The organism is Bacillota bacterium (assembly GCA_012839765.1).
Lineage (GTDB): Bacteria > Bacillota > Limnochordia > DUMW01 > DUMW01 > DUMW01.
Genome location: DUMW01000082.1, coordinates 1 through 57,671, shown reverse-complemented (window position 1 = coordinate 57,671; position 57,671 = coordinate 1). Strand labels below are relative to the sequence as shown.

Here is a 57,671-nt window from a genome sequence, read left to right as displayed (position 1 = left end):
TTTTTCGCCGGTGGCCTAGTTACATTCAACCTGTTATCGGACCGGACAATGGCAGGCTTCATCAATACCGGTCTACAGGGAGGCGTCGCCGCCCAGGAACTGGCGGCTGCCGCCGCGGTCTTCTTAGCCATTCCCTTGCTCATCCTAGGCCTTCTCACCTGGTGGATTATGGACCAGCGTCAGCCCGTGATCACCACCAGTGCGGGAACAAACTGGACGGGCCAAAAGCAGGGTTCCTGGTTGCGCTACCTGCCCACAGCCCTAATGGTACTCTTGCTGGTACCCACCCTGGCGTTACTGATTTCCCATCAGTTCTCCACGGGGCTTTCCTCCATCGCGGTACCCTTCCAGAAGTGGACCGCCAACGGGTTTGCCGTAGCCGTGGTGGTGATCGCCTTACAGTTGTTCCTGGGAGCCCTCGCAGCCTATGCCCTGAACGTGTTAAGACCCGTGGGAAGCAGATTGGCAGCCCTTTTTCTTACGGCACCGCTTTTCTTGTTCCCCTTTATATTGACACCCTTCTTGCGGATCATGCTCTTCAACCTGGGGCTATTTAACAATCGCTGGGCGATCGCCCTATGTCTTGGGGTTTCACCATTGAGTATCTTCATCTTCCGCCTGTGTCTAGGCAATAGACAACCCAGCAATTGGGGTGTCTCGGTCCTCCTGGTGCTCTTGATCTCCCTGGCTCAAAGCTTTTCTCATTTTTCCTTTGAGCAATCGGTGATCCTCACCTCGGACAAGCTCACCCTCACCGCTGGGTTGAATGATCTCGGCCTATTTCTGGAATATGGCCCCACCGTTGCCCTGCGGGCCTACGGTTGGAGCCTATCCTATCTGATCCCCCAGGTACTCCTGGTCTTTTTGTTCTTAGTGTTTCTTCTGCCCAAACTGGGTCTAAACAGCGGGACATCCGCTACCTAGCCACCCGCAACCGGTCCGCAAGCTTGGCGATCAAGACGGAATTGGTGGGCATGGGCGTTTCCCCGTTTAAGTGTGATCCCAATAGGGTAATAAGGAATTCCCGGTTACCCCTGTGCCAAGTGGTGACCAAAGCGTTTCGGATCGCCGATTCAACTCCCGAAGGCGTCGAATGGTGCCGCTCAGCGATCACAGGGTAAACCTGCTTCGTCAATCCCCCGAGGAGCGTGGGGTTTTCCATAACCATCAGCACTGCTTCCTTTAGATACACGTGCCCCTTGAAATGGGACGGCAGACCGATCTGATGCAGCAAGTCCATCAACATCGCTTCCGCGCGTCGCAGGGAACCTCCGGGCAGGGAACCGTTTTCCGACGACCGACGACTGGTCACACTGGCGTCTTGCGGGGGCGCAGCGGTGGTTGCGGCCCCGAACTGACGAATCCGTTCCACCAGGATGTTGAGGTTGATCGGCTTCACGATGAAGTACTTGGCCCCTAGTTCCGTCATGCGCTCCACCATCTCGTCCCGCGCAAAGGCCGTAAGTACGATAACAACGGGATACTTTTCCAGGTCCAAGGTGTGCATGCGCTCCATGACACCGATCCCATCTAGTTTTGGCATCGTCAGGTCCAACAGCACCACATCGGGGCTCAATTCTTGAATCAGCTCGAGGGCTGCCTCCCCATCGTGGGCAACTCCACAGGGTTCTATATCCGGCGACTGTGAAAAGAACTGCTCCAACTGTTGACACAGTTCTACGTTATTATCGACAATCAGTACTCTCAACAATAAAGTTCTCCACCCTTCCTGTTACTTCTTCGTGCGTACATTGCACAAGATCATCGTATAGGGAGCTAGGGCGGCGGCATTTATCGTTGTAGTCTGCTAGGGCAGTGGTCGACTAATACCGGCAGGACACAAAGATCTCCCGCGCATGCCTGGCAGGGTAATTCAAACCGTAAACCACTGGACCCCAAGATACGGGAATTCCAGAACACCCATAGACGGTCCACTCTGCTACGCTCTTCACTAACCCTTCCGCTCCGCTAGACCGTTCCGGGCCCTACGGTTCTTCCCCTCTGGCCGGCAGCTTATCCTTGCACCCACTCTACCCCGCAGACGGCAATCACAAACTCCCTGTTGGCACCTGAACAACGTATCTGAAGCTTCCATCGTTGCTGCACCAGGCCCATCCATGGCCCCTTGCTTGGGTTTGTCGACAACTCCGCTCCCAAATTTTCGCGCTGCGGTACATATTCTGTAAACCGATCGTTAATTCCTGCTTTTCCGCTCCAAATAGTTGACTGTTACCAGAAAGGAGCTGTGAAACGAAGTGCGAAGCAATAACGACCACGAAAGTCCGGACTTTCTATGGTTCTCAGCGAAAAACCTCGGAAAATGGCCCCACCCGATCAACCTATAGCCCATAGGGGATCTCCCCACTACCCTCGCCGGTGTTGCCCTAGTCTCATAGACTCATCCCCCATATCATTCGGCCCGCAGGATGGCACTATCACAGCATCCAATCTCTACGGACAATCTCTGCCCCGTTACACCAGCAGATACCAAGCCGATTGCATTCATGCAAAAAGGACCCAGTCGAAGAAGACCAGGTCCTTTGGATGGTACAGATTGATTCTTAGTCCCGGCGTGAATTGCGAAGGATGAGCAGACGCAGCAATTCCCCTACGGCCACCGCCACCGCCGCCACATAGGTTAAGGCCGCAGCACTTAAGATCTCCCGGGTCTGGCCCACTTCTCCTTGGACGATATATCCGCCAGTGGTCAACATACCCATGGCCCGCCGACTAGCGTTAAACTCCACCGGCAGGGTGATCACCTGAAACAGGATGGCCGTCAGGAAGAAGAGAATCCCCAGATCCATTAGCCAACCTAAACCCGCTCCTTGGAAGAACAGTCCCATGAAAACCAAGGGCAAAGCCATCTGGGAACCGAATGCGGCCAAGGGGAAAATGCTATTTCGCAAGGCCAAGGGCAGGTAGTTCCTCGCATGCTGCAGGGCATGGCCCGTTTCATGGGCCGCCACGCCCAAAGCCGCCACGGACCGTCCATCGTAGACTTCCGGCGAAAGGCGAATTACCCGGGCCCGAGGATCATAGTGATCCCCCAACATCCTGTTCGTACGCACCACTTGCACATCATACAAGTTGTTTCGATCCAAAAGCTCCCGAGCCACCTGGGCCCCGGTCTTCCCGCTATAGGCCGGGTGACGGAGATATTTCCTAAAGGTGTTTTGCACCTTCATCTGCGCGTACATGGCAAAGACAAGAACCGGTAACAGGATGATCCATGTGGAGTAGTATTGCAGAAGATACATACCGTTAACCTCCTTTACGCTAGTGTTGGCTTCTCACATCGCGATTAAACTGAGGACAGCTTCTTCCAATTGACCCAAATCCACTTCGGTTTCGAAACAGGGTCCTTTGGGTCTCTGGTTGATCACCCCAAGGACATTTAGCCGGGTACCCACATCGATGATGCCGCTAAGCAGGTCCCGTTCGCAGGCCACAGCCACAACCGCTTGGGGGTTGGTCTCCACAACGGCCCGCCGTGCCTGGGTACCCCCCGCGCAAACCACTAAACTGAACCCCAACCGATCCCGTAACGCCAGCAAAGCACCTAAAGGACACTGCCCGCAGCGGTGACAATTGTCTACAGAACCCGTCACCTTCCTGAGGCAGTTGGCCCGCTGCAAACAGGCGGGCACCAGCACCAACAGGCGATCGGACTTCACTTTCTCCGGTTTGCGCAGATGGATCAGGCGATTGTGCACCGCAATGTAGGAGCCCCGCAATAGATCCTTGGGGACCCGTAGAATCTTGCCGAGGAAGAGAGAAACCGGTAACAATATGCGCAGTGTCCAGTGGATCGCAGGCTGCAAAATCGCCACATGGCAACGCCTGCTCAGCACCCACACCAAAGCCACAATTCCTACAAACAACAACACCAACAAAAGGCCCAAGGCCACCTTAAGAGCAGAAAACACCACTGCCACTTGTTCTCCCAGCCTGGGCAAGTAAAGGACCAATCCTGCCAAGAGCACAATTAGCCCGAAGGCGGCAGCCAGTAATCCGACGATTAACCGGGTATTCCCCTCATGTACCCGGACTCTATCCATCACCCAGAACCTCCCCCGGGGTAATCCCGTAACCGTTGATATAATCCCTGGCGGTAAGGATCTTACGGGCCGGGGCTTGCACCGCGGTCAAATACAGAATCCCTTCGCCACAGGCCACTCCGATCCCCCGTTCCGGATCCACCCTGAGGACAGTACCGGGCAGAGCTTCGTGTTCGGCCGCTTCGGCCACCGCTCTCCATACCCGCAGGGACATCCCCCGGTGGGTACAGTAGGCCAGGGGCCAGGGGTTCATAGCACGGACCAGGCGTTCAAGGTTTTCGGCCGGCTTCTCCCATTGGATTCGTCCCAACTCTTTCGTCAGCTTTGGGGCCAAGGTGGCCTGGGAATCATCCTGGGGTTGTGGAGTGATTTGCCCCTGGACCAAAGCATCCAAGGCTTCAAGCAGTGCCTCCGCCCCCAACTGGGCCAGTTTGTCATGGAGGGAACCACCGGTCTCGTCCTTGGCAAGGAACACCTCCCGCTGGTAAAGCACATCGCCCGTGTCCCATCCGGAATCCATCTGCATAATGGTCACTCCGGTGGTCTTCTCTCCTTCCAGGATGGCCCATTGGATGGGAGCCGCCCCCCGATACTTCGGCAACAGCGACCCATGGACATTGATACATCCATAGCGACCCAGCTGCAAAATCTCATCGGGGATCTTCTGGCCAAAGGCCACCACCACGATAGCATCGGGATCCAGGGCCTTTAGCTGATCCACGAATTCTGGTGTGGCCACCCGCTCCGGCTGGGCCACAGGAATGTCAAGTTCCTGGGCAACCTCCTTCACCGGCGAAGGCTTCACCCTTTGCCCCCGGTCCCGGGGTCGATCCGGCTGGGTTACCACCAACACCACCTGGTGCCGCTCCGCTAGGGCCCGTAAGGTGGGAACGGCAAACTCCGGTGTACCCATGAATACGATCCGCACAGTCAGGCTCCTTCCTACTCCGTGTCTTCCGCCACGCTCGTGGCCTTGTCGATGAACAGGATCCCGTCCAGATGATCGATCTCGTGCTGTAGAATCCTGGCTAGCAGGCCATCGGCCTGGATTTTCACGGGCTTGCCCTTCTCGTTCAACCCTTGCACCTGTACTTGGGCATAGCGTTTCACGTAGCCCGTTACTCCGGGAATGCTCAGACAACCTTCCACCTCGATGTCTTCCCCATCGGTCTTGGTAATAACAGGATTAACCAGTGCAATCAGTCCGTCACCGGCGTCGGCCACAATCACCCGGATGGGCTCGCCGATCTGGGGAGCCGCCAGGCCCACCCCGTCTGCGGCATACATGGTCTCCGCCATGTCGTTGATCAAAGCCGTTAACTTCTTGGTTACCCGTTCCACCGGTTGGGCAACCTGTCGAAGGACTGGATCGCCCTCCTTGATAATCTCTCTTCGTGCCATCTTAATTGGGCAATGCTGCCCACGCCCCCTTTTATCTCAATACATGGACACCGGATTGATATCCACAAAAACAGCCACATCCGGTGCCACCTCTTTTATTCTATCAATATTCGCCGCCTTTCGCAAAGTGGCAAGGTCGCGCCCTTTCAGGATAATCTGCCAGCGATACCTTCCCTGCAACCGGCTCAAAGGACAGGGTACGGGACCTAGTACCGCGACCTCAGGATCACCAAGACTGCGCTGGATAGTGCCAAAGTGCTGCTTGGCTCCCTCCACCACCCGCTCCTCCTCCTCCCCGGAAAAGACCATCCGCACCAGATTTACAATGGGCGGATAGGACACCTTGCGTCTGAAGGCGATCTCCCTGTGGTAAAAGCTTTCATAATCGTGGTGTTGGGCTGCTTGGATACTATAGTGCTCGGGGTTATAGGTCTGGACGATCACCCGGCCCGGCCGATCACCGCGCCCGGCCCGTCCCGCCACTTGGGTGAGGAGTTGAAAGGTCCGCTCCGCCGCCCGGTAATCGGGAATATTCAAGGTGAGATCCGCGGCCATGACCCCCACCAGGGTGACCCGGGGAAAATCTAGGCCCTTGGCTACCATCTGAGTACCGATGAGGACATCCAATTGGTGGTTGCGGAAATCTCCTAGGATCTTCGTAAAGGAGCCTTTGCGTTTGGTGGTATCTCCGTCCAGACGGCCGATCCGGGCCTGGGGAAATAAAGCAGCCAGCTGTCGTTCCACCCTTTGGGTACCGGCCCCAAAGCCCCGGAAGCTGTTACTACCGCACTGGGGGCAGGCGGGGGGCAACCCTTGCTCCAGGCCACAGTAATGGCAACATAACCGGTCCACATCTTCATGGTAGGTCAAAGCCACCGCGCACTGTTGGCAATAAAGGACATGTCCACATTCCCGACAGAGTACAAAGCCGAGGGTGCCCCGCCGGTTTAAAAACAGGATCACCTGTTCCTTCTGTTGGAGAGCCAGAGCAAGCTCCTGCTGGAGGCGACGGCTAAACATGGAACGGTTCTTCGCCTTCAGCTCCCTACGCATGTCCACGATCTCCACTTCCGGCAGGGGACGGTTGTGGATCCTCCTGGGCAAGGTCAGCAATCGGTATTCCCCCCCACTGGCCAAATAATAGGATTCTAGGGAGGGGGTGGCACTGCCCAAAAGCACCAAGGCATCATTCAACTGGCCCCGCTTGATGGCCACCTCCCGAGTATGGTAGGGAGGTTGGCCCTCTGCTTGCTTGTACGTGGTCTCGTGTTCTTCATCCAAAATGATAAGACCCAAGTTTTCCACGGGGGCGAAGATCGCGGAGCGAGCCCCCACCACTATGGGTGCCTCCCCCGAGGCGATGCGGTGCCATGTATCGAACCGTTCCCCATCGGACAGTCGACTGTGCATCACCGCCACATCATCGGAAAAACGGCTCTTGAACAGCCCCAGCATCTGAGGGGTCATGGCAATCTCCGGCACCAGCAAAATTGCGGACTTCCCCAAGGCCCGGGTCGCGGCGATGAGCTGCAAGTATACTTCCGTCTTGCCGCTGCCGGTAACCCCGTGGAGCAAGGAGACTCCTCCTTGGTTGCTTTCCAATTGTCTTTTAAGCTCCAAAAAGACCTCTTCCTGATCCTGGGTAAGGGGAAGGGGAACACTGCTCCCATGTCCATGAACCTCGGTCAAGGGATCCCGGTCCACCCTCAAGTCTCCGGAGCGCAGGTAGCCCTTTTCCTCCAGGGCCCGGAGGGCACTATAGGATAGACCCTGGCGGGTCAGGGCCACTAGGGTTACCTTTTCACAGGGACAAGTCCCTCCACAGGAAGACGAAAGGCATGTCTTGGCAAAATGGTCCAGGACTTCCCGCTGACGCGCCCCCTTCAGCAGGGTGATCACTTTCTGGAGCTTGTCCGCGGGTATGTTTAGTTGGTAGGCCTTCACATAACGAGGAGTCGAGGGCTGATCGAGCCGCCGCATTCCCGGCGGGATGAAGCATTGCAGGGCATCCACAAACAGGCACCCGTAGTATTCCGCCATCCACCGGGCCAGGGCCAGCATCTCCGGTTTAAGCACCGGGTCCTTGCCGCAGATGCGGTGAATGGCTTTAACGTTGGGGACTTCGGCCTCTTCGGTCAAGGCGACCACATAACCAATCACCAGCCGGTTGTTGAAGGGAACCAACACTTGATGCCCCGGCCGCAGCTGATGTCGGTACTGCTCAGGGATGCGATAGGAAAAACAACGGTCCACCCGGCGCACCCGCACATCAACGATGACTTGCGCATACCCGGGCATGGTCTCACCTCTAGATTGCAAAAAGAATCAAATCCTTGTCCCTTAGTTCTTCCGAATCCGTTCGTACCGGATGGCACCAGATCCCAGTTCATACAGGGCAATGGTGACCGGTTTGTTGCTTTCTATCGTCTCGATTGGCTCTGCCCCCTCGGACAACTGCCGGGCCCGCTTGGCAGCAGCCACCACCGCGGTATAGCGACTATCCACTCTGCTCAACAGCTGATCAATTGGTGGTTGATTCATCCGCTTCCTGCCCTCGGCCTGAATTCATCAGACCTAGGCACTTCCCTCCCTGTGTTTGCATTCTGCGCTGGTCAAAGCCAGCCCCGTCAAAACCACGTCTGTGCTCACCACTAAAAGGGAACCTGCTCCCAAAACTGCGCCAATACTTGGCGATAGTTCCCCCTTATTCTTGCCTTCGCGGCTGTGAGAATACTCCAAAGCTTCTCCGCGGCAGCCGCCACATCATCATTGACCACTGCGTAGTCATAACGCTCCACCATCTGCAGTTCTCCGATGGCTACTTGCAAGCGAGACGAGATGCTCTTTGCATCTTCGGTACCCCGGCCTTGGATCCGTCTTTCTAGCTCCTCAAGACTAGGCGGCAGCAAGAACACCAACACCGCGGCGGGCATCCGTTCTTTCACCTGCAAGGCCCCTTGAATCTCGATATCCATGACAAGATCAACCCCGGCGGCCAGGTGTTCCTCCACAAAATCCCTCGGGGTTCCGTAGAGGTTCCCGCAAAACTCCGCCCACTCCAGGAACCGTCCTTCCGCGATCCCCTTGGTGAATTCTTGCCGGGTGAGGAAGTAATAATCCTTGCCATGGACTTCCTGGGCCCGGGGAGAACGGGTAGTAGCAGAAATGGAGTAGCGTACCTCCGGGTGCCTAAGACAAAACTCCCGCAGGACGGTGTTCTTTCCCACCCCCGAAGGCCCGGAGACTACCAAGAGAGTACCGGTCTTCACTTCAGTTGACCGTCCTTCTCCTCGATCATGGACAACTCTTTACCACCCACACGGTGGGCTACTGTCTCCGGTTGCACCGCGGACAGGATCACATGATCACTGTCGGTGATGATCACCGCTCGGGTACGCCGTCCATAGGTGGCATCGATAAGCATGGCCCGTTCCCGGGCATCCTGGATTAACCGTTTGATGGGGGCTGATTCCGGAGAGACAATCGCCACGATGCGATTGGCACTTACGATATTTCCAAAGCCTATGTTCACTAATTCCAAAGCCAAGACTTACAAACCTCCTGCGTTTGGTGACTATCCCAATTTCTTAAGTAATTCACTGCGTTGGCGTACACCTAAACCCCGGACGCGTCTGGCTCGGTCAATCCCGATTTCATCCATCAGTCTCTCACAGGTGACCTTGCCAATCCGGGGTAAGGATTCTAACAGCTGCCGTACGGGCATACCCGCGATCACGGCATCATCATCTTTCTCTAACACTTCCGCTAAACTCACTGTCCCCTGCTTCAGCTGCGACTTCAACTTTGCCCGTTCGCTCCGTACCCAACGCGCCTTTTCCAAAGCCCGTCGTTTTTCTTCTGGCGTCAAGCGTGGAACACTCATGGGATAACCCTCCCCTTAGTACCTGGAGCAACCTTTACTCGATATTCTGCACCTGTTCCCGGACTTTGTTCACCACCGTCTTGGCTTCCACCACCAAACCGGTGATGTGGGCGTCGGTGGACTTTGCACCAATGGTATTGAATTCCCTGAGCAACTCCTGGGCCAGAAAGTCCAGCTTCGTCCCCTGGGCGGTCTCCTCTTCCATACTATGTTGGAACTGAGCCAAATGGCTTGCAATGCGGGTAATCTCCTCAGTAATATCCGCCCGCTCGGCCAAAAAGACCACCTCCGCAGCCAACCGCTGCATCAGGTCGTCGGGCAACTTAGGCCCCAAAAGCTCCTGGACCCTTGTTTCCAACTTATTGCGGTATTGTTCAGTCAGGTTCTGGGCCGCCGCGGAGATGCTTTCTAATATTTTCTGAATCCGGCCCAAATGAGCTAGCAGGTCAGCAAATAGGCGCTCACCCTCACGGCAGCGCATGGCCACACCCTGATCCAACGCGGCCTTTAAGGGCGGCTGGATAACTGCCCAAGCCTGCTCCGGGGAGAAGTCCTCCGCAAACTGAAAGATCTCGGGCAAACTCAAGAATGTATTGATGTCTACAACACCAGATGTGGGAATCTCTTTGCGGATCTGTTCGATGGCTGCGGCATAGCCGCGGCACAAGGCCAGATCCACCGCCACGTTCCGAGCAATCTGGGTCGTCCCCTTGATTTCAATCTCAACCTCGACCCGACCGCGCTGTACCGACTGCTGCACAGTCTCCCGGACCCTTTCCTCCAGAACCCGCAGGTAACTGGGCATCCGGATCATGATGTCCAGGTACCGGTGATTGACCATGCGCACCTGCACCTTGGCCTCGGCGGTGTCAGCGCTGCCGTAGCCTGTCATACTAAGAATGGCCAAGATAACCCCCCTCGATTTCATCAATATTCTACTATAAAGGATCTAAAATGTAAACCTGGTTTTAGGTGCGAAGCCAACTGACACGGGGCATCACAAGCCGGCGCACCAAGCGCACCGTCCAGTTGATGGCCAAGGGCCACCCGGCAAAAACCAGGATCAGCACCCAATCCCCCAAAGCTAGGCGCACGGTGCTAAAGAGCCCCTGTAGCCAGGGAACGTAAATCACCGCCCCCTGCATCAGGATACTCGCTCCCACCGCCAAGACCAACAGGGGATTGGCCACGATCCCCCGAGGACCGGCCCCATAGGTGCTGCACTCAAAGGCATGGAACAGCTGGGCCAACACAATAGTGGAAAAGGCTAGGCTACGAGCCCGGGCCACATCCCCAGGGTATAGCCACAGACCAAGGGCGAAGATCCCCAGGGTAGAGAAGGCCAAGAGCATACCTCGGCCCAGGATTTTCCGCACCATGCCGCCAGAGAGAATGTGCTCGTTGAGTTTCCTGGGCCTGCGCTTCATGATGTCTTTGTCCGGGGGATCCATCCCCAAAGCCACCGCGGGTAACCCGTCGGTGACCAGGTTCATCCACAGGATCTGCACCGCCACCAATGGCAAGGGAAGACTAAGCAAAGTGGCCAGAAACATGGTCAAAACCTCACCCACATTACAGGTGAGTAAGTAACGGACAAATTTCCGGATATTCTCATACACCCCCCGCCCCTCTTCGATGGCGTGGATGATCGTGGCGTAATTGTCATCGGAGAGGACCATCGCCGATGCCTCCTTAGTAACATCGGTGCCGGTTTGGCCCATGGCCACCCCCACATCGGCCTCCGCCACCGCCGGCGCGTCGTTCACCCCATCGCCGGTCATGGCCACCACATGGCCCATACTCTTCAGACAACGGACGATCCGGAGCTTATGTTCGGGGGACACACGGCTAAAGACGTTCACCCGCCGCAGATGCAAGGCCAGTTCCCGGTCACTGAGGGTATCCAAATCGTGGCCGGTGAGGACCTCACCTGGGGCCTCCAAAAGGCCCAATTCCAGACCGATGGCTCGGGCGGTGGTCTTGTGATCTCCGGTCACCATGATGGTGCGGATACCGGCCTGGCTAGCCTTGCGGAGGGCCTGCTTCACCTCCCGGCGGGGCGGGTCGTAAAGGCCCACCAAAGCCACAAAGGTAAGGCCCTCTTCCACACCGATCAAGGTATCGCTACGCTTGTAGGCTAGGGCCATCACCCGCAACGCATCCTGGGCCATATCCTCCGCGGCTTCGGCGATCTGCTTCCGTTGGCTGGCGGTCAACAGAACGCGCTCATTCTCTCCGTGAAGGAACTGGCTCCGGGCCAAGATGACCTCCCAAGCCCCCTTGGTTAACCCCACCCGGGCCTCTCCGAGATCATATAGAACGGTCATCCGCTTCCGCTCGGAAGTAAAGGGCAGTTCGCCCACCAACCGCGTCTCCAACCGCTTTTTTTCCAAGTCCCGCTGCACCCGGTAGGCAAACTGCACCAAGGCGATCTCCGTGGGATCACCCTGTAGTCCTGGAAAACCGCTACCCATCCCACCTTGTAGGTTGACGCTGTTGCACAGGCCACAGACCTTCAAAGCCCAAAAGAGGGCCGTGCCCTCCTGGGGTGGGGAGAGCCTTTCCAAGGCTTCCCCCTGGTACACCCTGCCGGCCAACCAAACACGTTGTACCTTCATCTTGTTTTCCGTCAGGGTCCCTGTTTTGTCGGAGCAGATGATATCCGTACACCCCAAAGTCTCCACCGCGGGCAACCGGCGGATAATTGCCGCCCGGCGACTCATCCGCTGCACCCCCAAGGCTAGGGCGATGGTCACCACCGCAGGCAGCCCTTCGGGAATTGCCGCCACCGCCAGACTCACCGCGATCATAAACATCTCTAACACCGGCACGCCCCGCCAAACTCCCGTAGCAAAAACGCCCACCACCAGCACCACACAAGCGGCCACCAACCACCGCCCCAGTTGTTCCAACCGGGCCTCCAGGGGTGTACTCAAACGGCCCGTATCCTGTAACATGGCCGCAATGCGTCCCACCTCGCTGGACATCCCCGTCTCCGTCACCACTGCTAGACCCCGCCCCGCGGTGATCACCGTACCCATGTACAGACAGTTCTTGCGATCACCCAGGGGCGTCTCCCCAGTAGCTGTCCAGCGATGGTCCTTGGCAATGGGTAATGACTCGCCGGTCAGGGCCGATTCATCGGCATAAAGGGAGAAACTTTCTAGCAGGCGGCAATCGGCGGGTACCCGGTCTCCACTGGCCAGTTGCACAATGTCACCAGGCACCAACAGCTCCGCGGGGATCTGTTGCAGGATCCCGTCCCGGATCACCCGGGCTTGGGGGGCTGTCAGTCGTCGGAGGGCCTCCAGAGAGCGCTCCGCCCGGTACTCCTGCAAAAAGCCCAATAAACCGTTGAGAAAGATGATGGCTAAAATAGCCACCGCATCGGTGAGCTCATCTAACAGGACGGAAATAAGGGTGGCAAAAAGCAGGACCATAACCATGAAGTCTTGGAATTGGGCGAGGAAGAGACCCAAAACCGACTTCTTGCGCAACTGCCTTAACCGATTGGGTCCCTCGGTGGCCAACCGCTCGGCAGCCGTCCGCTGGCTCAACCCCCCCTTAGGATCGGTGCCCAACCTTTGAAGTACCTCACCAATGGAACCCAGATACCATTTGTCTGTCATAAAGCCAACTCCCCAGGACAGGATAAAACTAGTCTCAAACTTATCCATATTCACCTGGGGCAAATAAAAGACCCGTCAGTTCCATCAAACTGACGGGCCACCGTTGCTAGTACCCTATTGAGGCAAGTTCTCCAGGCGCTCCGCGGCCTTCTCGTATTGTCCATCTAACTGCAAAGCCCGGTAATACTCATGGGCTGCGGCCTCGTAATCGCCCTTTTCCTCATAGAGCGTGCCGAGATAATAGTGAATCTCCGGATCATCGAGGTTGAACAACCGGCCCGTCTCCAGAATCGTTAAGGCCTCCTCCTTCTCCCCGGCCTTGATCTTCAACAGGGCCAAATGCAGATAGACCTCCGGCGCATTGGGGGCGATTTCCAAGCTCCGTTCATAGTACTCCATAGCCAGCACATCTTCCCCGCGCCGCTCCGCACAAAGCCCTAATCCCTTCAAGGCCAAAGCGGACTCAATATCCGCATCCACCACTTCCCGGAACAGGGCCTCCGCCAGGTCGTACTGACCCTGCTTCAGATAGATCTCACCGATGAGAGCCTTCACCCACTGGTACTCCGGTCCCATGGCCAGTACTTTCTCGTAGGCGGCAATGGCCTCCTGGGTCTTACCCTGACCCAGATAAGTAACCCCCAGGAGTAGATTCTGCTTAACCCCCTCGGGATAACTGGTCACCGCCTGTTCCAGTTGGGTGGAGACAAGCTCCAGATTATCGATCCCCAGATGGATCAACCAAAGAGTATAGGTATTGATGACCGTCTCCAAGTATTGCTCCAAACTCTCCAGCCGCGCCCCCAAGGGAGTGATGCAGGCCAGCAGGATCACTGCGGCTAAAACCCCAATGAACAGTCTGTTCTTCACCATAGCCACTCCTATCTCTTCGGTCTCCATCCAAGAACCAATTCCTAAATCCTATTCTACCAGTCCTCACCGGTGGAAGCAAGGTAGCACCACTGCGAAGATAGCAGCACCCAACCCGAACAACCCAAAGGCCATCCCTGCGGAAGGCAAAGGGAAAGGAGTTTTTCCGGATTTTGCTTTCCTATCGAAGATCGCAGTGTTTCGTGACACTTTGGCCGGTATATTCACCGGTGGGCAACCGGAAGGTGATGGTCGAGACTCCCGTTTTCGCATCCCACACCACATCCTCCGCGTCTAGCGGCCGGTTCAGTTGCACCTTCACCGGACAGGCCCCGTCTCGGAAATTGGCCACCGTAACCCGAACAGACTGGGAGGAGTACTGCAGTATCAAAAGACACGGCTGATCCACCCACAAGACTAAGCCGTCGGAGATCCGCAGTCCCCCCGGGTTCCAAAAGATGCACTGGAGCATGTGCAAACCCTTGTGCCACACGGCTTGTACGGTGCCCGTATTGCGCAACACGGTCAGCTGCTCTGCCGTGTACGCCTGGAAGTCCACCAGGTCAATGGCTGGCACCACAACATACTGGTAACCCCCGTCTTCGGGCCTTTGTCCATGGGAGATTGCCAGACCGAAGACCCTTTGGGCCACTTCCGCCGTGGGACCGTTTTGGTCCACATCGGACCAACGGCCCTTGCGCAACCCGTTCCACACCTCCAAAGTCGCCGGTTCCAGAAGGATATAACCCGTTTCGTCGTGGTAGATCCTGGACCACTGGTCACTGCTGTGTTCTCCCTCGGATATTATCGACATACCAGAGTCCCAAACGTAGACCTGATCCCGCAGCAGATTTTGGTTGATGGTGGTCACCACGTAGTTGTTCGTCGGGCAGCGGATATCCGTTCCCAGGGCCACGATCTCCTGATCAAAGAGGAACCAGCTCTTCCTAGCACTAAGGGAGTCCCGATTCAGGTACATGCCAGCACACCCATAGTACCCATCGGAAACCCCACCCACCAACACCCCGGCCCCACGGATGGATTCATGTTGCCGCTCCACCACCGGTAAGGCCTTTTGCTCCGTGGTGGTGCCGGGAATGCGCAACCAATCCCAAGTCACAAAGACATCAGCGTATTCCATACCATCCTGGTATAAATACATGCAGCCATCGGCAACCAGATGGCCCTTCATATTCATCCAACTGACGATCTCCGTAGCCACCGCTTCTTGGGAAGCCATCCTGATGGTAGCCATAAAGCCCGGACGCCGATGAACCATGTAGTCAGAGGTCCAGAAATACCGGTTGCCCAACAATGGTTGCTCTTCACCCCGGAGCCGTTTTTCTAGGAGGAGCAGATCTGCTTCCCTAGGCACTCCTGGGATCTGTCGCAACCATTGCACCGCCCGCAGCAAGGCCCCGGCATTGCCAGAGCCTCTGCCGGCTATGGCCCGCCCGAGAACACTATAGTCGAACTGCTGGTGCCAAACCATCCACTGCTGCCCTTCCAGCACCATATCCACCAGGTTGGCCAGGCTTTCGGAGGGAAACAGCTGTGTATTCCGGGCCACATAGGCCAGGCGGGCACTGTAGGTCAAAAACCCCATCCCGTAGGAACCGGAATGAAGCATGGGACCATGCTGATGGAAACTGTAGTCCACCTGAATCCCTTCCACGTATGTATAGGTAAAATCCAAGCCCACATAACCCTGCCAACGACTGTGACGCCATTCTTCCCGTTTCAGGTCCGGAGCCAAGCGGATTTCATCCCCAAGCCGCCGATAGATCACCCGCAGATTGGCGGGCTCATTGAGCAAAACCGCCAGTTTAATGTGGGTAAGTAGCCGCCAGGGCAAATTCTGACCGACGTCTTTGAAATCCCGCTGCAAATCCAGCCGAGATTTCACAAAGTCCACCAAGTGTACAGGCGACTCCCGGTCCAGCAGGATGAGAATATCCAAGATGAGATCGGGAACGGTGATCTCATTGTGCACCCAGCCCGGATTGACAAGGGCTGCTCGGTTTCGGTACCAAAACTCCAGACCGAGCATGACAAGCTCCCACATCTGGGGGTCTTTGTAGTAGCGGCTGTGGACATCGGCGTAAGCCCTGGCCATCTCCAAGAGCCTTTCCAGGTGGTTCAAAGGAGCCCATTTGGCCGCCCCACCTCGCCGTTTGTCTAGGTAATCGATATCCTCCCAAGCCCCCCGATAGAATCCCTCCAGCACCATAGTTTCCATCGCCTGGGCGGCCACCGTATCGTTGGCTGGTTTGTGGATGTATTCGGCGAGGAAATCCATACGATACTGGGCCCATTCCACAGCCGCCTCTTCCTGGAGCGTCCTGGGAACACCTACCAAAACCTTTCCAGACCAAAGGGGGGCTTCCTTTGCAACCTCTTCCTTCGTAAGGATTTCCGTCTCCACCTGCAGATCCCACACTTCCAAAGGATCGGCATCCAGGGGCACCGCAAACTCCAGTTGTTGTGAGCCAGCCTTCAAATCCAAAGTGGTACAAAACAATTCCAGCTCCCGCAAATAAGACTGATCGTTCCGCAGGGAGCGGCTGTAGGCTCTACCCCGGCCCACAACTTGCACCCCCATCAGCGGGCCATCCGCGATGATTTCCACCCATCCTCGCAACGTACCGGTGTGTGCATCGAACTCCACACGGGCAACCTCGACAGTGACCTTGCCCACCTGGATTCCTTGAGTCGCCACAACCCATTCATTCCCTCCTAACCGATGAACCAGCAGAAGACGGCCAAGACCTGGAGGCAACTTCGCCATCATCAGAGGATCTAGCGAATACTCCCTGTCCCCGGCCAGCACGATCTGCTCACCGAGTAGGTATCGGTTCTTTGTCCCGTCCTCGCCCAAGATCAGGAAGGTCCCGGGCAAGGTTCGTTCGATCCCCGGCAGCAGTCTGATCCGGACTTCCTCGTCTCGACACAACACCAGGGGTTCCGCTTGGGACCTGTGCCCGTCCACCTCCCAAGCTAGAGCCACGGGTAAAAAGGCTCTGTTCTCCTGCAGACTTTCCACATACGCACCGGGGATGGTGCAGTGGGCGTAACCCTGAATCAGTACAAGTTCCCCAGTAACCACAGCCAGGGCGTCCTGGTGGATCACAGCATCCGCGGTGAGGTCAATAACCGCCACCATCAGGATACCGTAAACCGGGTCATAGCTTATCCTTGCCTCATAGGTATGGTCTGGCTTAGGAATAACATAGGATAGTCTTCCCTGTTGATTCAAGGTCGCAAGCTGCAGACTCCAGACTCCGGCAAAGCCTAGGGGTTGCCAGGACAAACGAACAGACGGGCTTGTCAGCTTCTCATCGCCGAACCCTGTCTCCCACCGGGTCCCACTTTCGGCATTACTGAATTCCCGTGTAAAGACCACCCGGGTCGTCAGTGTCATCGGCCTATCGTCTACAGCCCGGATAGGAATGACCCAAGGGTCCTGGGCGGCCCAAGTGCCGCCGCCGAAGATGACAACATAGCATAAAAAACTTAGCCACACCCCAAGAATCTTCTTCCAGTACACCGCCATGATCATTCCCTCCAACGAGGACAGCCGGCTCTGCAGACCAAGGTCCTGAAAGCCGGCTGGAAAACCAAGCTCTATCCTTCACAGATAACCCCATCGTCGATGGAAGGCTCCGGAATCTTGGTGTAAAACAGCAAGTCTCTGCACCACCGGAACACCACGCGCATATCTTTTGTTCCACAACACCATGTAACCAAGGTGTAGGTCTTGGCAAGCCAGTCGAACAGCCATCCCACTAGGCCACAATAGGCCTCGTTTTCTGCTAACAAGAGACTCTACCGACCCCAGGCTGTTGTCCGGGACATGCTCGGAACAGCATTCCAAAGGATGGGGCAGATCTTCTCTAACTCTTTTGGGCTCCCCACATCGGAGAGCCCAAAACCCTATACAATCTTTTCTAATCTGCTAAGCCCCGTTCATCGTCGTAATCTCTGCGCCCACCTGTTCACCGAGTTGCAACAGGGCGGCAACTACACCCTCATCCACCAGATTTTGGAAACTCGTCAGGTAAGTTCCGGCGCTGACGCAGGAGAACTCCTTGGCTAACCGTTGCGCCTCCTCAGGCGTCAACCAGCTGTCGTGCACCACCCAGGACTCCTCATAGACATGGACAACCACCACGTCTTGGAAGCGTGGATCTTTGCGCAAGTGCTGACGAAGGGGAATCAGACTGTGGCAGACCGCCGCTTCTACCTGTTCCCCTTCCTCCACCCCCAAGGATAGATCCCCATGGACAATCCCCGGCTGTCCGGTGGGCCGGAGGCAGAGCCCCGCAATGGGAGAAAACAGATCACCGCCGGATAAAAGGAGTGTTTCCTGTAGTTGGACTCCGCCCAAAAGAAGCCCATGGCGTACTTCGCGCACCGCCGGGCTCGTCTCTCCTCTGGAGGCAATCTGCTGGACTAGAATGCCCTGCCGCGTACAATCCACCACCGTCCGGGCCGAAAACCGCACCTTCCCGTGTTTACTGGCAAAGACCACCTCAGCACCCCTGTCATCACCATAGCAAGCCAAGGGCCAAAGATGGTAGAGGATCTCCCCACCTGCGGCAAGGAGGCGCTGTTCAAAAAACACTTCCAAACCCGGAGGATAGAAGATGCCGTTCTTATAGGCACCAAAGGCGGACATTTCCTCTAAAACGGGAACGGTGTCCGCGGCAGCGTGGGCAAATAACCGACCGGCCCGGGTGACCTCCCATCCTAGGCACCCCCGCGGATCGGTCAACAGGGTCCGTAACTCCCTCTGGGCACACCTTAAGGCGATCAGGGATCCGGCCAAGCCTCCGCCGACTACCACCACATCATATTGGTGTATCATTGGACCGCCTCCTTCCACCGTGCATAGGCCGCATTGCGGGCAAATCGCCGCCTATCCTGCATGTACATTTGGAGAACTTCCTGCCCCAACCTTGCATAGGGCTCACCCAGCCTCAGCAGCAATCCGGCGGCGGTGGTCTCCAAAGACCAGCGGAGGCTGTTTCGCTGTCCGTCAAACATCCTAATGTCATCGCCCAGCTTACGGGAAAGGAGCCTTTTCAGTTCCTCCTGCAGCTGACGCTTTTCCTCGGTGGTGAACAGCTTCAGACAATCGTCGAAATAGCGCAGGGCAAAGAGTCTTGCATTGGTGTCCAAAGTGGCAATGGACATCCACGGCGCTTCGTGGAAGGTCGCGCCGGCCCGGCTGAAGGGCAAGGGTTTCAGCAGATCTCTATCTGCGGAGGATTTGGCGCCATGGGCCAGAACGTCCAGCATGGCCCCAAAGGCCTGCGGCGCCTTCAGCAAACGCAACAACACCATGGCTCCGATCCAGCGGGGATGGGTACGCCGGCCGGATAACACATCGTCATCCCGCCGCTGTACACAGGCAATTAACTCCTCAACGGCCGCCTGATCCCCTAAGAGGCCCAGAGCAAAGGCAGCACCCCGCTTTCTCAAGCCCGTGGCAGTACGGAGGATCCTTTGCAACTCCTCCTTACACCGGTCTCCGGTGCGATAGACATAAAGCAAGGACTTGCCCTCGGCACGGGTTCCTAACCAAGATAAATCGTCGGGAGCATTCTGCCACCAGAACATGGATTCCGGCTCCCGATCGATGCCGAGGGAATCCAACAACACCTCGCCTTCCTTCCCGCTGCTGACCCCCTTCACCGGCCATCTTTTCATCCCTCGGCCGGTCATCAGCTCAATGGGCCTTTTGTCGTAGGTTATACCTCGGCGGGCTAGTATGCCTTGTAGTTGTTGGATGTCAATGTACCGTGGGGGAAGACCAGTCTTTACCGCAATGCTAGCGGCCACTCCCGCCACTTCACCAATGACCCGCAAATCTCTGATCATCCGGAGGGCCATCGCGGCGTCGGAGGCGAGGGAGATAGCCCGGGAGGCCACCAACACCCCATCGATTTCCCTAGGCACCAGACACCGATAGGGGATCTGGCAACCGACGGGCAAAGCCCACAGCCCCAACACACAACACCAGATTTGAGCAAAGTCACTCAGGTTCGCATAATCCATGGCATGGGTATCGTAGTTGGAATAGCCCACGGTAATGGCATCGGGGAAGGTCCGCTCCTTCACCAGATCTTCCAGGGTCAGGGTGTACTCCCCTTCTATATACCTGTTCCCCCGCCAGCCCAACTGTGCGGCGAAGGATACAAGCTGGGTATTGGGATCTGGCTGGAGTCGATCCCAGAGCCGTTTTCTTCCTTCAATCCAAGCCCTGCTAATGTCTTGCAAGTCTCGAATATCGCACCAGTCTTCGTTACTCATGTAGGTCACCCGGCCGGACTGGAAACAGCGGGCCTGAGCCGCATGGGCATGGGGCAGCTGGTCCCATTCCCGACCCACCCGGTAGGGCGCCCCCGCAAGTACTGCTACATCAGCATCGCCTGTGCCGTCCACCAGGACCCGGCAAAAAATAGTCACCGTTTCCCTTTCGGTCTGGACGAGGACCCCTCGGACCACGTCTTCTTCCCGCTCCTTGAGTACTTCAAAGGGTTGGCCACAAACGAAGGTGATACCATACTCCCTGAACTCCTCCCACAGAGCGCAACGGCTGGCCTCTGGGTGCCAGCCGGCACCCAGACCCACACCGTAATCCTTGTTCATATCATCGATCCTGTGGATCTCAGGAGAAGTGTCCACCCCATAATAGTAGGGGGCCACCTGCCTGGTCAAACCCCCAGGGTAAGTCAGTTGGTCCACGGCGATCACCCGCATACCCTCCTGGGCCGCGGCGATCGCGGCGCGAGCTCCGGCGGTGCCGCTGCCCACCACCAATACGTCACATTCCAGTCTTTTCTGTTTAAGCATGATCAAGTTACCCTCCCAACTCCCCAGCCCTGGCACTCCGGTGACCCGATCGACATCGAAGGTCCAACTGTAGCATACTATTGCTGGAGGATCTGATTCACGAGGGGTGTAACCCGCTCCACAAACACCTCCACCCCTTGGATCCCTTGCACTACCCGGGTCCACTCGGAGGCAAGAACCTTTTCGATCTCCGCCCATGAGACCATCAAATTGGGGTTTGGCGATGCCAGCACGTTGGCCTGAAGATACTCGCCGGCCCGAGCCTCCGCCAGGGGATCCACCGGTGCGGGAAGCATCTGCGCACTGTGCACGAAATAGTCCATGATCAAACTCTGCCGTGCCGGTAGGAAGAACAGGTTGCCGGTCTCGTAGCCAGCCTTAGCCCACCCGTCGGGCCCAGTGGCGAACTTAACAAACTCCCAAGCGGCCTCGGGATGTTTGCAATGGGCGCTGATTCCGAAACCCAACTGCATAATACCGGCTTCATAGCCCCGCTGCCCGGTAACGGGATCCTTTGGGGTCTGCACCACCGATACACGGGTTCCCCGCCACCAACCTTCATAGTAACCGCGGACTAAGAATCCCCAGGACATACCCATTCTCATGCCGGTCCTGGTCCAGTTGCCACCAGACAAAGGAACATAGCCGCCTTCCACAAGACTGTAAGCCCAGTCCATAGCGCGTAGGGCTCCTTCGGTCCGCAGATTGATCTCAGTATCGCCGTTTTGGAAATACCAATCACCGGTACTGATGATGGCCTGATGCAAGACTTCCCGCCATCCCCGCATTTCCGCAAGGTTAATGGCCCATGTGTCGGTGGCCCCGTCACCATCCGCGTCCCTGGTGATCTTGCTGGCCAGGGATCGCAGATCATCCCAGTCCCACTCCTCGAAAGGAAGCTCAAGGCCAAGTGCATCAAACAGGTCATTGTTCACCACGACCAAAGCGCTCGGGACGGGAAGACAATAGGGCATGGCGTAACGAAAACCGTTCAGGGATGTCAGCTCCAGACTTTGAGGGATAAAGTCCTCTACCATCAGTTCGGCCTTGTCCCGCTCAAAGTAGGGGGTAAGATCCAGGAGCAGTCCCTGTTGAATCCAATAGGCCGGGGGGGTCTGGGTACCATGGATGTTAATAATATCTGGTCCCACTCCCGCGATATTCTCCACCACCAGCCCATCGGAGTACTCATCCCAACTATAGGCCCGGATCTCCACCCGGATCCGATCCTGGGCTGCATGAAAGGCGTCGATCATTTCCAAGAAGGCGGGATCCATTGCGTTCCAGTGGCCCAGGCTCAAAACGATTGGCTCATCATTGGCGGCAGCGGACTCAAACCCGACAAACCCAAAGGACAGCACAACAGACAACACCAACAACAAGCATAGTGGTCTTCTTTCCATGTATTTGTCACCTTTCTGCCTGTTTACAACATTTTCTTGATTTTTTCTCTCTTTTTTCCTGACCAAACTCCAATCACCTATGGAATGTTCTTCTAGTTTTCCTCTCGGGATGTGGCGCGAACATAGGGCTTAACAACAGATTCTTTTGGAGAAACAAGGAAGTAAGGCGGCAGACTTCTCCCTAGTCAACGCTCCGCTGTGGTGCAATGGCAACTGACGAGTGGAAAATTGGCCACAACAGTGGACCTCCTCCGCACAAAATGTGGTATTCTACTAGAGTGAGCTATTCTGGAAGGAAGGATGTCTATGCCCTTTGATGGTTTGATGCTAGCGGCGGTACGACATGAGATTACGCCAAAGATCACAAAGGCGCGGATCGCCCGGATCTACCAACCGGATCCGACCACAGTGGTTCTTGGCCTGCGGTGGCCCGATGAAGAACATCAACTGCTGATCTCCACCGCACCAAACCAGGCCCGGATCCATCTGGTTCACCAACCCTTCGAACCGTCAATCTTCGCCTTCGGGCAGAGCTTAAGGAAATCTCTCATCGGCGGGCAAGTAATCGAGATCAAACAACCGGATTGGGATCGCCTTTTGTACCTCACCATCGAGACGGAAGAAGGCCTGCTGGAACTAATCGCCGAAATCATGGGCCGGCATAGCAATCTTGTGCTAGTAGACGCGCGTACCAAGAAGATCCTCGCGGCCCAAAGGGTAGTTACCGAACAGATGAGCCGCTATCGGCAGATCGCACCGGGCCTACGATATATCCAACCACCGGCTAGCGGGCGCAGACCCTTCTACCCACTCACAAGGGAGGCACTCGCGAACGTACTTAACAGCCCGAAACAAGTGGCCAATACCCTGTTGCAGGGTCTTTTGGGCCTTAGTCCACTGCTGGTAACCGAGATCCTTCATCGCAGCGGCATCGAACCTACGACGCCGGCCCAGGCACTGAAAGCCGAACATGTTGAGCGTCTTCTACAGGAGCTCACACATCTCGGACAACGAGCTGCCCAGGGGAGCTTCACTCCCACGCTGATCACCGATGGGCAGGGTCTACCTGCGGATATCTCCGCCACCAACCTCAAACACCTTGATCCGGCGGTACAAAAACCGTTCCCTAGCCCTAGCCTTCTCGTAAGTGAGTACTTCCACTTCAAAACAACTCGCGAAGCCATGGCCCAGCTGGAAAACCAGTTGAACGCAGTGATCCAACAGCAACTGGCCAACTGCAACCAGAAGGTGGTGGAACTGGAAGAGGCCCTGCACCGAGCCGAAAGTGCGGATGAGTTTCGCAAGTACGGCGAACTACTTACGGCAAACCTCCATGCACTCAAACGGGGACAAAGGGAAGCCACTGTCATCGACTATTACGATCCGGAGCAACGGGAAACAACAATTGAGCTCGATCCGGAGCTTACTCCTGCAGCCAACGCGGACAAATACTTCCGGATGTATCAGAAGGCAAGAAGGGGTCGAAGGATCACCGCAGAACAATTGAGTAAGGTCAATGAGGAGATCCAGTACCTACAGACCGTGGAGACCCATCTGGAGCTCGCGGAAGATCTTGAAGATCTGGAACGCATCAGGGATGAACTGATGGAGCAGGGCTATCTCCCCAAACCCTCGGAACGAACCAAGACGGGAAAAAAGGCCCAGCCCCTCATCTTCCGGGGACCGGAAGAGGTGCCCATCCATGTGGGGCGGAACAATAGGGAAAACGACCAGCTCACCCTCCGGCTAGCCCGTCCCCACGATCTATGGTTTCATACGAAGCAAATCCCAGGCTCCCATGTGGTAGTCCGGATGGAACGAAAGGTAGGGGATCTGGCCGATGTGCCGGAACAGCTGGTCCGTTGTGCAGCTCAGATCGCGGCCTATTTCAGCAAGGCGCGCCACGGGCAAAATGTGCCCGTGGACTACACCTTCATCAAGTACGTCAGAAAACCCAGTGGCGCCCGGCCCGGTTTTGTCATCTACGACCACTACCGGACTATCCAGGTCGATCCTAAGCTTCCAGAGCGCGACTAGCAATGTCCTCCCGATAGTACTTATCGGTGAAATCGATGCGGGCCACGGCCGCGTAGGCCCGCCGAATGGCCCCGGCAGCATCGTCAGCCAGAGCCGTAACCCCCAGCACCCGACCACCGTTGGTGACAACCTGTCCATCTTTTAGACCGGTGCCGCTGTGGAAGACTAGTACGTCCTCCAACTGGGCCACCACATCCAAGCCCGTAATGGGATATCCTTTCCGATACTCCCCCGGATACCCGCCGGAGGCCAAAATCACACAGACCGCGGTGCGGGGATCCCAATCCAGCTCGATTTCGCTAAGACGTCCGTCCACCACCGCCTCCAACACCTCGAAAAGATCCGTACGCAACCTGGGCAAGACCACCTGGGCCTCGGGATCGCCGAAGCGGCAGTTAAACTCTACCACCTTGGCCTGCCCGGCGTGAACCATAAGTCCCGCATATAGGACACCCTTGTACACAATTCCCTCGGCCCGCAGGCCTGCCACGGTGGGGATCAGAATCCTTTCATAAACCTGTTGAACCAGGGCTTCATCCAACACCGGCGTGGGGGAGTAAGCTCCCATACCACCGGTGTTCGGTCCCCGTCCGCCGGCGTAAAGCTGCTTGTGATCCTGGGCCGGAACCATAGGTAAAATGGTGTACCCATCGGTGAAGGCCAGCAGACTGGCCTCTTCACCCGGAAGAAACTCTTCGATGACCACCTGCTCACCGGCCTGGCCGAAGATCCTGTTCTCCATCAATTGCCGCAGGGTCGCCCGGGCTGTGTCCCGGTCTTGGGCCACCACCACCCCTTTGCCCGCGGCAAGGCCATCGGCTTTAATCACTACCGGCAAAGGCGCCTCTTCAACGTAAGCTAAGGCCGCGGCCAAATCCGTAAATACCCGATAATCCGCAGTGGGCACCCCGTACTTTTTCATCAACTCTTTAGCGAAGATCTTGCTGGATTCCACCTGGGCAGCCTGCCGGGTGGGTCCAAAGACCCGCAGTCCCCGTTTTGCAAACTCATCCACAATGCCTTGGGCCAGATAGGCTTCGGGCCCCACCACCGTCAGGTGGATCTGTTCCTCCTGGGCCCATTGGGCCAGATCCGCCACGGAATCAGAAGGGAGCGGGGGGATCTGGGCACACTGAGCAATACCCGCATTCCCCGGGTAACAATAGATTTCTTTCACCTTCGGGCTTTTGGACAGGGCCCACACCAGGGCATGCTCCCGACCTCCACTGCCCACCACCAATACTTTCACAGACCGTCTCACTCCCACCAGGTATTAGTGCTTGAAATGCCTGATCCCCGTAAAGACCATGGCAATCCCATACTCGTTAGCCGCATCAATGGAGTCTTGATCTCGGATAGAACCACCCGGCTGAATGATGGCTTTCACCCCGGCCTGGGCCGCGGCCTTCACCACATCATTGAAGGGGAAAAAGGCATCGGAGGCCAAAACACTTCCCTGAGCCCGCTCCTTGGCCTGGGCGATGGCTAGCTGGGCGGCGGTGATCCGGTTCATCTGACCAGCCCCCACCCCGATGATCTGCCGTCCCGACGCCAGCACAATGGCGTTGGACTTCACGTGCTTGACTACCTTCCAACCGAAAAGCAAAGAAGCCATCTGTTCGTCCGTGGGCTGCACTTTGGTCACCACCTGGAGACGATCCAGGTCTAAATCCGCCAGGTCCGCATCCTGTACCAAAAGCCCGCCGGATACCCGTTTATAATCCCAAGCTGCGGGCTGCTTCTGGCCACAGATCTGGTCCAAACCGTCAATCTGCAGAAGCCGCAAATTTTGTTTTTCCTTAAGGATCCGCAAGGCCTCTTCGGTATAACCGGGGGCCACGATCACTTCCAGGAAGATCTCCTTCATCTGCTCCGCAGTCTCGGCGTCCACCACCCGGTTCACCGCAATAATCCCACCGAAAATGGACACGGGATCACTTTCGTAAGCCAACCGGAACGCGGTGGCCAAATCCTCCGCGGAGGCCACTCCACAGGGGTTGGTATGCTTACTAGCCACCACCGTGGGCTCCGCAAATTCCTTTAGTAACTCCAAAGCTCCATTGGCGTCATTGTAGTTGTTGAAGGACAGCTCTTTGCCCTGGAGCTGTTTTGCCGCGGCCATGGTATAGGGTCCATACCCGGGTTCTGCATAGAAGGCTGCCCGTTGGTGGGGATTCTCCCCGTAGCGCAGCTCTGCCACCTTGTCCCAGGGCAGGGTTAAGGTGTCGGGGAAGGGGGTATCCTGTCCCAAGAACCGGGCAATAATGGCGTCATACCGGGCCGTATGACGGAAGGCCTTCACCGCAAGTTCCCTGCAAAAATCCGCGGGTAGTCCTCCTTCGGTTTCCAAACAGTCTACAATCCTGGGATAATCCGCAGGATCCACCACCACCGCCACCCCTTGGTAGTTTTTCGCGGCGGCCCGAATTAGAGTGGGTCCTCCGATGTCTATGTTCTCGATGGCCTCTTCCAAGGTCACGTCGGCCTTGGCCACGGTGGCCTCGAAGGGATAGAGGTTCACCACCACCAGATCGATGGGTTGGATCTCTAGTTCCGCTAATTGGGCCAGATGGTCCTCTTTGTCCCGGCGGGCTAGGATCCCCGCATGGATCTTAGGATGCAGGGATTTTACCCGGCCTTCTAGGATCTCGGGGAAACCGGTGACGTCGGAAATGTAGACCACATCGGCACCGGCTTCTCTCAAGGCCTCATAGGTCCCTCCGGTGGAAATGAGTTCAACACCAAGCTTGCTTAGGGCCACCCCAAACTCTCTGAGGCCCGTCTTGTCAGAAACACTTAACAAAGCTCGTCTGATCTTGATCATCTGCTCCCGCATCGGCCCGCGGGCCGATGCGGTTCCCTCCCTAGCTTTATATTTCCCCAGTGGATGGCTGTACCCGCAGCACCCGGCGTCCTTCAATGCGCAGCATCCCTTTGGCGATCAAGTTGATTGCCTCTGGATACGCTAGATGCTCCTGCTCCAGGATCCGCAGGGACAGGGTCTCCACCGTATCGTCATCGAGGACCGGTACCGTCCGTTGGAGGATGATAGGGCCAGAATCCATCCCCTCATCTACAAAATGTACAGTGCACCCAGACACCCGCACCCCATACTCCAGGGCCTGGGCCTGGGCATTCAACCCCGGAAAAGCCGGCAACAGGGACGGATGGATGTTGATCACCCGCCACTTGAAGTGCTCCAGGAACCAGCCGGAGAGCAACCGGATAAAGCCTGCCAATACCACTAACTCCACTTCCCTGGCTTGGAGGGACCGGACAATGGCCGCCTCGAACTGCTGCTTATCCGGATAGTCTTCCCGGAGGATCACTTCGGTGGGTATGCCATAGGCCGCGGCTCGCTTTAGGGCAAAGGCGTCGGCCCGGTCGCTAATTACAACCTGGATCTGTGCCGCCAGCCTTCCGGCCTCGATGGCATCGATAATCGCTTGCAGATTGCTCCCCCGGCCTGAGACCAGGATACCTAACTTGAGCAACGTCCTCACCTTCCGTCACTTGGTAAAGGTAACCTTCCGTTCACCGGCCACAACCTCACCGATCACGTAGCTCCGTTCGCCCATGGCGGTCAACTCCCGCTGCACCGCATCCACATGTTCGGGCCGCACCACCAGCACCATGGCAATACCCATGTTGAAGGTATTGTACATCTCCTCCTCGTCGATGTTGCCCTCCCGCTGCAGGAATTCAAAGACGGGCAACACAGGCCAGCTACCCTTCTTAATCACTGCCTCGCACCCTTCGGCCAGGCTTCTCGGCACATTCTCCGGCAGTCCCCCACCACTGATATTGGCAATCCCCCCGATGGGGTACTTCTCCACCAGGGTGTTGATCTGCCGCGCATAGATACCGGTAGGTTCCAGGAGTTCCTCCCCTAGGGTGCGACCAAACTCGGGGATCATGGTGTCCACCGGATATTTCCCCAACAAAGCCTTCCGCACCAGGGAATAGCCGCTAGACTGCAGTCCGGTGGAGGCGATCCCAATCAGTACATCCTTGGGCCGGGTGAGGCTACCGTCGATCAACTTGCTCTTCTCCACCACCCCCACCGCAAAGCCCGCCAGGTCATACTCTCCTGGTCCATAGAAACCAGGCATCTCCGCGGTCTCCCCGCCAATTAGGGCACAGCCGGCCTGACGACAGCCCGCGGCCACCCCGGAGACGATCTGGGCGGCGGTATCAGGGGCCAGTTTGCCTACGGCCAGATAGTCCAGGAAAAACAAGGGACGCGCCCCATGGCAGATAATATCATTCACACAATAGGCCACCAGGTCCAAGCCCACAGTATCATGCTTGTCCATCAGAAAGGCGATCTTAAGCTTGGTGCCCACCCCATCGGTACCAGCCACCAGCACCGGCTCCTGGTAGGACCCCTGGGTCAGGGCAAAAAGCCCACCAAAGGAGCCTAGCTCGTTGAGCACCTCAGGACCGTAGGTGGACTTGGCGTAGTCCTTGATCTTCCGAACCGTCTCATAACCCGCGTGGATATCCACCCCCGCATCCTTATAGGTCAGTTTCTTCTCAGTCATGTCCTTCACCCCATCGTCGGAACAAGTCGCTCCCGGTAATTGAGTAAGTACAGTACAAAGCACCTATTTCAGGCTATGTTACTTTTAATATACAAAAAAAAGTCGGGCAAGGTCCATTGGTCCATGAAACCTGCCCGCCAGGGTTTTTATCCCGCTAAGGTGTAGCATTAATTCCTAATGCCTGCATCACTTGGTCGCAGTCCCTGTTTCACACAGGCGGAACCCTAGATGCACTTTCATCGCTATGCAATTTCGAAGCCAGCGTACTGCTTTAGGCGCCTTCAGTGTAGCAAACCCCACTGGTTTTGTCAAACCCAGCTAGCTAAAGCAATAGGCACCAGCGGCCATCCACGGGGGTGAAATAGAGGTAGGTCTGCACCAGATCCTGCACCACCGACGAGCTCCCTGGAGCAAAGGCGCTGCCCCGGGAGTGATCCTCCCGGACCTCGTTCCACAGGGTGACCTCTACCCGAACCACCTGGTCATATTCCTTCTCCGTATATGGACTGACGTAGGTGCCCACCTTCTGCACTTCCTCCGGCATCACCCGGGCCACATACCTCCATTCATATTCTAGATACTCCTTATGGCGCTTCACGAACTCCTCCTCGGTCCAGTACTCTTGCAGATCCGGATGCAGCACATTGTGGTAGAGCAGCTCAAAGGAATAGGGAAGGAAATAATCGTTTACCAACAGCTGAAAGTCCATATTCCAAATCACACCGTCATAATCCGCCGGGCGCCAGAAAGAACCGCTCCGGGCAATCCGATAGGCCAACTCAAAGGCTTCGGACACATAGCGACGCCTGACTAGACCCACCAATACGGGGCGGTTCATGGCAGACCCTTCCACCCGGAGGAAGAAGCGTTTTCCTTCGTAAACCGCAGGATAAAGCTCGTTACCCGGGGGCAATGTCGCAGGATCGATCCCTGCCTCCTGGCAGAGACTATCCAGTTCCACCAAGGCATTGCTCCGGACCAGGTCGATAGCATCCTTCTCGTGGACAAAGATCAAGTCCGGCAGGAACTCCTCTCCGGCCGCGAGGCGGGTGACCAGCTTGTCATATCCCACCAGGGAATCTTGGCGCACATTGATTCCATATTGCTCGGAAAACTCCTCGATGACCCCCGTAGGAGGAGACCAGCTGCCGATCCCTAGGAAAGCATAGGTAAGTACCCTCTCCTCTTCCTCCAGCGTCACCGACGGTTCCACCACCTCCACATCGAGATCTGCCTCACCCTTCTGTCCATCCCCATCCCGCAGCACCCAGACCACCACAACCAGTAAGAAGATACCACCGACAGCTAGAGCCATCCTCCACCTAGTACCCATGTTCGCTCCTTCCTTAGTATCTGCGCCTGGGACAGAATACGCCTTGGGCGAAATCTAGAACACATTTAAACAATATTCAGTCATTAACAGCAAGTTACCGCCGTCTTGACACCGCCACCCTCAGGCACAAGTCCTCAAACCTAAGCTACAGCAACCACGGCCGACAACCGTGCACGCCAAAAGTATAACGAACTTCGCCCACACTCTGCGCCACCACACATAGCCCCGGCCGTAACCCCACAGTCTCTGTGGTGTTTTCGCTAGTCATCCTTCTTACTGCCAAATACTCCACATCTGAACTAACCCGTCTTCGATCTACCCAGTCCGAGGGTTTTCTTCTATCCCCTGGGAACCGTATTGGCAGAAGGTGCTTGGGCATGCCCCGCACCGGAAAGACTGACCCATCCCCCATTACAGCAGGAAAAAGGATGCCACCGGCCATCGGCAGCATCCTCCATGGTTTTTCTATTCATACCGGATCCATTTCCAGATCTCCCTGGGAGTGGCGGTCTTTCCATACATTAACATGCCCACCCGGAAGATCTTAGCGGAAGCATACACCACAAGAATAGTGGTGATCAAGAGAAGCACTGCGCTCAAGACCAGTTCCCAGGGAGGGATCACCGTTAGACCTGAGCGCATCATCACCATCCAAGGGCTGGTAATAGGAACCAAAGACACGATGGTGGCGATGGGACCATCGGGATTAGCGATGATGGGTCCAATGAAGACAAAACCCAGCATAGGGAGCATGAAGGCTATTCCCTGGGTGTTACCCGCACTTTGCACATCTTCCAGGGTAGCTCCTAGGCCCACAAACATGGCCCCATAGAGTAAATATCCCAAAAGACCGAAGACCATTAACACCGGCAACTGCCGCCAAGAAATATACTCCTCCACGGGAATATCAAAGCCGAATCTGAGGACAGCCACCGCGAGGATCAACCAAAAGGCAAACTGGATGACCCCCAGGATAAAGTTACCCAGGATCTTCCCTTGCATGAGGTCGATGGGGCTGATGGAGGAAAGCACAACCTCGGACATACGGTCCCGTTTCTCCTGCAAGGCACTGTAAAAGAGCATCCCACCGGTAAGGAGAATCAGGACAAACATCACCATGGTAAGCGCAATGGAAGTAACAATAGAACGCAACTGTTCAGTCTCCTTGCCCGCGGGTAAGACAGGAATCACTTGGCAGGAAGCAGTCAGGTATTGAACCAAGACGGGATCGATCCCTGCCTGCTGGATGCGCACACTTTGTAGCAGATCCGTCAATAGCCGTGGCAAGGGATCCAGGGATTGCGCCTTCTCTACGTGCACCTGCACCTGCCCCGTCTCCACGAAAGTGTCGTCGAGGACAAAATACCCCTTGGCTTTCTGTTCCTGCGCGTAGGATGCCAAATCCTCCCCCATATACAGTTCTAGCTCCACATTACTACCTTCGGCCAGGGCCACAAGGGCAGGAAACACCCCCACTTCATCCCGCACCACATAAAGATCAATCGAAGGACGATCGAACTTCTGGACTAGGATCGGCAGGCCGCTAAAACCTACAATAATCAGTGGCGTGAGAAACATCCCGATCAGAAACTGCTTGTTGCGCAAATTGCGCATAATCTCCCACATCATAATCTGCCTTGTGGCGTTCATACCACCGCCTCCTTCTTGGCCACCCGTACGAAGATATCATGGAGAGAGATCCGGGTAATCGAAAGCTCCTCAATGGTAAGGGAGGGATCTAAACTATTCACAAACTCCGCAGGACCCACTCCGTCCTTCAGTAACAGGATGAGACGATTACCCCTCCACTGGTGTTCTGCCACCAGGGGATGATGAAGCAGTCCGTCGTCCGCCGCTTCCATAAGCATGTTTACCCGGTAGTTTCCATATTGGGTTTTAATGTCCCGCAGTGAACCGTAGAGGACCCGCTGACCTTCATTGATGAGGAAAATACGATGGCAGATGGCCTCCACCAGGTTCATCTGGTGGCTACAAAGCAACACCGCGGTACCCCGTTGGGCGAGTTTCCGAATCTCCTCCTGGAAGAAGTCCTGGCTAACAGGATCCAGTCCCGAGAAGGGCTCATCCAAGACCACCAAACTTGGTTCATGGAGGACGGTGGCAATAAACTGCACCCGCTGGGCCATCCCCTTGGAAAGCTCCTGGACCTTGGCCCGGGCATAATTCCCCAAACCGAAACGTTCCAGCCATTCCAGCGCCCGTTGTTTGGCCACCTCCTTGGGTACACCCTTTAACCCCGCCAAGAAGATCAAAACATCCAAGACCTGCGATTCTCGGTACAGTCCCCGCTCCTCGGGCAGATATCCCACCTTGGCTTTATCCACGGTCTTGGCCACCGTCCCCGGTTCAAACCGGAACTGAAGCTCTCCGGCATCCAGTCCTACGATCCCCATAATCATGCGGATAATGGTGGTCTTTCCAGCTCCGTTGGGACCTAACAGGGCCATGATCTCTCCAGGGTACACCTCAAAGGACACATTGTCCACTACACGGCGTCCACCATAGCTTTTGCACACCTGTTTAACCGTCAGTGCCGCTTCCACAAGCTACCTCCTCATCGTGCTAACAAGCAAGAAGTGTAAGACTTTAAGCAACCGGAGTTACGTCCCCGCCATCGGGAAAAAAGGGAGGAAAGGAAACCCTCCTTTGGTTATATTCTCCTAGGGTACATCGGTTCCTTCCTGCCGAAGGCGAAAAGGAATCGGGAAGCGAAACAATTGCATAGAGATCTTCGCGCCAAAGCCTATCACAAACCTGCAGTTTTCCGCCATACCCAAGGCACAAACCCGCAGCAAACATGGGACAGGAAATGATATACTACAGACATTTGATATATCCACTGAGAATGTACACTAGCAGATGACACCTTCCAGCCGCGCAGGGATCGTTTTCCGCCTGCAGGGAAAACCCTCCCGCCTCAGTTTTCCCCAGGCAAAGAAGAAGACCCAGGGCGAGCCCCTGGAAGGTCTTTGCCCCAAGGCTACACTAACCAAAGGGAGGAAACCAGATTGCCGGACCTTTCTCCAGAAACCTGTCACGACCTGTGGTTTCAAAAGCTGCGCCCCTGCCTCGCCTACGAGCCGAGGGAGGATTTCCGCAGATGGCAAAACAAGGCCAGGGCCAAATTGGGGGAAATACTGGGAGCAAATCCAGAACCGGTGCCTTTGCAGGTGCGAGTGGAGTGGGAAGCGGAACGAGGTTACTATCGGGAGATCCGGTTTTTGTTCACCGCGGAAAAGGGGGCCGATGTCCCCTGCCACCTGCTTCTGCCCAAGGGGGGAAAAGCTCCCTACCCGGTGGTAATCTGTCTACAGGGGCATACGGCAGGAATGCACATTTCCTTGGGGATCCCCAAGTCCCCCGAAGATGAGAAGAGTATTGCCGGGGGCCGGGATTTTGCCTTGCAAGCAGTCAGGGAAGGTTATGCCGCGTTAGCGATGGAACAGCGCTGCTTTGGCGAGAGAAGGGATCAAAGGCCTGAACAGGCCCAAAGGCTAACCGCCCGTCAAGCTTGCCACCACGGGACTTTGACCGCCCTACTCCTAGGTCGCACCATGATCGGTGAGCGGGTGTGGGACGTTTCCAGGGCCATTGATGCGTTAGAGCAGTTTCCCCAGGTGGACAGCTCCCGGATCGGGTGCATGGGCAACTCCGGGGGCGGAACGGTAACCTTCTATGCCGCGTGTATGGATGAGCGGATCAAGGTCGCGATGCCTTCCTGCACCTTTTGTACCTATCGACACGGACGTGGTGCCGTGGACCACTGCGTGTGCGGCTATCTGCCCAGGGTTCGGCAGTATTTCGAAATGGGAGATCTGGCCGGCCTTATCGCCCCCAGACCCTTGGTGATCGTGGCCGGGGCAAAAGATCACCTCTCTCCCCTCATCGGAGTAAGGGAAGCCTTCACCACAGCCCAGGCTTTATATAAGGCTGCAAACGCCGAAGATAAGATCAGGCTGGTGGTGGGTCCCGAAGGCCACCGGTTCTACCCCGACGAAGCGTGGCCAGTGTTTCGACAGGTAAGCGGGTGGGATTAGACCTACTGTCGCTGGCATACGCAGCCACCAACAAGGCATAGGGACTAAGTTGTCAACGCCTTCGTCCATGGTAAGGCAGAACGGATTCCGCCTTACCATCTGTTTTCTTGCAACGGAAAGGCGGTCTGCCTCACTTTTTCACAGTTTCCCCGGGCAGGGTCTGCGCCACCAGAAAAGACAGATGTTTTGGCCTAGACTGCCACAACAATCGTCACTGGCCCGAAACCTGGGGAGCATCTGTTTAGGTATAGGCCCGCCACCCTTGCTCCTGCAGCCTCTGATCCTTCGTTCGCACTTCCTCCGCTAGGCGGGCCTTGTAATCCTGGACTTTGGCCGCCAGCCTTTCGTCGCCAATCCCCAGCATCTGACAGGCTAAAATGGCTGCATTCTTGGCCCCGTTAATGGCCACACAGGCCACCGGAATCCCCGTGGGCATCTGGACAATGGAATACAACGCGTCGGTCCCCGCCAAGGTACTACTGAGGATGGGAACTCCGATCACCGGCAGATGGGTATAGGCCGCAAGGACTCCCGGCAGATGGGCAGCTTTTCCTGCCCCGGCGATGATCACCTTAAGTCCCCGCTCCGCCGCGGAATTGGCATAGGACAAGGCCACATCGGGGGTACGATGGGCAGAAATGATCCGCATTTCATATCCCACGCCCATCTCATCTAAAAAGGCAGCGGCATCGGCCATCACCGGTAGATCTGAATCAGAACCCATCACGATTCCAACCAATATTTGCTTTGTCATTCCTTTTCCCTCCAACAAATCCGAAAATCTAGCCTGTGCCCTTACTAAGACTCCCACTCACCACCGCGATAGGGAACAGGGATGTAACCGACGGAAGTACGCCTTTGGGCCGGTTGTGGATACAGATCCATCAATTCATACACCTTACGGGGCAGCCCGCACCGTACGTTCAGACCCATCTCCTGGAGGGTCTGACAGGATAGGGCATAGTCGTGGGTCCAATACCCCCGGCTCAACAGGTTTGCCACCTGCCTGGCCCGTTCCTCCTCCAGCTTGTCTTTGAGGATCCCATAGACCGTCTCTTCCACCTGGGCCAAGGCCTTCTTCGCCACATCGATCAGGATCAGGGTGGTATCCTCGATTTGGTTCACGTCCTTCTGCTCCAACACTTTGACGATGGAGGCGGCCGGGTACTGCCCAATTTGGGGATCCACAGGTCCCAGGACCGCATTCTCATCCACCACGATTTCATCGGCGGCTAGGGCGATGAGGACTCCACCGCTCATCGCATAGTGGGGGATGAATACCGTCACCTTCCCCGGATGGCGCTTTAGGGCATTGGCGATTTGTTCCGACGCCAACACCAGTCCCCCGGGAGTATGTAGGATTAGATCAATGGGCATGTTCGGCGGCGTGAACCGGATGGCACGCAGGATCTGCTCCGCATCCTCGATATCAATGAAGCGTTTGATAGGAATGCCGAACAGACTCATGGATTCCTGGCGATGGATGAGGGTTATCAGCCGGGAACCCCGCTCCTGTTCAATGGCCCGATGGAGCGTAAGGCGCGCCCTTTCCAGCCTCCATTGTCTTAGCATCGGCAAGAAAGCCGACAGCAGCAAGAAGAACCACAGGATTTGGAAAACACCACCCATAGGATCACCCTATCCTAGAAGATCCCGCGCCGCCCCCCACAGGATCCCAATTCCCAACACCACAAACAGTACACCGGCCACCAACTGCAAATACTCTGGGGGCACAAGCTTCACGATGGTCTGGCCCAGCAGGGCACTAATTAAGGTCACAGTCAAAAGCCCCAGGGAAGCCCCCCCAAAGACCACCCAGGGGCATTTGTACTGGGCGGCCAGGGTAAATACCGCCAACTGCGTTTTATCCCCTAACTCTGCCAAGAACAATGTACTGTAAGCCAGGAAAAAGACTTTCAGGTTCACGGCTTAGCCTCCTTTTTGGTGTGCGGCACCAATTAGCACTCGTATATTATCTATGCCGTGATCCTGCAAGTATTTCTCCAAACCGGCAATAATCTTTGGCATGATCCAGGGATCCACGAAATTGGCGGTGCCCACCGCAACGGCGCTCGCGCCCGCCAGGATCATCTCCAAAGCTGCTGCGGTGCTGTCAATTCCTCCCATACCGATAATGGGCACGGAAACCGCCTCGTAAACTTCATAGACCATCCGCACCGCAATGGGCCGCACCGCCGGTCCCGAAAGCCCTCCTTTAATATTCCCCAATACCGGTCGCCGAGTCTCCACATCGATCTGCATCCCCAGCAAGGTGTTGATTAGCGAGATTGCATCCGCCCCCGCCTTTTCCACCGCCGCAGCCATCTGTTGCACACTGGTCACATTGGGGGTAAGCTTCACGATCACAGGCAGCGTGGTGGCCTCCTTCACCGCCGCGGTGACCTCCGCAGCCATCTGGGGACTGGTACCAAAGCTGATCCCCCCGCATTTCACGTTGGGACAGGAAATATTCACCTCAAGGGCCCCGATCCCCGGTGTCTCCCCTAGGATCCGGGCCAGGCGGGCATACTCCTCCACCGTATTGCCGGAAATGTTGACGATCACCGGCACCTGCCACTGGCGCAAAAAGGGCAGATCCTCGGCAAGGAAAACCTCCACTCCTGAGTTTTCTAGCCCGATGGAATTTAGCATCCCGCCGGGGGTTTCGGTGACCCGGGGAGGTGGATTCCCCACCTTAGGCTCCAGGGTGACCCCGTTTACCACCACGGCCCCAAGGATATCCAGGGGAAAATAGGCACTGTATTCCCGGCCATTTCCGAAAGTACCCGAGGCGGGCATCACTGGGTTGGTCAGTCTCAATCCGCCAATCTCCGTCGTAAGATCTGGTTTCATGGCTCGAACGGCGCCCCAAGGCCCCGTTCCCCCCTCCTTTGTCCTAGTCTTCCCGCCAGCGGGAAAAGTCCAAGGTGGCACCGTCAAAGACCGGTCCATCCACACAGACCCGCTGGTATTCTTCCCGGCCCTTCACTTTACAGACACAGCCTAAGCAAGCCCCAATCCCGCAGCCCATCCGCTCTTCCATGGATACCTCACAGGGCACATCCCCCGCCAGTTCCACCACGGCGGCCAGCATGGGAACAGGTCCGCAGGCGTAAACCCGATGGACACCTTCCCGTAAAGCCTGTTCCAGCCCCAGGGTGGGAAAACCCCGCGTCCCCCGGGAACCGTCTTCGGTAAAGACCTCCACCGCACACCCAAGCTGACCGAAGGGTTCCACAGGGATATAGTCGTCCTTACCCCGGAAGCCAAAATAGGCACAGACCCGGTGTCCTTCCTCGATAAGTCTGCGCGCCAGGTAAAACAGGGGTGCCAGGCCAATCCCACCGCCCACCAAGGCCACTTCCCTTGGGCCACCCACGGGCAAGGTAAAGCCCCGACCGATGGGGCCGAGGAAATCAATCAGATCCCCGGGTACAAACTGGCTCAGGGCCTTAGTGCCGCGACCCACCACCCGAAAAAGGATCTGGCCCCTCTGGGCTTCCTTGGAGACGTCATACAGACTAATCGGACGTCGGAGCAAGGGATCCTGGGAGATACCCCAAGACGCCTGGGGAAGGATATGAATGAACTGACCCGGAGTAGCCAAGGCAAGCTTGGAACTTTCGATGGTAAACAGGTAACAATCAGGGGTCACCTGCTTTTTTTCTATGAGAATTCCTTGATGATCACCCTGCATAGGATCACTCCTCACCAGCCAACGACCCGCCTGAGGTCATCCCGCATCCGACGGGCCGCTTCGCCGGCAGCTTTTGCAAAATCGCGCTCTCCGTACTGACTGTATTCGGGCTTTGTATAGGCGAAGATAATATCCCGGGCGGAGTTAACCACGGCCCCTTTCCCGTCTGCGTCGAAAGAAGGCAAAACCTCTTGGGCCCCGGCCCCTTGGGCGCCGTAGCCCGGCACCAGGAAGATGCACTTGGGCAGCCTTTCCCGTAACATCTTAGCATCCTCCGGGTAGGTGGCTCCCACCACCACGCCGATAAAGCTGTACCCACAACGGCCAAGGGGCCAATCCTCTACCCACTGGGCCACCTTGTCCGCCACCGCTTCATAGACTTTCCCCTCCCCACTGGGCAGGTCCTGAAACTCCACCGCGGAGGGATTGGAGGTACGCAACAACACGAACAGACCGTTCCCCTGCCTTTCCGCAACCTGTATGAAGGGCAAAACCCCGTCGGTACCCAAATAGGCGTTCACCGTCATTGCGTCAAAGGACCAGATCCGCTGGGGCGGGGAAAACAACTCCACCTCTCCTAAATAGGCGGTGGCATAGGCCTCGGCGGTGGAACCGATGTCATTGCGTTTGCCATCACCGACAACCAAAAGACCGTGGCTGGACGCCACCCTGGCCAATTCCTGGAGAGCCTGCAGGCCCCAGGGGCCAAACTGTTCGTAGAAGGCAAATTGGGGCTTCACCGCCACCGCGTACTCCGCCACCGCTTCGATAATCCGGGCGCCAAACTGAAAGAGGACCTCTTTCACCGCCTCGGGCCCGGGACCAAATCTCCTGGCCGCTTCCTCCTTCAGGTACGCCGGAATCAGGTGCCAGCGGGGATCGAGACCCACCACCACGTGGCTTTGTTTTTTCGTCATTGCCTGGTCCAAACGATCGGCGAAATTAAGCACGGACCTTCCCACCTTCCATGATCATGCGGCCGCGGTAAACTAAGGCCTGGGGCCAGCCTTTGTACTTCCGGCCCCCGAAGGGCGTATTGCGGCTCTTGCTGTAGAACCCATCGGGCTCCACCACCTTCTCCCGCTCCGGATCGATGAGGGTGATGCTGGCCACCTGACCGGGGGCAATGGCTAAGGGGTCAAGGCCCAGAATCCTAGCCGGTGCCGTAGACATGGCCTCAATGGCCCGAAGGGGCGTGAGAATACCCCCATGGACCAGCTCCGACATGATCACCGGCACCGTGGTCTCTAGACCAATGAGCCCGAAGGGGGCATGGATGTACTCCTGCTCCTTCTCTTCCCTAGTGTGGGGGGCATGATCCGAGGCAATACAGTCGATGGTCCCGTCGGCCAGTCCCTGCCGCACCGCCTGCACATCCTCCCAGGAGCGCAAGGGCGGGTTTACTTTGGTGTTGGTATCGTAGCCACAAACCGCCTCGTCGGTCAGAGTCAGATGATGGGGAGTGACTTCCGCGGTGACCTTGATCCCCCGGGCCTTCCCCCAGCGGATCAGTTCCACGGACCGGGCGGTGCTGACATGGGCAATGTGCAAGTGGGCACCGGTCTCCTCCGCCAAGAGCAGATCCCGGGCAATGATTGCTTCTTCCGCCACGGGACTGATGGGAGGCAGACCCAAAACGGTGGACCAGTAGCCTTCATGCATGACCCCACCATCGGCCAATTTCCCGTCCTCGGCGTGGGTGATCACCGGCAAATCCAACATCTTGCCATATTCTAAGGCTTGGCGCATCAAATATCCGTCGTTGACACAGTGTCCGTCGTCGGAAAAGCCTCGCACCCCGGCTTGGGCCATCTCCACCAGCTCCGCCAGCTCCTCGCCGGCCAGGTTCTTACTGATCGCCCCGATGGGATACACCTCCACCACCGCGTCCTTCCTGATGATCTCATGTAGAAAACCGCAGACGGTTTCCCCATCGAGCACGGGATCCGTGTTAGGCATACAGGCTACCGCCACAAACCCCCCAGCCGCGGCCGCCATGGTGCCGGTGCGCACTGTCTCCTTGTCCTCTCGGCCCGGTTGGCGCAGATGCACGTGGATATCCACCAGGCCTGGCACCGCCCACAGACCGGCAGCATCGTAGACCGTGGTGTCAGCGGTGGCTTCCAAATTGGGCCCTACCTTGACGATCCTTTCCCCCTGGATGAGGATATCCAGTTGAACCCGATCAATGTTGCTTATCGGGTCAATGACCAATGCGTTTTTAATCAACAGACTCATCGATTTTCCTACCTCCCGCCAAGAGCAGATATAACAGGGCCATGCGCACCGCCACACCATTGGTCACCTGTTCGGTGATCACCGCCCGGGGATCCTCCACCACGTCGGGGGTAATCTCCACCCCCAAATTGGTGGGCCCGGGATGCAGGATGAGACAATCATCGGACAACAACTTCAGCCGGTCTTTGTGTAGACCGAAGCTACGCACATAATCCCGGATAGAGGGAAAGACCGCCCGGTGATGCCTTTCCCTTTGAACCCGCAAAAGGTTGACCACATCCATCTGGGGCAGATACTTGTCCAGATCGTAGACCACCTGTACCCCTAGCTTTTCAATCCCCGTGGGGATCAGGGTGGGCGGTCCCGCCACGTACACCTCCGCCCCCAGCTTGGTCAGTCCCCAAATGTTAGAACGGGCCACCCGGCTGTGGAGGATGTCGCCGACGATCAGTACCTTCAGACCGGCAATCTGCGCCTTGTGTTCCAAAATGGTGAAAAGATCCAACAGGGCCTGGGTGGGGTGTTCATGCCAGCCGTCCCCCGCGTTAATCACACAAATATCAATATGCCGGGCCAAAAAGGCCGCGGCACCGGCTGCATAGTGCCGTAGCACGATCACATCGGCACCGATGGCCCGCAGAGTCTCGGCGGTATCGATGAGACTCTCCCCCTTCTTCACACTGCTTTGGGCCACCGCCACATTGATGACATCCGCACTCATGGTCTTGGCCGCCATCTCAAAGGAATTGCGTGTGCGGGTGCTCGGCTCATAGAACACATTGGCCACCGCTTTCCCCCTCAAGGCCGGGGTCTTCTTGATGGTCCTGGATAAAATTTCCTTGCAGGGTTTGGCCGTATCTAAGATCAGTTGGATCTCCTCTGCGGTAAGATCCTGTAAGCCTAATAGGTCTTTACCTCGTAGTCCCACACCGACCCCTCCTAACAATGTTCAAAGAGTTGAACCTTGTCCTCACCGTCAATCTCCTCCAGGCAAACCTTGATCACTTCCGTCCGTGCGGTGGGAACTTCCTTCCCGACGAAATCGGCCTGAATGGGCAGTTCCCGGTGCCCGCGGTCGATGAGTACCGCCAGTTGAATCTTCCGGGGTCGGCCCAGGTCAATTAGCGCATCAAGGGCCGAGCGGACCGTCCGGCCGGTATACAACACGTCGTCCACCAGGACGATAATCCGGTCGGTGATGTCAAAGGGAACCTCGGTGGTCCGCACCACCGGCTGGGCAGCGGCCAGGGAGAGATCATCTCGATACAGGTTAATATCCAAAATCCCCAGGGGGACTTCCTTCCCCTCCACCGCCTCCAGCTTCTGGGTCAACCGCTTGGCCAAGGGCACACCCCGGGTACGGATGCCAATTACCGCCAGCTCCTCCACCCCCCGGTTGCGCTCCAGGATCTCGTGGGTCATCCGGTCTAAGACTCGATCCATCTCCTTGTTGTCCAGGACTTCCTTTTTGAACTTAAGCATCATTGCTCCTCCTTTGGCTCCAGGGCATACAAGCCATCCATCACCCTCCGCAGATCCTCCGGCAAGGGGGCAACGAAGTGCACATGCTTGCCGGTCCGGGGATGCCGGAATTCCAGTTCCGAAGCATGCAGGGCATGTCTGTCCAAACCGAGGGTAGCCCCGCCGGGGCTGTACTTCTTGTCCGCCACCACAGGGTGATTGATAAAGGCCAGATGTACCCGAATCTGATGGGTCCGACCCGTAACGATGCGGGCATCCAGTCGCGTAAAGTTTTGGAACCGTTCCTTAACGTAATAATAGGTAATGGCATTGCGCCCACCGTTGTACCGCACGGCCATCCGCTTACGATCGAAGGTGTGACGGCCGATGGGGGCCTCGATCTTCCCTTCGTCCAGACTCAACCGCCCCTGAACCAAAACCCAATACATCCGCTTAACGGTGCGTAGTTTGAGCTGCTCCGCCAAACACATGTGGGCCATGTCATTCTTGGCCACCACCAGTACACCGGAAGTCTCCTTATCCAGCCGGTGGACGATCCCTCGCCGTTTCGGTCCACCGATGTAAGATAACTCGTTAGTGTAGGCCAAGAGGGCATTGACCAGGGTACCCCTTTCGCTCCCCGGAGCGGGATGTACCACCATCCCCGGCGGCTTGTTCACCACCAAAAGATCAGCATCTTCGTAGAGAATATCCAAGGGGATGTCCTCTGGTTCCACACTGTCGGTCTCCCGCAGGGGGACGTACACCTCGATCTGATCCCCGTAGTTGGTACGATAACTGGGTTTGCAGGCGGCTCCATTGACCAGCACTTTACCCTCTTCGATCAGCCGGCGGGCTACGGAACGGGAAGGGATATCGGGATGCCTGGTCAAGAAAACATCCAGACGCAATTTGATGCTGTCCGGTGTGGTCACAATCATCACAGAAGGTTCAAGTTCACTGCAAATACCGCCTCACCACCGTTCACCTTGTGTCTTGGGCTGTCGGACGATGTACCACAGGAGTAGAAGTACACCGCCCACGATGGCGATGTCCGCCACGTTGAAGATGGGCCAGACGCGGATATCAATGAAGTCCACCACTTTGCCGATGCGCAGACGATCGATGACATTACCTAAGGCGCCGCTGGCACTGAAGGTGATGCCCAGCAAAAGCAGCGGATCCTTAGGTCGCGTGGTGTACACAAACCACCCCAACGCGCCAAGCACAATGAAGGTTATCATGACAAAAAGAAAGGAGCCAGCGGGGAAAATACCGAAAGCTGCTCCTGGATTCTGTACGTGGGTGAAATATAGCACCGGGTGGAACACCGCCACCGATTGTCCCATCGGGATCCTGGCTTGCACCAAAAGCTTTGTCAGCTGATCCAGTACCACCACCACTGCCCCAAGCGCAAAATACAGCATACCCTAACCCCCTGGCTCAAAATGCGGCATGGAACCACGCCGGAAACCGAAAATATTCTAGCACATATTCCCTTCCGGTTCAACGCTGGGGGCGTCGGCGGAACTGATCCATCTCCTCCACGGCACTCCGCACCTCCGCCGCATCAATGTAGGCTTGATCGACAGAAACACCACCACCCACATCCTGGGGTGAATTGGCGTTGCCCCAGCGGGCCAGCTCCTGCCAGGCATCCTCGCCATCAAACCCGGTATAATCATCCTCATCCCGGAAGCTGCGACCAAAGGGTGGTCCCAGAACCTTTTCCTCCACGGGCCGGGATTCCCTCGAAGGCAGTTCCTCGCTGCAGGCATAGCACAAGGTAGTGTAGGGTATCGCCCAAAGGCGGTCTGCGTCGATGGGCTGTCCACAGACATCACAAACACCGTAGGAGCCGTCGTCGATGGCCTCTAGGGCATCCTGCACCCTTCCGGCCAGCATCCTGAGGTTGTCCATGAGGCCGATGTCTCTACTGCGCTCGTACATTTCAAAACCCAGATCCGAACTATGCTGGTCGTAGGCGGACAGTTCGCCCACCGACTGGGTCATGCTTTGGCTAAGTTCTCCCTGCATGCGGGAGATGCGGTTTTGTAACTCATGTTGATACGCCTGCAGATGCTGTTTTAGTTTACCTAGATCCTCAGGTGTCAAATGCTGCATCCTCGTTCCCCCTTCAACTATGGCGCCGTAGCCAATCTCTCCATGACGATCCGCGTCAGTTCCGCAATATACTCTCCGATCACCGGCAAGTTCAAGGACGCCAGCCGGCTAAGTAACAGCAAGAAGGCCGCACCCACCACCGTAAACCCCACCGCGATCCCAAAGCCCCGCACCACGCCAGAGATAAAGCTGAGGTAGATAATCCGGCGGGGATTGCGGTACAACTCGACGTACTCCGCAATACTGGCCTTTTCCATAAGCATGGCCAGTTTTTCGATGCGACGGATAAGCGTGGCTACCAAACCTTCGTTAATGGTCTTCGACACGGTTTTCCCCCTACTGCCCTCCCAGTGGATCCTGGTCTTAGCTTTCCCCCCAATGGTGGCACTTCTCCGCTTCAACTTCCGGAAAAACCGATATCCCGGATCCGTTACAGGAGGTTCGGGGTAAACCTGTGGGAACTATGTTCATCAGGGAAGGATTGCTGGAAGGAAAACTTGTAAGGAAAAGAATCCTTTCATCGGACTAAGGAAGCATATCAATCAATAGAAGAGCTACAGACGCCTCCGTTCCAGACGGACGCGCAACTGTTCAAAACTGATCCCATAGGCCCGGGCGATATCCTTGGCGTAGCTTTTGCCCACGGGAGGTGCAGGCACGATCCGGTAGGTGCGCTGGGCTCGGTTTTGTTCATCGTAGGTAAGCCCCGCCACCAGGCTGACCAAAAGACTGTCCCCGGGCACTTGTCGGTTGATCTCATCGATACTCTCCGCCAACTCATGGAGGTGAGTGGCAAAGGCAGCCCGGGCACCCAAGAAACGTACCGCCCGGATAATATCCAAGGTCAGGTAGAGGCTCTCCCCTGGGCTGGTGCTGGCCAAGGACTCATTGAGCAAAAGGAGGCTGTAGGGGGTCGCGGTCTCGAAGATCTCGGCCAACCGCCGCAGTTCGGCACTGAGGCGGCCTTCGATGTTATCGGTGCCTTCCTGTTCCGCAAAATGGGTATAAACCCAGTCCACCGGGCTAATCTTTGCCTCGGTGCCCGGCACAAAAAGACCCGCCTGCATCATCACCTGAACCAAGCCGATGCTGCGCAGATAAGTGGTCTTACCGCCCTGGTTTGGACCCGTGATCACCAGGATCCGTCCTTCGGGACCCATACGGATGTCGTTGGTCACGATCTCTTCATCTAGTTTACGAACCGGGTTAGTCGCCAGCCGATCCAGAGCCAAGGTAAGGCTATAGCTGTCTTTGACCTCGGTAACCCGGGCTTCTTTGGGCAGCACTTTGGGGCGACACATGGGTAGTCCCGCGGCCTGGAGTTGGTTGATCAGCTTGACTGCACCGAGGTAAAAATCGAACTCGGATTCCAGTTGCGCATACCAACGGGAATTGATCCCCGTAAACCGGGCGAGGGCACTGCTCACCGGTTTGAGGGCATCTCGGAAGACCCCGTCTAGATCCCTGAACAACGCCGCTTCCAGATCGGGGCGTTTCAAAAGGCTGTGAAAAACATGGGGTTGCTTCCCGTCGGCAAATAGGCCCCGCAGTTTGCCCAAGAAAGACTTGGGCTCAAAGGGCTCGGAGTTAATGGAAAGGAGCGTGGCCTCCACGGGGCGAAGCTGCTTGTCCAAATTAAGACCGATGGTCACACTGGAAACGCTCATAAACCGCACCCGCACCGCAGGCAGTTCTGCTTCCAAATCCTTGAACTCCTTACTCTCTACCAGGGCAGTGAGATAATCGGTCAAGCGGCGCAGACCTTCGGAACGGACATCCTCCCGGAACAGGGCCAGCACCTGTTGCAACCGTTGAGTACAATGGACATATTGCTCCAGCGCTTCAAAACGCCAACCCAACTGTCGGAGGGGATGATCCCCTTTGATGTGCCTGGGCTGCTTCAGGGAGGTGAAACGCCGGATGGTGGGAGAAAGCTCCTTGATTTTGGACACCAGCCGGGGCAACTTCAAGAAATCCTCGAGGATAGCCAACCGATATTCGATCACCTCTGGATCCGTACAGGGACTGTACAGAATACGCCGCAAAGACTCCCGATTGCGTAGATCAATACTCAGGGCCCTGACCACCTTGTCGAGATCCAGATCGGTAATGAATTGCTCCGGTAAGCCTGCGGTCTTCCTCTCCCGGGCCAGGTGTTCTTCACTAGGCCAAAGGAGACTGACCGGTGTTGTCTCCATACTGGCACCCCCTTGCGCACACAAGCAGCCGCCCATTATTCCCACCTTGGCAGAGCTTGTACCATAGGACCTCTTGGTTGTTTTCGACGGTCTAGGAGGAGATCCCTTTACCTGTTTTCCTATGGCAATAGACTCTCCGGTCTAAAGGCGGTATGGGTAAAGAAAGAAGAAAGAGTCCGCTCCCTGAGGAAGGACTCTTTCTCTGTCACGCTGGGTGTACAACTAGATATTCTACGCTCTACCCCAGGCCACCGCGATGATTTTGTGGGGCAGAACAGTCTGGATAGGTGATACCCTTACTCCTTGATCAGAAACTCAATACTGGCAATGGACGGGGTGTATGTGGAGTTGCCGCTGCCCCGCTCATACAGATCCACCCGGTACACCTTACCCCAGAGCGGGAACCGCTCATAGTCGGTCAACCGGACCTCGGAGACTTGCCATTCGTTGAACGTGTAGTCGCCGGGGTTACCGATCCTTACATTAGAATACTCCTTCAGATCACGACCATAGTACACCCGCAGAATGACATCACTCATGGTGTTGCGGTCGGAACAGTCGATCCTCCACTTAATGCGCATCACCATGTTTTCATCAATAATATCCACGGGATTGCGGAAGGTGACACCCACCCAACCCCAGCTGCCTTTCCAGCCCAGCTGGCAAACAGGTACACCATCAATGGTCGTGATCTGGGCTTCCTTCGGCTCGAGGACTACGTTCTTCCAGTTGTCGCCTTCAAAATCAAAGCGAATAACCTCCGTTGCACTGACACCACAAAACAACACAACCATCACCATCAGCGGGAGTAAGACCAGGAAAAGATTCTTTGTTCGCATAGTTTCTCTTCTCTCCTTTTTATTGTTTGAGCTAATCACTCTTCCCCTTCTTCGGGTTCCACAATGGCAAACTCGATGGCTGCCAGAGAGATGAAGGAGTCTGTTTTCTTATGTTCTTCGCTAATATCGACCCGGTGAACCATGGCACCTACGGGAAATTCCTCGTAATTCGTGAGGCGAATCTCCGATACGTGCCATTCGTTAGTGCTAAACTGTCCCCCTTGGCTGTCGAGGTTAATCTTCCTCGGCACACTGCCCGAGTAGTACACGAGGGCCTGCACCCTGTTACAGGTAGTCCGGGTTTCACAATCAACACGCCAGGTCACACGCAGAACCATGTTTTCGTCAAAGATCTCCACAGGATTATTGATGATGGCACCAACCCAACCCCAGCTCTCGTTTTTCGGTTGCTGTCTTTGGGCAGCCTGGACACCGTCAACGTCGGTCACGGTGGCTTCCCCGGGCTGTCGCCAGATATAATCCCTCCAGTTGGGGTCATCAAAGGAGTAACGAAGCACCCACGGTGTGGGTTCCTCGTCCCCGGTGGGCAAAGACAAACACCCTACGGTCAACAGCAGAATCAGCAAGAACAGTGGTACATTCTTCAGCATCGTTTTCATGCTGTCTGTTTCCCCCTCAAAACCTGTATTTCCTTCGTTCATCCAGGCCCATCGGCCCTAAAGCCTCCACGGTAGAATACTTGCTGCTACCGGTTCTGCCTGTCCCCTAACCACCTCCTCTTCCGTTATTGCCCGATCCCTACTTAACCAAAACAGGCTCCGTCCACGCTTCGGGCATATCCAGGGCACCTACGGCTTTCACCATGCAGCGGATGGTCTTCCCGACCTCTACTTCCGTCAAGGTATAGGTGGGATCCGCGCCATAGGTCAGTGGATAGCCGTCAGCAAACCAGTAGTAGCGAAGATCGGTCACATTTTCCACATTTGGGATACACGTGAGGGTGCCACCCACAGCGGCATCACCCACCAGCTGCGGCCTTGCCACAAAGGGTTTGGGTATAGCGTTTATCTGCTCTGTCTTCTGCAGCACCTCAATCCAATCAATCACGAAGTCTTCCCGTTCCGATTTTGGCAGACCATCATTGGCTCGCAACGCATAGTCCACCAGCAGGTACATCGGCTCTAGATACAAGGCTGGGGTCGGACAGCGACAAACTTCCACCCATTTCTCGGTACCACTCCTACGATCCGGGATGGTCACATTCACGTAGGTCCAATCCTCGTCCACCACGAACTCCCAGGTATGGAACTGACCGTCCCAGACGTAAAGACCCAGGTTGTTTTCCAAGGGGGTTAGGTTTCCGCCGAACACCTTGTACCGTTGGTAGCTGTCGTTTTGTCGGACAAAGATGTTTTTCACATGGGTATAGTGCAGATGGGACGACATTCCGTTGTAATAGTAACCATTGGTGCCCACGAACTCAAACCAGTCCACTTCGATTCGGTTGGAAGTGCGCCAGTACAGGAACTCAATCCCATAGGACCAGAAGGCCGGGAACAAACCTCCGGGCAGTAGATGCTCCGCGATCTTCGGAAACATGCAACGGATCCGGAAAATTTTGGGACCAGACCAGACATAGCCCTGGCCCAGGTCGTTCACACTGTAGAAGGCACTGCCGTACCAAGTATTGCCCTGTTTTGCGATGGAAATGGTCTGCAGCTGGTTTTCAGGATCATGGGGATAGACGTCAGGCGTGGCTCCTGGTGGAAGCAGCCGAGCATCATTCCCCACGGCAGTATTCCAACCGGGGGCTTGCCATAGGTCTCCCTCGTTGCTTGTGCTAGGGCTAATCCTAAAGGCGCGGAAATCATCGAAAAAGACCCGTTCCCAACCCTCCGGTTCCACCCGGTCGCCGCCGGTGTTCACCCGGGTGACGCTCTTGGTAAGGCTCTGACCCCAGGCAGTCCAAGCCTCGTCATCGTGGACGTAACGACGGGGCAGGTCCTCTTCATCCAAAACCGGGGGTAATTCCCGATAGGGATGATCCGCGGGCAGATTGGCCTGGAAGCCCAACCGATGGGCCGCCCAACCTTCCAATTTCCTTACCATAGCCTCGGTCAACTCCGTTTGACCCAACAGGATGGTATCGTAGGCCCAAGCCATATTGCCGTCGTTGCGGTTGTCTCCGATAAAGGAATTCGCATCATAGGCCAGTTCACTGGAAAACCGACTGGGCTGCTCTTCGGTTGTTGTCAGGGTTACACCGTTTACGGAGGCAAACATACGTCCCTGCCGCATCCCGAAGACTACCACATTCCAGGTCTTGCCGTCTGCAATTACGTTCTTCGCGTTCATGATCCGCCGGTCTAACCCGGTGGCGCCTCGTCCCACGAATTGAATGAACAGGCCATCCTTTTTGTTGTACCAAACCTTGGGGGAGGACTTGCTCGGTCCAAGCCCTTGGTTGATATCCAGCAGAACCGTCTCCTCGGCGGAACCGGTATTGGCATCGATACGGAAGGTGATCACACCCCACCGGTAGTTCCACCGCGCATCCCGCTGACCGGCCATCGTCAAGAACTGACCGGAATTGGCCGCAAACTCCACACCACCATTGGCACTGGTCTTTTGGGGTTGCAGGGTAACATTGCTCTGGGTGGGAGACAGATTCAGAACTCCCCGGGAAGGATGTTCCGATACGGCCCCAACCTCCACATCTTCCTGGACAAAACCGGACATGATCCACTCAGAAAAGAGGTTGACCGCCCATGGAATCTTAGTCTTGCTATTGGTCACGCTCTCCCGGGAAATCAGTTGGGAGAGGGGATGACGATCCAGACACTGTTCTTCTACCGTAACCTTGCCGTCTTTGTCCACGTCGAAAACAATGCCTTCCAGGTTCCGGGCAGAAGGATTGCAATACCTCCAGCATGGCCTTCCGCTCCACGTCGTCATAAAGGCCATTGCCATCAGCGTCCAGTTCCCGCAGGATGATCACCGGTTCTGCCGCGTGTACTAACTCGCTTTCCATCGAAAACATGCCTCCTATTAGTTGTCCAAAACCCATGTGCAGGACCAACACCCATAGGACGAGTACGAAAGTCCAAGTGCCTAATCGTCGTCTGGTGCTCATCGAGTCCATCCTTTCTATGTAGGGTTAAGAACCCTTCCCGAACATCGCTTCGGGTTTCCAGCGAATCTTGATGTTGCAACCGGAAAGGCTCGGTCTAACCTACCGAGCCACCGGTAGATGCTACAAAACGCAACCCTTTGGGCAGGGACCGCATCCTGAGGATGCGGTCCCTGATCATCCCATTCTTACTCTTCTTCCAGAATGGGTCGAATCATGGCGACGATGTTCTCCACCGCCTGTTCCACACTGATCTCCTGATGGAATGCCCGGTTCAGTTCCTTACTCCAAATACTGTTCAGGCTGCTACCCTTGGGGTGCACATTGGGCTCCATCTTGATCGGATGGGACATGGCCAGGACCACTTGCTCAGGACTAGCCACCCATTCCCCAAGGTAATCCAGGTATTCGTTCCGTATCACTTCCATGGAAGCCACCGTGGTAAGCAGACCACTTTCCATGGCATACCATTTAGCAAAGTCATAGGCTTCCTGCACATATTCCGTGGTGGAACTGATGGCGACTGGACAACCACCTGCCAAATGGTAATAACCTGCGGGTCCCGCCGGATACATGACAATGTCCATCTCAAAGTTCATGGTGCGTCCGGGGATTGTGGCCACCCACCCGAACTCCATGGCAGAAGTGCCGGAATAGAACTTCACCTTCTCCTTCTCCCAGGGTAAGGGTGCGATGCGGTACTCCCACATCAAATCCACACAGAACTGCAATCCTGCGATGGTTTCCGGTGAATCCACGAGGATGGTGTAGCCATCTTCACCGATCATATCCCCGCCGGCTTGCCACACAAAGGGTGCCCAGGCGGGTGCCCACGACGCAGAGACTTGGGGAATCGCAAACCGGTCCATTTGCCCGTCGCCGTTGAAATCGGCGGTCAGCTTCCTACCTACCTCAAGGAAGGTGTCCCAAGTCCAGTTGTTTGCCTTCACCAAGTCCACCGACCGTGGCAAAGCGTTCTCCGCAAACATGGGGACGTTGTACCACATCAGGCAGACACCGCCCCAGATGGGAATCCCGTAAAACTTGCCTTGGTAGGTGCCGGACACGATCTCAGTAACATCGCTTTCCAGATCAAGATAGGGATCCGCGGCCACCAGATCATCAATGGGCCGAACGATACCCAACTCCACGAACTGGGGAAGCCACTTCCGGTCCACTACAATCACATCGGGCAACATCCCTGAAGCCGCCAACAGTTGAATGTGCTGCCGATACTCCTCATTGGGTTTGTATAGGATTTCAATATTAATACCGGGATTTAGCTCCTCATAGCGCCGAACGGCTTCCTCCACCTCGGGACTCGAAGACCAGAGGGCAAAAGTCAAGGTGATTACTCACTAGCTTAGCCTAAGGTATGGCACCATGGAATTGGGATTCTTCCACTATCCGTTTGTGCGATCTCCCATTGGTTGAGTCGGAAGCTTGGGAAAAATCACCGAAAGGGAAGGATGGTAATGCAGCAACTTAATGGGCAAGCATATTTGCGTCTACTGGAACCTTGGGTAAAATCCCAAGAGAAGTACCTTTACACCATTCCCGACAGACCCGACCTGATGTGTTACGGTACCGGCTATAACAACTGGGGAGTGCAGACCAACCAAAAGGCCTGTGCCACCTTCGCGGTGTTGGCTGCAGACCCAAACTTTGATGAAACACAGGCAGGGGTGCCCCGGGAAAGGGTTTTGGAATATGCGCTCAGGACCCTGCGGTTTTCTTTGGAAAGTCACCTCGAGGGGAGTTATCGCTGTACCGACGATACCAAGTGGGGCCATACCTGGGTCAGTGCACTGGGAATCGAGCGGATGATGCACGGAGTGGAAGCCATCGAGGAACACCTGACCCCGAAGGATTATGAGTTGCTGAGGAAAGTACTCATCTCCGAAAGCGACTGGTTACTAGACCATTACGAAATTGTGGCGGGGCTGCTTCACAGTGAGCGCAATAACAAACCCGAAAGCAACATTTGGAACGGCGCCATCATGCTTCGCACCGCGGCTATGTATCCCGATGCGCCGCGGGTAAAGGAGTATGTGGAAAAGGGAATCCGCTTCCTTATCAACGGGATCTCGCTACCAGAGGATGAGTTTTCCCAGGAGATCGTAGACGGAAAACCAGTGGCCGAAAGGTTCGTGGGACCAAACTTCTTCTCCTCCTATGCCCTAAATCACCACAGTTACCTCAATGTTGGCTATATGGTGACCTGTCTTTCCAACATTGCGATGCTGCACTTCTTCTACAAAAAGCGCGGTCTCACACCCCCCCAGGCCCTCTATCGGCACGTACGGGAGCTTTGGGAACTGATAAAACTCTGCACCTTCCCCGATGGCCGATTGCTGCGCATCGGCGGTGACACCAGGGTCCGGTACTGTTACTGCCAGGACTATGGCATCCCCACCTGGTTGCTAATTGAAGATCTATTCGGCGATAGGGAGGCCTGCGCCTTTGAAGCAGGATGGCTAAAGCAGGTGGAAAAAGAACAACAGGTCAATCGAGATGGCAGCTTCCTCTCCCACCGTCTAGCGGAAATGAGCAAGACTTCACCTCTTTATTACACCCGATTGGAATCTGATCGGGCCGTCAATCTTTCCACGGGTGCCTACTGGCGGAGGATCCACTCTTTGCCCACCCAGGTTCCAAAGCCCAGTATACCGGTGGCTTTCTGGTCCGATGACTACCACGGAGCCTGTCTCCAGAGGGGCAAACGGCGGATCGCTTCCTTCGTGTGGGACGCCGCCCAGCCTCCCCAAGGACTTTGCCTGCCACCAACCACTAGCAACCTAGCGGAATGGCGATCGAACCTGTCGGGCGAGATTGTGGGTTTGGGCACCACCAATGAACAAAGACCCGTTTCCCACCACAAACAAGGATTCCCCGGGGGATTTATCACCTGGGGTCGAAGCTGTTTCCATTCCTTAAGACATGCCGCAGAGGGCCAGCCCGGGGAGGTGGTGGCGGAACAACAGCTGGTGTTTGTGGCCCTCCCCGATGATGCCACCGCCATTGTCCTGCAGCGGGCCGTTAACCCCGATCGCAGAACATATCTTGCCTCCAGTAAGGGCCTGTTTCTGCAGATTCCCAATGACATTTTCAACGGCAACCAACGCACCTACTATACAGAACAGGGAAAACTGGTGTTACCAGGTTTCGGCAGCCCGGAAGAACTTCTCGACCTGAAAAGCCAATGGCTCAATGTGGAAGATCAGCTTGCGGTGTTCGGACTCTACGGTGCAGAATCTTTGGCCATCTATCGGCCCGGTCGGCGCCAAATCGGACTGAAACACCACCACGACATCAAAAAGATCGACAATTCCCGCACCGGGGGTCAACTGTTTGCCGATGAGATCTGCTATCCGGTTCAGTTAGGCCTAAGATCGCTGGATCCTGGCGAGCTCATCCACGACCTGGCCGCGGTAATCCAGGCCGGTACTTCCCACCAAAAGACCGCAGCCAATTGGGAAGCAAAGAAATACGTCCAGTTGGCAACAACACACCCCCTACTGCGGGCCCTGCAAGTGGAAGGCGCCGATGGCAAGCATTACTTGTTGCTTGTCAATTTCGCTTCCAATAGAACCACCTTCACCCACCCGGATCAGCCCCAGGCGGTAAACCTGGTGACAAGAGAAACGGTACGGCTTGTGGAAGTGAATCTCTCGGGCGAAGAAGTGAAGTTGTTTCGTATTGGTTGATTCCTAATGGAGGATCGTAATCACACCGGGCTCCTATGTCTTGGTGCCCGGTGTACTTTTTAAGCCTCGATCAACGGAAATCCTTCTGGAAACCAAGTCTCAGCATTCTCTTGGGTTCAGCCTTCACTATGGTTAATCTGGTCACTACCATAATCAACCCGCTGATCCAGCGCGGCAGGCCAGACTTCCAATTGGGGGTCATCGAGGATTTCCTGGATGCACCCAGTGGTTCCCCCGATGTATGTGCACATCTGGTCCACCTCAGTGGCCACACACCAAGCTCGGTCTTCGGGCCACCAGAGGTTAGCCAGCCAAGATACATGGGGGTTAGCACCAATGCTCTCCAGACTTCCCTGCAGAAGATAGTAACCCCGATCCGCCAATTGAAAATGGACCGCGCCCTTAGCAATGTGTTCTAGGGCAGATATTCCCCACCCATCCCAGAGGGCAAAGTAGCAGTGGGCCGGGGTTTTGGTATGCTTTTTCAAGATGCTTACCAACCTCTGGGCTTCCCCTTGGGGAAGCTGACCCAACAACGGTGGCTGAAGCCGGCTGAACAAAGGATGGTTTGCCGGGAAAACACTAATGCTATGCCATTGCATCAAGGCATGGGAGAAACGTCCTGAAAGCTCCGCCACCAAGGACCAGGATATCGGTTTAGTGTCCAGGTATGCGGGATGAAAAAGACGCGCATAGGCCCCAAAGCCCCTTGGCACCACCGCGGCCACGTAATTGGCATCGGGCTGCCTGCTCCAGGGCCTTTCCAATGCCGTCAGTAACCAGCGAGCCGGTTCCGAACAGTCCACTAGTGTGAAGGGTCCCCAATCGAGCATACCTCAACCCTCTTTTCCACCCCTGTAGGGGCACAACAAAAGCACCAAATAGAACAAGGATGACCAAGAGAAACCCTTGGTCATCCTGACATAACAAGATCCGATAGTTAGGATTTGATCACCGCCACACAGCGGGCGCATAGATCTTTAAACTCCTCGTCTTCGCCGACACTACTTAGATAACGCCAGCACCGCTCGCACTTTTCTGCGTCGGTAACCTCTACCTTCGCCTTCACACCGGGGCATTCCTCCAGGGACACACCGGTTTCGGGCAGCGTATCGGTGCGATGCACCGTGACCTTAGAAACCATGAGGAGTCGTTCAAGGTCGTTGAGGAACGGCAACAAGGCCCCATAGGCTTCTTCGTCCACATACATGCTTACCACGGCTTCGTTGGAAGAACCGATTTCCTTAAAAGCTCGCTTCTCTTCCAAGGCCTTCATGGCCACCCGGCGTACCCGCAGGAAACGTTCCCACTTGGTCAGTTCTTCTTCATCCACATCGGAGACAGACCAGGTGGTCAAGTGCACGCTTTCCTCAAGGCTAGGATCCAATTGCCGAGCGTGTTGCCAGATCTCATCCGCGGTATGGGGAATCAATGGTGCCGCCAGCTGTGTAAGCTTAAGCAAAATCTGGTACATCGCAGTTTGGGCGGATCTCCGGGCGAAGGAATCGGCCGCATCGCAATACAGGGTGTCCTTAAGGACATCCAGATAGAAGCCACCCATATCCACTACACAGAAGTTGTACAGGGTCCGATACACAATGTGGAAGTCGTACTCCCGGTAGGCCTCAATGACCCGGGCCGCCACTTCGTTCACCCGCATCAGAGCCCATTTGTCCAGGGGAGACAATTCCTCCATGGGTACCCCGTCCTTAGCTGGGGAGAAATCATGGAGGTTACCCAACAAGAAGCGGGCGGTATTTCGAATCCGCCGGTATGCTTCGGCCATCTGACCAAGGATCGTATCAGAGATCCGAATATCGTGGCGGTAATCGGAGGAGGCCACCCAGAGACGGAACACATCGGCCCCATATTTCTTGATGACCTCATCAGGTGCCATCACGTTACCCAGGGATTTGGACATCTTGTTCCCTTCCGCGTCCACGATGAAACCGTGGGTGAGGACGGCTTTGTAAGGCGGTTTACCAGACGTAGCTACGGCGGTCAACAGCGACGACTGGAACCAGCCCCGATGCTGGTCACTTCCTTCCAAATATAGATCCGCCGGGACACCTAGCTCAGGCCGTTGGGCCAGTACGCAACGGTGGCTGCTACCGGAATCGAACCAGACGTCCATGATATCCGTTTCCTTGGTGAACCGGCTACCACCACATTTCCCACAGACGTAACCTTCCGGAAGCAGCTCTTCGGGGGACCTACGGAACCACGCATCGGAACCTTCCACGGCAAATACGGCGCTGATGGACTCGATGGTATTCTCATCTAGAATTGTGTTGCCACAATCCTGGCAATAAAAGATGGGAATAGGCACCCCCCACTTCCGCTGTCGGGAAATACACCAGTCATGACGTTCCCGCACCATGTTACCGATCCGATCGCTACCCCACTCGGGAATCCACTGCACCTCATCAATGGCCTTCAAGGCATCTTCCCGGAAACCATCGATGGAAGCAAACCATTGCTCCGTCGCCCGGAAGATCACCGGTTCTTTACAACGCCAGCAATGGGGATATTGGTGGGTAATCTTGCCGCTCTTCAGCAGGAGCCCCGCTTCCTGCAGATCCTCGACGATCACCGGATTGACCTTGGCCACGTTCATCCCCGCATACTTACCCGCCTCTTGGGTAAAGTTGCCCTGGGCATCCACAGGAGCGTAAACGGGCAGATCGTAACTCAATCCCACTTCATAGTCCTCTACACCATGGCCCGGTGCCGTATGCACACAGCCTGTCCCCTGTTCCAAGGTTACGTGCATACCGAGTATCAAGGGAACGGTCCGTTCCTCCAAGGGGTGCCGGCACAGGATCCCTTCCAATTCCTCTCCTCGGTACTCGCCAACCACAGACATAGTGCTAAGCTCCAACTCTCCGGCAAACTGTTCAGCCAAATCCTTGGCCACCAGGAGCTTACCCTGGTTGGTTTCCACAAGGACGTAGGTGTAGGCCGGATGCAGACATACCGCCATGTTGGCAGGCAAAGTCCACGGTGTGGTGGTCCAAATTACCACCGCGGCATCCTCCGGGAGCACCCCCTTACCATCCGTCACCGTAAACTTGACATAAATGGAGTGGGAATGGGCATCATGATACTCGATCTCCGCTTCGGCCAAGGCAGTCTGGCAGGACATACACCAGTATACCGGCTTGAGTCCTTTGTAGATATTGCCCTTGGCATACATATCCCCGAAGACCCGGATCTGCTCTGCTTCATACTTGGGATCTAAGGTCACATAGGGATTGTCCCAATCCCCCCAACCTCCGAGACGTTTAAACTCTTCCCGTTGGATATCCAGGAATTTCAGGGCGTACTCTTTACAGGCCTGCCGCAACTTGATGGGGTCCGTTTCCGGCTGTTTTTGGGATTTCACCACCGCATGTTCCACGGGCAATCCGTGGGTATCCCAGCCAGGCACAAAGGGAGCCAAATATCCATCGAGGGACTTGGAACGAACAACGATATCCTTCAAGACTTTGTTCAGGGCCGTCCCAATATGAATGTGTCCATTAGCGTAAGGCGGACCGTCGTGGAGAATGAACTTAGGACGTCCCTCCCTTTGGCCCTTTTCCTGCAGTTTCTCATAAAGCCGGGCTTTTGCCCATCTTTTCTGTATCTCCACTTCCCGCACCGGCAGGTTTGCCCGCATGGGGAAGTCAGTCGTTAACAGCTGTAGCGTACTCCGATAATCCATGATAATCCTCCCTAGAACTACTGACATAATAAAAAAAGCCCCCACTGCTGGGGGCGAGAAATTTCCCGCGGTACCACCCCGATCAGCACCAAAGGTGCCACTCGGTGAATGATAACGCCTTCCGACGTCCCGGCCTACTGGACTTCGACCGGGCCCCTCCGGGCTGATCTTCACTACGGCCTTGATCATCGGGCTCCCACCAACCCCCGACTCGCTGGGATCAGACACCGAGCTACTCTTCCCTTCCTCGGGTTTAGAATATTTTACGGAAGAAAACTTCCGGCTTCCTTCCGTTTTCTTAGATTATTACATATTATCCTTAATAACCGTGCCGTTGTCAAGGGGAACCGACGACAGGGGTGCACGCACAAAACGTAGGTAGAAATCATCACTCTACCCCCGTACACTATGCTATTTTTGGCTGCCAGTACTCGTCCCAACGATTACCATGGATAAAGGCAGCGAGGTTAAGCATTTGTTGGACACCGGCTTGGCTCCACCTCATTCCTGCCTGTTTGTGCCGTTTACAGACT

General features: G+C 56.0%; 48 protein-coding genes and 1 other annotated feature (1 of these 49 running past the window's edge). Of the genes, 4 read left to right on the top strand and 44 right to left on the bottom strand.

Going from position 1 to position 57,671, the window contains the following annotated elements; all coding sequences use genetic code 11:
* Positions 1 to 924 carry the 3' portion of a hypothetical protein gene (locus GXX57_08300; GenBank protein ID HHV44647.1) on the top strand. 585 nt of this gene lie to the left of the window's left edge, so 924 of the gene's 1,509 nt are visible here — the last part of the coding sequence; its start codon lies off the left edge, out of view; the stop codon is at positions 922 to 924.
* Here the strand turns inward: GXX57_08300 and spo0A are convergent.
* From spo0A to GXX57_08220, 16 genes are all read right to left on the bottom strand, one after another.
* Complete coding sequence (gene spo0A, locus GXX57_08295) at positions 917 to 1,711, bottom strand: sporulation transcription factor Spo0A (GenBank protein ID HHV44646.1); 795 nt, start codon at positions 1,709 to 1,711, stop codon at positions 917 to 919. The two genes, GXX57_08300 and spo0A, sit on opposite strands and share 8 nt — an antisense overlap.
* An 850-nt stretch (positions 1,712 to 2,561) precedes the next feature.
* Positions 2,562 to 3,251, bottom strand: a complete 690-nt coding sequence (locus tag GXX57_08290; GenBank protein HHV44645.1) for a zinc metallopeptidase — start codon at positions 3,249 to 3,251, stop codon at positions 2,562 to 2,564.
* Between the two features lie 42 nt (positions 3,252 to 3,293).
* Positions 3,294 to 4,064 (bottom strand): DUF116 domain-containing protein, encoded by a 771-nt coding sequence (locus GXX57_08285; GenBank protein ID HHV44644.1) that lies wholly within the window; start codon positions 4,062 to 4,064, stop codon positions 3,294 to 3,296.
* Positions 4,054 to 4,989: a methionyl-tRNA formyltransferase gene (locus GXX57_08280; GenBank protein ID HHV44643.1), complete on the bottom strand. Its 936-nt coding sequence runs from the start codon at positions 4,987 to 4,989 to the stop codon at positions 4,054 to 4,056. Before GXX57_08280 ends, GXX57_08285 begins: the two co-directional genes overlap by 11 nt.
* A 14-nt stretch (positions 4,990 to 5,003) precedes the next feature.
* Positions 5,004 to 5,462 (bottom strand): peptide deformylase, encoded by a 459-nt coding sequence (gene def, locus GXX57_08275; protein HHV44642.1) that lies wholly within the window; start codon positions 5,460 to 5,462, stop codon positions 5,004 to 5,006.
* 36 nt (positions 5,463 to 5,498) lie between these two features.
* Positions 5,499 to 7,760 (bottom strand): primosomal protein N', encoded by a 2,262-nt coding sequence (gene priA / locus GXX57_08270; GenBank protein ID HHV44641.1) that lies wholly within the window; start codon positions 7,758 to 7,760, stop codon positions 5,499 to 5,501.
* Positions 7,761 to 7,802: 42 nt separating this feature from the next.
* On the bottom strand, positions 7,803 to 8,003 hold the full coding sequence (locus GXX57_08265; GenBank protein HHV44640.1) for a DNA-directed RNA polymerase subunit omega: 201 nt from the start codon (positions 8,001 to 8,003) through the stop codon (positions 7,803 to 7,805).
* A gap of 110 nt (positions 8,004 to 8,113) precedes the next feature.
* A complete protein-coding gene (gene gmk, locus GXX57_08260; GenBank protein HHV44639.1) occupies positions 8,114 to 8,731 on the bottom strand; it encodes a guanylate kinase in 618 nt (205 codons plus the stop codon).
* Positions 8,728 to 9,009 carry a DUF370 domain-containing protein gene (locus GXX57_08255; GenBank protein ID HHV44638.1) on the bottom strand — a complete coding sequence of 94 codons (282 nt, stop codon included), beginning with the start codon at positions 9,007 to 9,009 and terminating at the stop codon, positions 8,728 to 8,730. The genes gmk and GXX57_08255 overlap by 4 nt, the downstream gene beginning before the upstream one ends.
* Positions 9,010 to 9,036: 27 nt before the next feature.
* A complete protein-coding gene (locus GXX57_08250; GenBank protein HHV44637.1) occupies positions 9,037 to 9,345 on the bottom strand; it encodes an integration host factor in 309 nt (102 codons plus the stop codon).
* A gap of 34 nt (positions 9,346 to 9,379) precedes the next feature.
* Positions 9,380 to 10,252, bottom strand: a complete 873-nt coding sequence (locus tag GXX57_08245; protein ID HHV44636.1) for a YicC family protein — start codon at positions 10,250 to 10,252, stop codon at positions 9,380 to 9,382.
* 61 nt (positions 10,253 to 10,313) lie between these two features.
* Positions 10,314 to 12,974, bottom strand: a complete 2,661-nt coding sequence (locus GXX57_08240; protein ID HHV44635.1) for a calcium-translocating P-type ATPase, PMCA-type — start codon at positions 12,972 to 12,974, stop codon at positions 10,314 to 10,316.
* Positions 12,975 to 13,088: 114 nt separating this feature from the next.
* On the bottom strand, positions 13,089 to 13,844 hold the full coding sequence (locus GXX57_08235) for a tetratricopeptide repeat protein (GenBank protein ID HHV44634.1): 756 nt from the start codon (positions 13,842 to 13,844) through the stop codon (positions 13,089 to 13,091).
* A gap of 181 nt (positions 13,845 to 14,025) precedes the next feature.
* Positions 14,026 to 17,397: a hypothetical protein gene (locus tag GXX57_08230; protein HHV44633.1), complete on the bottom strand. Its 3,372-nt coding sequence runs from the start codon at positions 17,395 to 17,397 to the stop codon at positions 14,026 to 14,028.
* Positions 17,398 to 17,799: 402 nt separating this feature from the next.
* On the bottom strand, positions 17,800 to 18,711 hold the full coding sequence (locus GXX57_08225) for an FAD-dependent oxidoreductase (GenBank protein ID HHV44632.1): 912 nt from the start codon (positions 18,709 to 18,711) through the stop codon (positions 17,800 to 17,802).
* Entirely contained in the window at positions 18,708 to 20,900 is a 2,193-nt protein-coding gene (locus GXX57_08220) for an FAD-dependent oxidoreductase (GenBank protein HHV44631.1), read from the bottom strand. The genes GXX57_08225 and GXX57_08220 overlap by 4 nt, the downstream gene beginning before the upstream one ends.
* A gap of 1,511 nt (positions 20,901 to 22,411) precedes the next feature.
* On the opposite strand from GXX57_08220, the gene GXX57_08215 reads away from it, so the two are divergent.
* A complete protein-coding gene (locus tag GXX57_08215) occupies positions 22,412 to 24,142 on the top strand; it encodes a fibronectin/fibrinogen-binding protein (GenBank protein ID HHV44630.1) in 1,731 nt (576 codons plus the stop codon).
* Here GXX57_08215 and purD read toward each other — a convergent pair.
* The 8 genes from purD to GXX57_08175 form a co-directional block, all read right to left on the bottom strand.
* Entirely contained in the window at positions 24,120 to 25,391 is a 1,272-nt protein-coding gene (purD, locus tag GXX57_08210; GenBank protein ID HHV44629.1) for a phosphoribosylamine--glycine ligase, read from the bottom strand. The two genes, GXX57_08215 and purD, sit on opposite strands and share 23 nt — an antisense overlap.
* A gap of 24 nt (positions 25,392 to 25,415) precedes the next feature.
* A complete protein-coding gene (gene purH, locus GXX57_08205) occupies positions 25,416 to 26,966 on the bottom strand; it encodes a bifunctional phosphoribosylaminoimidazolecarboxamide formyltransferase/IMP cyclohydrolase (GenBank protein HHV44628.1) in 1,551 nt (516 codons plus the stop codon).
* 46 nt (positions 26,967 to 27,012) lie between these two features.
* Positions 27,013 to 27,645: a phosphoribosylglycinamide formyltransferase gene (locus GXX57_08200; protein HHV44627.1), complete on the bottom strand. Its 633-nt coding sequence runs from the start codon at positions 27,643 to 27,645 to the stop codon at positions 27,013 to 27,015.
* A gap of 6 nt (positions 27,646 to 27,651) precedes the next feature.
* The gene (locus GXX57_08195; protein ID HHV44626.1) at positions 27,652 to 28,686 is read right to left on the bottom strand and encodes a phosphoribosylformylglycinamidine cyclo-ligase; all 1,035 of its coding nucleotides are present in this window, start codon (positions 28,684 to 28,686) and stop codon (positions 27,652 to 27,654) included.
* A gap of 322 nt (positions 28,687 to 29,008) precedes the next feature.
* Positions 29,009 to 30,019: a hypothetical protein gene (locus tag GXX57_08190; protein ID HHV44625.1), complete on the bottom strand. Its 1,011-nt coding sequence runs from the start codon at positions 30,017 to 30,019 to the stop codon at positions 29,009 to 29,011.
* Positions 30,020 to 30,164: 145 nt separating this feature from the next.
* A complete protein-coding gene (locus GXX57_08185; protein ID HHV44624.1) occupies positions 30,165 to 30,461 on the bottom strand; it encodes a hypothetical protein in 297 nt (98 codons plus the stop codon).
* Positions 30,462 to 30,484: 23 nt separating this feature from the next.
* Positions 30,485 to 31,669, bottom strand: coding sequence for an ABC transporter permease (locus GXX57_08180; protein ID HHV44623.1), 1,185 nt, complete (start codon positions 31,667 to 31,669; stop codon positions 30,485 to 30,487).
* Entirely contained in the window at positions 31,666 to 32,583 is a 918-nt protein-coding gene (locus tag GXX57_08175) for an ATP-binding cassette domain-containing protein (protein ID HHV44622.1), read from the bottom strand. The genes GXX57_08180 and GXX57_08175 overlap by 4 nt, the downstream gene beginning before the upstream one ends.
* A 465-nt stretch (positions 32,584 to 33,048) precedes the next feature.
* Between GXX57_08175 and GXX57_08170 the strand changes: the two genes are divergently transcribed.
* Entirely contained in the window at positions 33,049 to 34,077 is a 1,029-nt protein-coding gene (locus GXX57_08170) for a hypothetical protein (GenBank protein HHV44621.1), read from the top strand.
* Positions 34,078 to 34,318: 241 nt separating this feature from the next.
* Here GXX57_08170 and purE read toward each other — a convergent pair whose 3' ends face one another.
* The 18 genes from purE to GXX57_08080 form a co-directional block, all read right to left on the bottom strand.
* Positions 34,319 to 34,831 carry a 5-(carboxyamino)imidazole ribonucleotide mutase gene (gene purE, locus GXX57_08165; GenBank protein ID HHV44620.1) on the bottom strand — a complete coding sequence of 171 codons (513 nt, stop codon included), beginning with the start codon at positions 34,829 to 34,831 and terminating at the stop codon, positions 34,319 to 34,321.
* A gap of 44 nt (positions 34,832 to 34,875) precedes the next feature.
* Positions 34,876 to 35,706: a hypothetical protein gene (locus GXX57_08160; GenBank protein HHV44619.1), complete on the bottom strand. Its 831-nt coding sequence runs from the start codon at positions 35,704 to 35,706 to the stop codon at positions 34,876 to 34,878.
* 9 nt (positions 35,707 to 35,715) lie between these two features.
* Complete coding sequence (locus GXX57_08155) at positions 35,716 to 36,003, bottom strand: TMEM165/GDT1 family protein (protein HHV44618.1); 288 nt, start codon at positions 36,001 to 36,003, stop codon at positions 35,716 to 35,718.
* A 3-nt stretch (positions 36,004 to 36,006) separates the two neighbouring features.
* On the bottom strand, positions 36,007 to 36,930 hold the full coding sequence (locus GXX57_08150) for a dihydroorotate dehydrogenase (GenBank protein ID HHV44617.1): 924 nt from the start codon (positions 36,928 to 36,930) through the stop codon (positions 36,007 to 36,009).
* Positions 36,931 to 36,973: 43 nt separating this feature from the next.
* Positions 36,974 to 37,774 (bottom strand): dihydroorotate dehydrogenase electron transfer subunit, encoded by an 801-nt coding sequence (locus GXX57_08145; protein ID HHV44616.1) that lies wholly within the window; start codon positions 37,772 to 37,774, stop codon positions 36,974 to 36,976.
* An 11-nt stretch (positions 37,775 to 37,785) separates the two neighbouring features.
* Positions 37,786 to 38,691, bottom strand: coding sequence for an orotidine-5'-phosphate decarboxylase (gene pyrF / locus GXX57_08140; protein HHV44615.1), 906 nt, complete (start codon positions 38,689 to 38,691; stop codon positions 37,786 to 37,788).
* 25 nt (positions 38,692 to 38,716) lie between these two features.
* Complete coding sequence (locus GXX57_08135) at positions 38,717 to 40,012, bottom strand: dihydroorotase (GenBank protein HHV44614.1); 1,296 nt, start codon at positions 40,010 to 40,012, stop codon at positions 38,717 to 38,719.
* The gene (locus GXX57_08130; protein HHV44613.1) at positions 39,996 to 40,940 is read right to left on the bottom strand and encodes an aspartate carbamoyltransferase catalytic subunit; all 945 of its coding nucleotides are present in this window, start codon (positions 40,938 to 40,940) and stop codon (positions 39,996 to 39,998) included. Before GXX57_08130 ends, GXX57_08135 begins: the two co-directional genes overlap by 17 nt.
* Positions 40,941 to 40,951: 11 nt before the next feature.
* Complete coding sequence (gene pyrR / locus GXX57_08125; protein ID HHV44612.1) at positions 40,952 to 41,497, bottom strand: bifunctional pyr operon transcriptional regulator/uracil phosphoribosyltransferase PyrR; 546 nt, start codon at positions 41,495 to 41,497, stop codon at positions 40,952 to 40,954.
* Entirely contained in the window at positions 41,494 to 42,414 is a 921-nt protein-coding gene (locus GXX57_08120; protein HHV44611.1) for an RluA family pseudouridine synthase, read from the bottom strand. The genes pyrR and GXX57_08120 overlap by 4 nt, the downstream gene beginning before the upstream one ends.
* Positions 42,415 to 42,447: 33 nt before the next feature.
* Positions 42,448 to 42,900: a signal peptidase II gene (lspA, locus tag GXX57_08115; protein ID HHV44610.1), complete on the bottom strand. Its 453-nt coding sequence runs from the start codon at positions 42,898 to 42,900 to the stop codon at positions 42,448 to 42,450.
* A gap of 79 nt (positions 42,901 to 42,979) precedes the next feature.
* Positions 42,980 to 43,597, bottom strand: coding sequence for a conjugal transfer protein TraR (locus tag GXX57_08110; protein HHV44609.1), 618 nt, complete (start codon positions 43,595 to 43,597; stop codon positions 42,980 to 42,982).
* Positions 43,598 to 43,614: 17 nt separating this feature from the next.
* Complete coding sequence (locus tag GXX57_08105; GenBank protein HHV44608.1) at positions 43,615 to 43,860, bottom strand: hypothetical protein; 246 nt, start codon at positions 43,858 to 43,860, stop codon at positions 43,615 to 43,617.
* 291 nt (positions 43,861 to 44,151) lie between these two features.
* On the bottom strand, positions 44,152 to 45,795 hold the full coding sequence (locus GXX57_08100; GenBank protein ID HHV44607.1) for a hypothetical protein: 1,644 nt from the start codon (positions 45,793 to 45,795) through the stop codon (positions 44,152 to 44,154).
* A gap of 296 nt (positions 45,796 to 46,091) precedes the next feature.
* Entirely contained in the window at positions 46,092 to 46,634 is a 543-nt protein-coding gene (locus tag GXX57_08095; GenBank protein ID HHV44606.1) for a hypothetical protein, read from the bottom strand.
* A gap of 35 nt (positions 46,635 to 46,669) precedes the next feature.
* Positions 46,670 to 47,254 carry a hypothetical protein gene (locus tag GXX57_08090; protein HHV44605.1) on the bottom strand — a complete coding sequence of 195 codons (585 nt, stop codon included), beginning with the start codon at positions 47,252 to 47,254 and terminating at the stop codon, positions 46,670 to 46,672.
* A 139-nt stretch (positions 47,255 to 47,393) separates the two neighbouring features.
* Positions 47,394 to 49,472 carry a hypothetical protein gene (locus tag GXX57_08085; protein HHV44604.1) on the bottom strand — a complete coding sequence of 693 codons (2,079 nt, stop codon included), beginning with the start codon at positions 49,470 to 49,472 and terminating at the stop codon, positions 47,394 to 47,396.
* Between the two features lie 441 nt (positions 49,473 to 49,913).
* Positions 49,914 to 51,071, bottom strand: a complete 1,158-nt coding sequence (locus GXX57_08080; protein ID HHV44603.1) for a sugar ABC transporter substrate-binding protein — start codon at positions 51,069 to 51,071, stop codon at positions 49,914 to 49,916.
* 129 nt (positions 51,072 to 51,200) lie between these two features.
* Between GXX57_08080 and GXX57_08075 the strand changes: the two genes are divergently transcribed.
* Positions 51,201 to 53,432, top strand: a complete 2,232-nt coding sequence (locus GXX57_08075) for a hypothetical protein (GenBank protein ID HHV44602.1) — start codon at positions 51,201 to 51,203, stop codon at positions 53,430 to 53,432.
* 116 nt (positions 53,433 to 53,548) lie between these two features.
* Here GXX57_08075 and GXX57_08070 read toward each other — a convergent pair whose 3' ends face one another.
* Both GXX57_08070 and ileS read right to left on the bottom strand, forming a co-directional pair.
* A complete protein-coding gene (locus GXX57_08070) occupies positions 53,549 to 54,238 on the bottom strand; it encodes a hypothetical protein (GenBank protein ID HHV44601.1) in 690 nt (229 codons plus the stop codon).
* A 134-nt stretch (positions 54,239 to 54,372) separates the two neighbouring features.
* Positions 54,373 to 57,138, bottom strand: a complete 2,766-nt coding sequence (gene ileS / locus GXX57_08065; protein HHV44600.1) for an isoleucine--tRNA ligase — start codon at positions 57,136 to 57,138, stop codon at positions 54,373 to 54,375.
* A gap of 46 nt (positions 57,139 to 57,184) precedes the next feature.
* Positions 57,185 to 57,395 (bottom strand) — a binding site (T-box leader).
* Between the last annotated feature and the right edge of the window lie 276 nt (positions 57,396 to 57,671).

Excerpts from the sequence above, each read along its gene's own strand:
- GXX57_08190 (HHV44625.1), bottom strand. The coding sequence starts at position 30,019 with ATGGGTACTAGGTGGAGGATGGCTCTAGCTGTCGGTGGTATCTTCTTA.
- GXX57_08075 (HHV44602.1), top strand. The coding sequence starts at position 51,201 with ATGCAGCAACTTAATGGGCAAGCATATTTGCGTCTACTGGAACCTTGG.
- GXX57_08160 (HHV44619.1), bottom strand. The coding sequence starts at position 35,706 with ATGGGTGGTGTTTTCCAAATCCTGTGGTTCTTCTTGCTGCTGTCGGCT.
- GXX57_08135 (HHV44614.1), bottom strand. The coding sequence starts at position 40,012 with ATGAGTCTGTTGATTAAAAACGCATTGGTCATTGACCCGATAAGCAAC.
- GXX57_08120 (HHV44611.1), bottom strand. The coding sequence starts at position 42,414 with ATGATTGTGACCACACCGGACAGCATCAAATTGCGTCTGGATGTTTTC.
- def (HHV44642.1), bottom strand. The coding sequence starts at position 5,462 with ATGGCACGAAGAGAGATTATCAAGGAGGGCGATCCAGTCCTTCGACAG.
- GXX57_08110 (HHV44609.1), bottom strand. The coding sequence starts at position 43,597 with ATGCAGCATTTGACACCTGAGGATCTAGGTAAACTAAAACAGCATCTG.
- priA (HHV44641.1), bottom strand. The coding sequence starts at position 7,760 with ATGCCCGGGTATGCGCAAGTCATCGTTGATGTGCGGGTGCGCCGGGTG.
- purE (HHV44620.1), bottom strand. The coding sequence starts at position 34,831 with ATGACAAAGCAAATATTGGTTGGAATCGTGATGGGTTCTGATTCAGAT.
- GXX57_08180 (HHV44623.1), bottom strand. The coding sequence starts at position 31,669 with ATGAACGCCACAAGGCAGATTATGATGTGGGAGATTATGCGCAATTTG.
- GXX57_08240 (HHV44635.1), bottom strand. The coding sequence starts at position 12,974 with ATGACAGACAAATGGTATCTGGGTTCCATTGGTGAGGTACTTCAAAGG.
- GXX57_08185 (HHV44624.1), bottom strand. The coding sequence starts at position 30,461 with ATGGCCGGTGGCATCCTTTTTCCTGCTGTAATGGGGGATGGGTCAGTC.
- pyrF (HHV44615.1), bottom strand. The coding sequence starts at position 38,691 with ATGACGAAAAAACAAAGCCACGTGGTGGTGGGTCTCGATCCCCGCTGG.
- GXX57_08100 (HHV44607.1), bottom strand. The coding sequence starts at position 45,795 with ATGGAGACAACACCGGTCAGTCTCCTTTGGCCTAGTGAAGAACACCTG.
- GXX57_08105 (HHV44608.1), bottom strand. The coding sequence starts at position 43,860 with ATGCTTATGGAAAAGGCCAGTATTGCGGAGTACGTCGAGTTGTACCGC.
- GXX57_08150 (HHV44617.1), bottom strand. The coding sequence starts at position 36,930 with ATGAAACCAGATCTTACGACGGAGATTGGCGGATTGAGACTGACCAAC.
- GXX57_08195 (HHV44626.1), bottom strand. The coding sequence starts at position 28,686 with ATGACTGAGAAGAAACTGACCTATAAGGATGCGGGGGTGGATATCCAC.
- lspA (HHV44610.1), bottom strand. The coding sequence starts at position 42,900 with ATGCTGTATTTTGCGCTTGGGGCAGTGGTGGTGGTACTGGATCAGCTG.
- pyrR (HHV44612.1), bottom strand. The coding sequence starts at position 41,497 with ATGATGCTTAAGTTCAAAAAGGAAGTCCTGGACAACAAGGAGATGGAT.
- ileS (HHV44600.1), bottom strand. The coding sequence starts at position 57,138 with ATGGATTATCGGAGTACGCTACAGCTGTTAACGACTGACTTCCCCATG.
- purH (HHV44628.1), bottom strand. The coding sequence starts at position 26,966 with ATGATCAAGATCAGACGAGCTTTGTTAAGTGTTTCTGACAAGACGGGC.
- GXX57_08145 (HHV44616.1), bottom strand. The coding sequence starts at position 37,774 with ATGCAGGGTGATCATCAAGGAATTCTCATAGAAAAAAAGCAGGTGACC.
- GXX57_08225 (HHV44632.1), bottom strand. The coding sequence starts at position 18,711 with ATGATACACCAATATGATGTGGTGGTAGTCGGCGGAGGCTTGGCCGGA.
- GXX57_08215 (HHV44630.1), top strand. The coding sequence starts at position 22,412 with ATGCCCTTTGATGGTTTGATGCTAGCGGCGGTACGACATGAGATTACG.
- GXX57_08095 (HHV44606.1), bottom strand. The coding sequence starts at position 46,634 with ATGCGAACAAAGAATCTTTTCCTGGTCTTACTCCCGCTGATGGTGATG.
- GXX57_08265 (HHV44640.1), bottom strand. The coding sequence starts at position 8,003 with ATGAATCAACCACCAATTGATCAGCTGTTGAGCAGAGTGGATAGTCGC.
- GXX57_08220 (HHV44631.1), bottom strand. The coding sequence starts at position 20,900 with ATGGGCGGAGATCGAAAAGGTTCTTGCCTCCGAGTGGACCCGGGTAGT.
- GXX57_08090 (HHV44605.1), bottom strand. The coding sequence starts at position 47,254 with ATGAAAACGATGCTGAAGAATGTACCACTGTTCTTGCTGATTCTGCTG.
- GXX57_08230 (HHV44633.1), bottom strand. The coding sequence starts at position 17,397 with ATGGCGGTGTACTGGAAGAAGATTCTTGGGGTGTGGCTAAGTTTTTTA.
- GXX57_08250 (HHV44637.1), bottom strand. The coding sequence starts at position 9,345 with ATGAGTGTTCCACGCTTGACGCCAGAAGAAAAACGACGGGCTTTGGAA.